The following is a 56841-nucleotide window of genomic DNA, read 5'->3' as shown; positions in this document are numbered from 1 at the left end:
GCGCGCACTTCGACTCGCTCACCCCGCACCGGATCGGTGCCGCCACCCCCGGCGGGGCCGAGCTGCTCTTCGTGCACACCCTCCTGCAGAGCCCCGCCGCCGAGCTGTGCCTCGGCGACGGGACCCCGCACCGGCGCCGACCTTCGTGACGCATTCCAAGGAAAGGACCGACATGTCCGAGAAGTCCGCACCCGTCACCGGCGAGGAGCGCGGGGAGGGCAAGTTCCCCAAGGGCCTGGTGCTCCGCCTCTTCGCCTACCTGATCGCCGGTCACCTCTTCGCCGGCTTCCTCTACCTGCTCTTCATGCTGGGCGGGCAGAACCAGTAGGCCGGGCGCCGGGCGGGTGGAGCCGCCGGGTCTACGCCTCCGTGAGCAGGCGCTCCCGCAGCCGCTCGCGCGTCTCCGGAGCCAGGCCCAGCCCCTCGGCGAGATAGGCGTCCACCGAGCCCCAGGTCGTGTCGATCGTCTCGAAGGCGGCCCGCAGGTACTCCGCGCGCGCGTCGAAGAGCGGGCTCAGCAACTCCATCACCTCGGGCCCCATGGCGTCCGGAGCGGTGGAGCCGCGGCGCACCTTGTAGCGGCGGTGCGGCTCGTTCGACTTCACGTAGTCGGCCTCGATCGCCTCGCGGTCGACCCCGACGGCGAGCAGGGTGATCGCGACGGCGAGCCCGGCGCGGTCCTTCCCCGCCGCGCAGTGCATCAGCGCCGGCACGCTCTCCTCCGCCATGGAGTGCAGGATGCGGCTGTGTTCCGTGGTTCGCTCGACCACCATCCTCCGGTACGAATCGGACATCCGGGCGGCCGCCCTGCCGTCGCCCAGGGCCTCCCGCAGCTGTGCGATCCCGCCGTCGCGCACCAGCTTCCAGAACTCCTTGCCGTCGGCCGGGTCGTTGAGCGGTATGTTCACGTTGCGCACGCCCGGCAGCTCGACGTCCGCGCCCTCGATCCGCCGGTCGGCCTCGTTGCGGAAGTCGAAGACGGTGTGCAGGCCGAGCGAGGCGAGGAAGGCGGCGTCGGCCTCGGTCGCGTGGGCCAGGTGGCCGCTGCGGAAGAGGCGGCCGGGGCGGACGGCACGCCCGTCCGCCGTCGGCAGGCCGCCCACGTCCCGGAAGTTGCGGACCCCCGCAAGCTCGGGCTCGACGGCTTCGGCGGGCGGGACCTGCGGCAACTGCTGCGTCACGGATGCTCCTGGGGGTCGGCGTTCGGGTGTCCGGCGCGGGACGGGTTCCTGGGGCAATCATCCGGGCGGGAGGCGCGTGGCGCACCCCCTCGGACGGTAATGGGGGAACTGTCCGAATTGAGGCCTTGGGTATAACAAGCCCTGGTTGAGGGGGAGATGGAAGGCGGCGCGTGAGCAGCGTCATAGAAGTGACGGATCGTGGCCGGGGGACCGGCGTGATTTCCGTACGCCAAAGGGAAATCGAAGGACCGTCATCCACGGAGGGTGACCGTGATCCCGCCGTAATGATCTAGCGGGGAATCCCGGGCCGGAGCAGTGGCTTGTTCGCGCCGACCCCGCTCGTCTAGCGTCACCGTCAATCCGGTCGGACCGCCGAATCCTGCCACCGTCCGGAATTCCACCCATCCCATGCGTGGCAGGAGCGGGGGACCCAGGAAGTACGCCGGTCCCGTGACACAGGACGGCTCGGGGTGAAGCCGCGTGAGAACGCGGCCGGACATCTCCAGTCCGAACCCGACAGCTCACCTCGCAGGCGCCGGAGAGGAACGATCCATGCCCGCGAAGGGTAAGCACCGCCGCCCGAAGAACAACCTCCTCACCCGCGGATTCGCCGCCGCCGGCACGGGAGGCGCCGTCGTCGCCCTCCCGCTCCTCGGAGCCACGGGCGCCCACGCCGCCGAGCAGGCCGCCCCGGCCGCCGCCCCCGCGCCGGCCGTCGTGGCCGCCTCCCAGGTGCAGGCCGTCCCGGTGAAGGCCACCCCCGCCGAGGCCGCCCCGGCCGCCGCGAGGAACACGCCGGTGACGTACTCCGTCGTCCGCGGCGACCACCTGTCGAAGATCGCCGCCGACCACCACGTCACGGGCGGCTGGCAGAAGCTGTACGAGGACAACCGCCGGACCATCGGCGCGGACCCCTCCCTCATCATGCCCGGCATGAAGCTCACCGTCGGCGCCCGGGGCTCCGCCCCCGCCGGCCCGAAGAGCGCCCCGGTCACGCGGAGTTCCGGGAAGGGCGACGACACCCCGCGCGCCTCCCGCGAGACCCGCCGCGCCGCCGCCCCGGCCGCCACCACCACGGACGCCCCCGGCGGCTCCACCGGCTCCCCGACCGGTTCCTCCACCGGCTGGGTCGCCCCCGTCACCGGCGGCTTCTCCACCCCGTACCGCGCCTCCGGCTCCATGTGGTCCTCCGGCTACCACACCGGTGTCGACTTCATCGCCTCCTCCGGCACCACCGTCCGCGCCGTCGGCGCCGGCACGGTCGTCTCCGCCGGCTGGAGCGGCTCCTACGGCAACGAGGTCGTCATCAAGCACGCCGACGGCAACTACTCGCAGTACGCCCACCTCTCCTCCCTCGCGGTCTCGGCCGGCCAGTCCGTCACCGGCGGCCAGCAGATCGGCCTCTCCGGCTCCACCGGCAACTCCACCGGCCCGCACCTGCACTTCGAGATCCGCACCTCGCCGAGCTACGGCTCGGACGTCGACCCGCTGGCATACCTGCGCGGACACGGCGTCTCCGTCTGACGAAAACGGCGAGAACCCCCTTTTCCGGCGGCCCGGCGCGAAAGCACCGGGCCGCCGTCGTATTCCGACGTGGCGGAATCTTTACCGGTGGCATATATCACCCGCCGTCAACCCCTCCTTACGGTCGCGTAGGTCACACGGAAGAAGGAATGATGTGCGTTCGTGGCAGACGATTCGAGATCAAGAGACATGAACGCATTCGGGTCGTACACGGCGATCGGTGACAGCTTCACCGAAGGCGTCGGAGACCCGGGCCCCGACGGGACGTACGTCGGCTGGGCGGACCGCTTCGCGGTCCTGCTCGCCGACCGGCTGCCGGAGCACGACTCCTTCCGCTACGCCAACCTGGCCGTACGGGGCCGGCTCCTCGACCAGATCGTGGCGGAACAGGTCCCCCGGGCGAAGGAACTCGCCCCCGACCTGGTGACCTTCTGCGCCGGCGGCAACGACATCATCCGTCCCGGCTCCGACCCGGACGACGTGGCCGAGCGCTTCGAGCGCGCCGTCGCCGACCTGACCTCCGCCGTCGGGACCGTCATGGTGACCACCGGCTTCGACACCCGCGACGTCCCCCTGCTCCGGCACCTGCGCGGCAAGATCGCCACCTACACCGCGCACGTCCGCGCCATCGCGGACCGCTACGACTGCCCGGTCCTCGACCTGTGGTCCCTGAAGTCCGTCCAGGACCGGCGGGCCTGGGACGGCGACCGCCTGCACCTCTCGCCCGAGGGACACACCCGGGTCGCCCTGCGCGCCGCCCAGGTCCTCGGCATCCCGGTGCCCGCCGACCCCGACCAGGCGTGGCCGCCGGTCCCGCCGCGCGGCACGCTCGAGGTGCGCCGCGACGACATCCAGTGGGCGAGGGAGCACCTCGTGCCCTGGATCGGGCGCCGGCTGCGCGGCGAGAGCTCCGGGGACCGCGTCGCGGCCAAGCGCCCCGACCTGATGCCCCTCGGGGACCTCATCGCCCTGTAGCGGGCGGCACGGCGGGAATCCGTTCCAGGACCCCGCCGGCGAACACGTCGTACAGCGGCAGCGTCTCCAGGTGGACGTAGCCGATGTGGCAGTCGCAGACGGCGAGGGGGCAGGGGCGGGGACGCAGGGCGGCGCGGTACGAGCCGTCGTACAGGTTGCCCAGCTCGGCCCTGACGAAGTGGCAGCGCCGCACCGTCCCCCCGCCGTCCACCGAGATCACCGACTCTCCGGTGCGGCACGGCAGCCCCGCCGAGCGGTGCGGATGCCGGCTGTACGGGAAGAGCGGGTCGAGCTCCGTCCACCGCGCGGCCTCCGCGTCGGAGTACGTGTGCCCCTCGGCCGCGTTCACCCACAGGTACACGTGCGGCGGCAGCGCGTCCCGCAGCCGCCGCGCGTCCTCCAGGTGCGCGGGAAGACCGACCACGCCGACGCTGAACCGCACGCCCCGCTCCGCCAGGTCGCGGCACTTGGCGAGGAAGCGCCTGGGCGCCGTCTGCCCGGGGTGGTACGTGCACCAGAGCGCCACGCTCTCCCGGTCCGCCTCCGCCAGCCAGTCGGTCCGGCAGCTCAGATTGGTCTGGATCGCCACCCGTTCGACGTGCGGCAGCCGGGACAGCTCGACGAGGGCCCGCCGGTACCAGGAGCGCACCAGGCCCTCGCCCCACGGCGTGAACAGGACGCGCAGCCGGTCCCCGGTCTGCGCGGCGGCCCACCCGGTGAACCGTTCGAGCGCCGCCCGGTCCGCGCGCAGCTGCTCCCGGCTGTCCCGGCGCTTGGCGAAGGGACAGTACGGGCAGTCGAAGTCGCAGGAGGACAGCGGCCCCCGGTAGAGCAGTGTCAGATCCACGGCCGGCCCCTACTTCGGCTCGTACGCGGCCATCGCGGCCCGCACCCCGGGCGAGAACAGTTCCGGACCCAGCCCGTCCGAGTACGCCAGGCCCTCCGGCGAGAGCCGCAGCAGCCCCTCCGGCGCCTCCCCGTCCAGCCAGCCGAACGCCTCGAACCGGGCCAGCTCCCCGGGGAAGTCCGCGAACGGCGAGGAACCGAACCGCTCCTCGTACCCGGCGACCGGCATCCCCTCCGCCTGGAGCAGCGACTGGAGCAGATGACGGCGGCGGGCCTCCCCGGCGTCGACCCACCGGCCCACCTCGGCGCGCGAGAAGTCCCCGGTCTCCGTGTAGGCGTCGACGATCGAGCGGACCTCCCGCATGTCCACGGCGTAGTCGAAGGAGTAGTGCAGGGCGGAGGTGTACGAACGGGCCCCGCAGCCCAGGCCGATCATCCCGTCCGTCTGGCACGCGTGGTCGGCGGGGCCGGGCGGCGCCGCGTCCGCCCGCCGGAACATCCGCATCGACACCTGCTCGTAGCCGCGGGCCAGGAGGTGGTCCCGGCCGCACCGGTACAGCCGCAGCCGCCGCTCGTCCCACTCCCGGTCGTCCTCGGCGGGCAGGCGGCCCAGCCCGGTCAGCGGCCGGACGTACAGCGGATAGAGGTACAGCTCCTCCGGGCGCCAGGCCAGGGCCGCGTCGAGCGACGCGCGCCAGGACTCCTCGGTCTGCCCGCCGATCCCGTAGATCAGGTCGATGTTGAGCACGGGGACGCCGGTGTCCCGGATCCGGCCGAGCGCCGCCTCCACGTCCGCCCGGCGCTGCGGCCGGACCGCCGCCCGCGCCTCGGCCTCCACGAAGCTCTGCACCCCGATGCTGAGCCGGGTGGCCCCCCGCTCCACGAGCAGCGCGAGCCGGTCGGCGGTCGCGGTCGCGGGCGAGGTCTCCACGGACAGCGGCACCGCCCGCAGGTCCGCCCCCATGCGCTTCTCCGCGATGTCGCAGAGCCGCTCCAGCTCGGCGGCGGTGAGGAAGGTGGGCGTGCCGCCGCCGAACGCCGCCGTGGCGAACCGCACCGGAGCCCCGTCGCCCAGGGCCTCGCGCACGGCGGCCGCCTGCCGGTCGAGGGCGTCGAGGTAGCGGGTGGTCAGCCCGTCGGGGGCGCCGATCCTGGTGAAGAGGTTGCAGAAGCCGCAGCGGACCTCGCAGAACGGCACGTGCGCGTAGAGGGAGAGCGCGTCCTTCGGCTCCCGGGCCCAGAGCGCGGCCAGTCCGGGCCGTTCGGGGAGCCTCCGGTACGCCGTCTTGTGCGGGTAGGCGTAGACGTAGCTCCGGTACGGACGGGGGAGGGGGACGCCGGAGGCCTTCACGCGGCGGCCTCCCCGCCGGGGCCCGGCAGGACGAACTGCGCGTACGGCACCGTCCACACGACCTCGTGGCCGAGCCGGTGACCGGTGAAGCCGTCCTCCCCGTACGCGGTGCCGTGGTCGGAGCAGACGATCGCGAAACAGGGGCGCCGGGCGCTCGCCGCGGCGAAGAGCCGCCCGATGTGCCGGTCGACGTACTCCAGGGCCGCCGCGTGCGTCTCCCGCGAGTCGCCCGCCTCGCGCGTCGCCCCCGGCAGGTGGAACCAGTTCGGCTGGTGCAGCGCCGACACGTTGACGAAGAGGAAGAGCCGCTCCTCCCGGGGGAGCCCCGCCACCACCTCCTCGGCGCGCTCGACCTGGGACTCGAACGACGTGGGGGAGGCGACGCCGAAGGAGGGCTCCCAGTGGCTCTCCCGGAACAGGCCGGGGAGCACGGAGCCGAGCGGCGGCCGCTTGTCGAAGAAGCCCACCCCGCCTATGCAGACCGTCCGGTAGCCCTCGTCCGCGAGGGCGGAGACGAAGTCGGGGGTGTCGTGGACCCAGGTGCCGCCGGCGGTCGACTCGCTCCCCGCGAAACGGGCCGCGAACAGCCGGGGATGGGGCCCCTGCGCGGCGGGGGTCGGCAGGAAACCGGCGAAGATCGCCTGGTGGGAGGCATAGGTGAAGCTCCCCGGCGCGTGCCGCCGCTCCCAGGCGCCGCCGGGCAGGTGACGGGCCAGGTTCGGGATGCGCCCCTCGGCGGCCAGCTCGGCGGCCACGTCGTACCGGAGCGTGTCGAGGGTGACCAGGAGAAGGTCGTGGCTGCCGACGACCGCGTTCATGTCGGGCTGGTTCACGTGGAGCTCGTTCCTGTGGTGCGGGTGGTGCCTGTCGTGCGCGGGGCGGGCGCGGCACGGGGGAACAGCGCGGCCACCTGCGCCGCGTAGGTGTCCAGGCCCTCGGCCCCGCCGCCGGGCAGGCCCGTGAGACCGGGCAGCAGGTCGCCGAAGGCGTTGACCTCGCCCACGGAGAAGCGCCGCCACCCCGACGAGGGCAGCAGGTCGACGCCCACGCACCGGGTGCCGGGGAACGCGGCGGCGGCCCGCTCGCACACCCCGAGGGCGTCCGCCCACCGCCCGCCGACGGCGCCGATCGCGGCCCGGGCGGCGTCCAGGTCGCCCCGGGCGCCGCCCAGGTGCAGATTGGTCAGGGGGGAGCGGCTGGTGCGGAGCACCGCGTGGGTGGCCCGCCCGTCGATCACCACCACCCGCAGGTCGGCGGCCCGCCCGCCCTGGGTGGCCTTCGGCAGCCACCGCTCGACGTGCAGGCCGTCGGGGGCGAGGGCGTCCACGATCGCGGCGACCTCGCGCTCGCTCGTGTAGCGCCGTATCCGCAGGGAGTTGAACAGCCGGCCGTCCGGCCCGCGCTCCACCGAGGTGGTGGCCTGGACCCGGCCCGCGCCGTTCGTCTCCACCGCGAGCACCCCCGAGGCGGAGGAACCGTGCGCGGGCTTCACGAACACCCGGCGCATCCCGGCCCCGGCCGTCAGCGTCCGCAGGTCCGCCCAGCCGCGCACGGCCGGCGCGGCGTCGCCGGAGGTCGGCGACTCGGGCACCGGCACGCCGGCCGCCCGCAGCCGGCCGTGGCACAGCCGCTTGTCGAACAGGACCGGCAGCTCGGCGGGGTCGTCGACGAGGACGGCCCCCGCCCCCTCGACGCTCCGGGCGAGGTCCGCCACGGCGGCGGTGAACCGCTCGTACCAGCGGCCGGTGCCCTCGACCCGGGCCGGGTCGTCGACCCCGCGCAGCAGCCGGTCGGCCTCCGGCTCCCCGCCGGGCGAGTCCAGGCGCACGGTCTCGCCCGCCTCGAACCGGGCCCGGCCCCGCAGTACGTCGGGCCAGGACACGACCCGCGCCCCGGGCAGCCCGGCACGCCGCAGCGCGTCCTGGAAGAACGCCACGCGGCGGTCCGCCGGGACGCCGACGACCACGGGGCGCGGGCCGGGGGTCATTCGGCGACCGCGACGTACCGGTGGACCTCGTCGTCGTACTCCTCCGGCGCCTGTGCCTCGTCGATGACCACGGTCACGCCGTGCGGGACCAGCGCGGCCAGCAGCCGCTCCCGCATCGGGTCCGAGAGGTAGTGGTGCGAGAGGTCGAGGTGCGAGAGGTGGGTCAGCCGCCCGCCGAGGAGGGCCGCCGCCCCCTCGTCCGTGAGCACGCCCATGGACAGGTCGAGCCGTTCGAGCCGGGCGGTGACGGGCGCGTCCGCCACGGCGGCGGCGACCGCGTCCTCGATCACGCTGTTCCGCAGGCCCAGGCGGCGCAGGGCGGGGAAGGACGTGCCGGCGAGCAGCGGGGCCAGGTCCCCGGGGGTGCTGTCGCCGCCGTACTCGTCGGTGCCGAGCCAGAGTTCCAGGGTCTCCAGGGCGGGCAGGTCGCTGCCGGCGATCCCGCGCACGACCTCGGCGCCGAGACCGCCGGTCTCCACCACCAGGGTCTCCAGGGCGGCGTGCCGGACCGACGGGAACGCCAGGCCCGTGCCGCCGCGCACCCCCAGCTCGCGCAGCGCCGGGTAGGCGGCGAGCAGCGGCGTCACGTCGGACTGGATGATCCACGAGATCTCGCAGTCCTCGAACGTCATGTCGCCGAGGAAGACCGCCTCCAGGCCGGTGAGCCGGTTGTTGGCGCCCATCAGGGCGGTGACGATGCCGGCGGACGAGGTCTCGTAGGGCTCGTCCCAGCCGCCGACGACGATCGCGCGGACCCGCGAGGCGTCGACCGCCTTCAGGAACCGCTCGAAGCGCGGGCCCCACCGCTCGTCACCGGGGTCGGAGTACGTCGGCGCCGAGATCCGCCAGGCGACCCCGGACGCGTCGGGCAGCCCGACCGGGGCGGCCGCGTCCGGGAAGTCGAACACGGGGAGACCGTGGAACTCCTGCAGGTGGTGGCCGATGGTCATGAGGGTGCTCCAGGGGAGGGCGGACGGCGTGGGTCGCTGGTGCAAGAGTTCTACCAAGCGGCACCGACAACGTCATCCGCGGGGCGCCCCGGGCGGGGCGCGCCGGACCCGGCCGGGGCGGACCGCCGGACCGCGACGCGGCGGACGCGGGCGCGGGCTCCGTCCCGGGGCGTACGGGACGGCCCCGCGGACCCGGCCGCGCGTGCCGGGCGCCGCGCCCCGCTGGTATGGAGAGGTGAAGGGGGACACCGGTCAGGAGTGGCGCACGGGGCGCGGCGGCGCCGGGTGCTGGGATGTGCCTGCCGGAGCCCCGGCACTCACCTCCGAAGGGACCGCCCGTGACGACCCGCCGGCCCAACGCCGCCCGCACCGCCCGTCTGTTCGCCGCCACCGCCGTGCTCGGCGGTCTCCTGGCCGGAACCGCCGCCCCGGCCCTGGCCGCCGCACCCGCCCCGGCCGCCGCGTTCGCGCGGACGGCACCGTCCGCCGCGGAGCAGGAGACCGCGACGGTCACCGTCAGCGGCACCGGACGCGCGGCCTCCGCGCCCGATCTGGCCATCCTGTCCATCGGCGTCGAGGCCACCCGTGCCACGGCGAAGGAGGCGATGGCGGCGCAGAGCGCGGCGGCCAAGGCCCTCATGGAGGTGCTGCGCGGGCAGCGGATCGCCGAACGGGACATCCGCACCGACAGCCTCTCCCTGGCCCCGGTCTACACCCAGAACGCCCAGGGGGAGAGCAAGGTGTCCGGGTACCAGGCGGGCCAGGGCTTCTCCGTGAAGGTCCGCGACATCGACAGGACCGGGCAGGTCGTCGGCGCCGTCAACGAGACCACCCGGGACGCGGCCCGCATCAACGGCGTCGTGTTCGACGTGGCCGACCCGTCGGCGCTGCGGGCCAGGGCACGGGAGGCCGCCTTCCGGGACGCGTACGACAAGGCGACCCAGCACGCCCGGCTCAGCGGCCACCGACTCGGCCGGCTGGTCTCGCTGAGCGAGGGGGAGTCCGTGCGCCCCGGCTCCGGGGCCGCCGCCGTCGCCGCCGAGGAGACGGGCGTCCCCCTCGCCCCCGGGGAGATCGAGGAGCAGGTCACCGTCTCGGCGGTCTTCGAACTGCTCTGACGGACCGGGCTCCCGGGCCGGCCGCGCCGCTCCCCGCCCCGCTCCTGTCCGCCGCCGGCCCGGTGGGCCGCCGCGGTGCGGGAGGGGGCGGCGGCCGGCCGGTCCCCGCGCACGGAGCGCGGCGGGCGCGCTCCCGCTCCGTGAATGTCAGGCGCATGACAGGAAAATGCGCGCCGGCGTCCCGGTGCGCGACCGGCTCCCCGCCGGCCGGCTCCCCGCCGGCCGGAGCCGCGCCGCGCGGACCGCCCCGGCTCCCCGGACACGGACCGCCCCAGACCTCCGGACGCCGACCGCCCCGGCTCCCCGGACACGGGCTGCCCCAGACCTCCGGACGCGGATCGTCCCGGCCCTCCGGACACGGGTCGCCCCAGCCTCTGGACGCGGACCTCCACAACCCTCTGGACGCGGGCCGCCCCAGACCTCTGGACACGGGCCGCCCCGGCCCTCCGGACGCGGGCCGCCATAATGGAACGCCCCCCAGAGACCAGGAGCTCCCGTGACCGGTACCGGCCCAGACCGCTCGCCGCGGGCCCGACCGCGCCCGCCGCGCCCCGAGTCCTTCGGCGCGGACCCCGAGGGCGAGCGCCTCGCCCGCGTCCGCCGCTCGCCGAACTTCAGGAACGGGTCCTTCCAGAACCCCGAGCCGGCCCGCCGGGGCCCCTCCGGGTCGACCGTCGCACTCGCCAGGACCTACTTCGAGAAGGAGGGGCGCGCCCGCCGGGCCCCCGTCGGCGCGATCCCCGTCCACCCCACCACCGTGGCCGACCTGGCCCGTCCCCCGGCCACCGGTCTGCGCCTCACCTGGATGGGACACTCCGGCGTCCTCGCCGAGATCGACGGCCACCGGGTCCTCTTCGACCCGGTCTGGGGAGACCGCTGCTCCCCGTTCCCGTTCGCCGGTCCCAGGCGGCTCCACCCGGTGCCCGTGCCGCTCTCCGCGCTCGGCCCCGTCGACGTGGTCGTGATCTCGCACGACCACTACGACCACCTCGACCTGCCGACGATCAAGGCACTGGCCACCACGGACACGCTCTTCGCGGTGCCGCTCGGCGTCGGCGCGCACCTGGAGCGCTGGGGCGTGCCCGCCTCCCGGCTGCGGGAACTGGACTGGAACGAGTCCACCGAGGTGGGCGGGCTGCGGCTGACGGCCACCCCGGCCCGGCACTTCTGCGGCCGGGGCCTGCGCAACAGGCAGCACGCGCTCTGGGCCTCCTGGGTCGTGCGGGGCGCCGGGCACCGGATCTTCCACAGCGGCGACACCGGCTACTTCTCCGGCTTCCGGGAGATCGGCGCGGCCCACGGCCCCTTCGACGCCACCATGATCCAGCTCGGTGCCTACTCCGAGTTCTGGACCGACATCCACATGACCCCGGCGGAGGGCCTGCGGGCCCACCTGGACCTCCAGGGCGGCGGGCCGGCCGGTGTGCTGCTGCCGATCCACTGGGGCACCTTCAACCTGGCCCCGCACGCCTGGGCGGAGCCGGGGGAGTGGACGAAGGACGCGGCGGAGGAGGCCGGGCAGGCGGTGGCGTTCCCCCGCCCCGGCGAGCCGTTCGAGCCGGCGGACAGGCTGCCCGGGGACCCGTGGTGGCGGGCCGTCTCCCGTCCGATCGCCCGCCCGTGGCGCCGGCCCCGGTCGGCGCAGACTCCTGCCGGGGCACCCGGGCGTGACCTCGACCCGGCGGGCGATCGCTGACGTCGGGCGAGGACGAGCCGTCGCCCCGGGAGGCGCGGGCGTGACCGCCGTCGCGGCCCCGGCACGCGACGCCGGAGCCGGGCCCGGTGACGGGACGCGGCCGCCGGGGACACGTCCGGGGCGCGGGGCGGTGACCCCGGCCCGGCGGGCGGCCGGTGGCACCGGCCGTGGTGACGCCGCCGGCACCCCGGGCGCCGGCGGTCCGGTCCCGTCCCGTGCCCCGGAACGATCCGGAAAATTTTCCCGCTCACCGAACGTCACGGAACCCTCGGTTTCCAGCCGTTCGCACGCGCGTCCGGACGGAGACCCGCCCGCCGCCCCGGAGGCCGGACGGGCGTCCGGAGGCTCCGGACCGGGCGCCCGGCGGGCGGCCCGGAGGGCGCGGGCGCCCGGCGGCGTCCGGGCGGGCCGGGCGGTCGGCCCTCTCCGCCGGCGGATTCCGGTGGGGGCCGATTTCCGCAGAGGGCGGGGGTGCGAAGACGCCTCCGCCCCCTTCCGCTCCCGTCCTCCCCGCGATCACTCCGCGCCATGACGTCGTCTTTCGGCCAATACTTCTCGGCCTGTCGTGCGAAGTGCAATACCAGAGAGGCTCGTTCTACGGGTAAGTTTGCCAACTGCGCACCACGGGTGAATGGTTGGCGACTACAGTGTGTGGCTGATGATCATCGGTAGGCTGACCGCACCCCCGTAGTCCACCCCCCCCCAGGACCCCTCTCAGGACCCCCTCAGCACACCCCCGCAGTACGCCGATCCCGGGCACGTACCAAGGACACCCATGTCTCAACTTCGCGCACCCGTTCCGCGTTCCGACCGACGTGAGGGCGGGCGGCACGGCCGGCCGGGCGCCCGCTCCTCCGGCAACGGCAACCACCCCACCGCGCAGTCCCCCGCGCGGCTCCCGGCGGAAACCCGCATACGGCCCCAGATCCTGCGCACCTCCGTCCTCCCCGCCGTCGCGGTGGCCCTGGGCGGCGCGGCGGCCGTCCTCTTCACCGTCCGCTCCACGGGAGCGGCCCTCACGCCCGGCCTCTGGGCCGCGCTCGCCGGAGCCGCGGCCCTCACCGCCGCCTCCGTGGCGGCCGCCGCGCTCGGCGCGGACCGCGCGGCCAGGGCCGTACTCGACCGCTGCGACGCACTGCGCCGCGCGACCGCCCACCAGCAGGGCGAACTGCGCACCATCGTCGAGCAACTGCGCGGGGGAGAAGGCCTCCCGCCCCGCCCCGCGCCGCCCGCGCCCTCCGCCGCGGGGGACGCGTTCGACCTGCTCTCGCAGGAGCTGACCCGCTCCCACGAGGCGGCCGTGGCGGCCGTCGTCCAGGCGTCCCGGCTCTCCAGCAGCGTCGGGAACGAGCAGAAGGTCGAGGTCTTCGTCAACCTCGCCCGGCGCCTCCAGTCCCTGGTCCACCGCGAGATCCAGCTCCTCGACGAGCTGGAGAACGAGGTCGAGGACCCGGAGCTGCTCAAGGGCCTCTTCCACGTCGACCACCTGGCCACCCGCATCCGCCGCCACGCCGAGAACCTCGCCGTGCTCGGCGGCGCCATCTCCCGCCGCCAGTGGTCGAACCCGGTCACCATGACCGAGGTGCTCCGCTCCTCCATCGCCGAGGTCGAGCAGTACCCGCGCGTGAAGCTCGTACCCCCGATCGACGGTACGCTCCGGGGCCATGCCGTGGCCGACGTCATCCACCTCCTCGCCGAACTGGTCGAGAACGCGACGCTGTTCTCCGCGCCGAACACCACGGTGCTGCTGCGCGCCCAGTACGTCACGGCGGGCCTCGCGATCGAGGTCGAGGACCGGGGACTCGGCATGCCCGTCACCGAGCAGAACAAGATGAACGCCCTGCTCGCCGACCCCGACCAGGTCAACGTCGCGCACCTGCTCCAGGACGGCCGCATCGGGCTCTTCGTCGTCTCGGCCCTCGCCCGGCGGCACGGCATCGCCGTACGCCTCCAGTCCAACATCTACGGCGGCGTGCAGGCCGTGCTCGTCCTCCCGCAGGGCCTCCTCGGCGCCGACCCGGAGGGACTGGCCCAGCACGAGCGCCAGGCAGCCGCGGCCGCCGGCTCCCCGGCCGTCCCGACCGGCCAGGCGCAGACGCAGCCCCAGCCGCCGTCGCAGCCCGCCGTCACGGCCCCGCCCCAGCCCGTCGTCACGGCCCCGTCCCGGCCCGCCGTCGCGGCCCCGGCGCCGATCCCGCACCAGACGCCGGCCCCCGTACCGGACCGGACCCGCGCCCACCCGCAGGCGTCCCCGCTCACGAGCGGAACGGCCCCCGCGCCGGCCCCCGTTCCCGCGCCCGCCCCCGCACCGGTGTCCGTGTCCTCCCCGGTGTCCGTGTCCTCCCCGGAGCGGCCCGCCGCCCGTCACGAGGAGACCGCCGGCACCGGCGCGCACGCGTACCCGTCGTACTCCCGCACGGCCGAGCGGCCGAGCGGATACGGCGACGACGGCCGGGGCCCCGCCGCGGCGGACCGGACGGCGGGCGCCGGACACCAGGGCCCGCCCGCCTCCCTGACCGCGCCGCTCCCCCCGGCACCCCCCGCCGAGGCCGACGGCAGGCCCCTGCTGCCCAAGCGGCGCGCCCAGGAGCACCTCGTCCCGCAGTTGCGCGACGAGCCCGTGAACCGCAACACCGAGGAGCACACCCTGCACGACCCGGGCCTGATGGCCGCCTTCCAGCGCGGCATCGGCCTCGCCGAGTCCCAGCCCGTCCCCCACGAACCGCCGCGTCCCGGCGATGCGCACAAGGAGTAGATGCACCATGGCGAGCAATGTGCCGACCGGCCATTCCTCGGATCTCGACTGGCTGCTGAGCGGGCTGGTCCAGCGGGTCCCCTACACCCGCAACGCCGTCCTGCTCTCCTCCGACGGCCTCGTGAAATCCGTCCACGGCCTCGACCCCGACGCGGCCGACCACATGGCGGCCCTCGCCTCCGGGCTCTACTCGCTCGGCCGGAGCGCGGGCGTCCGGTTCGGTGACGGCGGTGAGGTCCGCCAGGTGGTCGTGGAGCTCGACTCCACCCTCCTGTTCGTCTCCACCGCGGGCTCCGGCACCTGCCTGGCCGTCCTCGCCGGGCGCGAGGCGGACGCCGCCGTCCTCGGCTACGAGATGGCGATGCTCGTCAAGAGCGTCCGGCCCTACCTGGTCACCCCCGCCCGGCAGGCCGCCGGCGTGGTCGGCGGCCTCGGGCGGTGACCGTGACGTCCCCCCAGGACGGCCCCTGGCTCGACGACGCGGCCGGGCGCCTCATCCGCCCGTACACCGTCAGCGGAGGACGGACCAGGCCCACCACCGCCCTCGACCTGCTGTCGATGGTGATGGCGACCGGTTCGTCCCCCCAGGCGCACATGGGCCCCGAGCACACCCTCGCCCTCGGGCTGTGCGACGGGCCCACCTCGGTGGCCGAGGTCGCGGCGCACTTACGGCTCCCGGCCGTCGTCACCAAGGTCCTGCTCTCCGACCTCGTGGACTGCGGGGCGCTCACCGCCCGGGCACCCCGGTTCCACGCCAACCCAACCGACCGTTCCTTGCTGGAGGCAGTGCTCGATGGCCTACGACAACGGCTCTGAGCGCCACGAGAGCTTCTCGTCCGACCCCTTCCCCACCGCGCTCAAGATCCTGGTCGCGGGCGGATTCGGCGTCGGCAAGACGACCTTCGTGGGCGCCGTCAGCGAGATCGAACCGCTGAGCACCGAAGAGCTGCTGACCTCGGTCAGCGCGGCCACCGACAGCCTGGTGGGCGTGGAGTCCAAGACCACGACCACCGTCGCCATGGACTTCGGCCGCATCACGCTCGACGACCGCCACGTGCTGTACCTCTTCGGGACCCCGGGCCAGGAACGCTTCTGGTTCATGTGGGACGAACTCTCCGAGGGCGCGCTCGGGGCCGTCGTCCTCGCCGACACCCGCAGGCTCCAGGACTGCTTCGCCGCCGTCGACTTCTTCGAGCGGCGGGGCATCCGCTTCGTCGTCGCGATCAACGAGTTCGACGGTGCCCACCGCTACGAGCCGGACGAGGTGCGGGCCGCGCTCGACCTCAGGCCGGAGGTGCCGGTCGTCCTCTGCGACGCCCGCATCTCCAGCGCCGGCATCCGTACCCTGCTGACCCTCGTCCAGCATCTGCTCACCACCATCCCGGACACCGTGCCGAGCTACGGAGCCACACCATGACCTACGACCCGACCGGTCACCTCCTGCTGACCCCGCACGACAAGGACGTGCAGACCCGCGTGCGGCGGCTGCGCGAGCTGGGTCTCGGGGAACGACCGGACCCGGCGTTCGACGACTTCGCCCAGCGGCTCGCCGAGGTCACCGGCGCCCCGTTCTCGATGGTCAACTTCATCGACGAGAACCGGCAGTTCTTCGCGGGGCTCCACACCCCCGAGGGCACCCACTCCGGCAGCGACCTGGGCGCCGCCGCCGCGGGCGGGGGAGGCGTGGGCCGCTTCATGGCCCGCGACCACGGCTACTGCCCGCACGTGGTGGTGCGGCGCAAGGCGCTCGTCCTGGAGGACGTCTGCGACTACCCGCGCTTCGCGGGGAACCCGGTGGTGGACGAGATCGGCATCCGCTCCTACATGGGGGCGCCGCTGATCGACCGCACCGGCGTGGCGCTCGGCACCATCTGCGTGGTCGACACCGACGTGCACCCGTGGGGGCGCGCCGGCCTGGAGACGATCAAGACGATGGCGGCGGAGCTGGTGGAGCAGATCCACCGCCGCGAGGACGGCATGCTCTGACCGCCGCCGTCCGGCACGCGTCGGGGCCCCGGTACGGAGACGTCCGTACCGGGGCCCCGCCGTGTACCGCGTGGGTCCGGCCGCGCGGCTCCGTGCCGGGGCGGATCAGAGGTGCGCCGGCTCCGGGGTGCGGACCACCTCGGACAGCCGCTCCGACCAGCTCCCCTTGTCCAGGCCGAGGGCCATCTCGCCCAGCCGCAGGAGCTGGATGTCGGAGGTGCCGGCCGGGGCGAAGATGTGGAACGCGTCCCGCAGGTACCGTTCGAGGTTCCGGTCCGTGAAGAGACCGGCGGCCGCGTGGATCTCCATGGCGTTGCGGCCCGAGTCGATCGCCGACTCGACGTTGACCAGCTTGGCGTTCATCAGCTCGGCGTCGCAGGAGAACCCCTGGTCGAGCAGGTGCACGGCGTGGTACGCGGCCAACCGGGCGGTCATCAGCCGGGACTGCATCTGGCCCAGCTTCAGCTTGACCGTGGGCAGGTCGTGGAGCGGCTTGCCGTAGCGGATGCGCTCGGAGGCGAACCGGGTGGTCTCCTCCAGGATCGCCTGGTGGATGCCGAGGGAGACGGCGGTGAGGTTGGCCCGCCCGTACAGCACGCTGGAGGAGTACGCGACGGAGAGGCCGTCGCCCTCGTCGCCGAGCCGGTTGGCGGCCGGCACGCGGCAGTTCTCGAAGATCAGCTCGCCGAAGCTGAAGCCGTGGAGTCCCATGGCGGGCTGCTGCGGACCGGTCCTGAACCCCGGACGGTCGGCTTCGACCAGGAAGGCCGTGAGTCCCTTCGAACCGGGACCGGTCCTGACCACGACGCCGTGCAGGTCACCGACGTGGCTGTTGCCGACGTAGACCTTGCTGCCGTTGAGGATGTAGTCGTCGCCGTCCCGGACCGCTTCGGCGCTCATGCCGAGGACGTGACCGCCGGCCTCGGGCTCGGTGACCGCGATGGTCGGCAGGCAGTCGCCGGCGGCGATGGCGGGGAGCCAGGTCTTGCGCTGCTCGTCGCTGCCGAAGTGGATGATCTTGGCGGTGCCCAGCTGGGAGGCCTGGACCATGGCGCCCATGGCGCCGCTGACCCGGGAGAGCTCCTCGATGATGATCGTCTTGGCCAGGTGGCCGGCGCCCATGCCGCCGTACTCCTGGTGGATCGTCGCGCCCAGCCAGCCCTGCGCGGCGATCCGCCGGGACAGCTCGTGGTGAACGGTCCGGGACTCCTCCATCTCGGCTATGTACGGCCGGACCTCACGCTCCGCGAAGTCGCGGACCCGATCCCTGAGCTCATGATGCAGTCGGCCGTTGAAGTAGCTGTCCATCCGAGTCCCTCCCCTGCGAAACGCCTGCCCGGCTGGTTGTCCGAGCGGATGGTGCATCGGCAGTGGTCCCGTCCCGAACAGGCCGACCTCTTCATGGTGTTGATCTTTCCGGGATGGAGCAATATCGCCAGGAAGTTTGTCTGAAACAGGAGCGGTTGACGATTGAAACCGACTGTGTTCTGTGTGGTCCTGGCCTGCTCGACCCGGACCACCGCCTCTTTCCGGTAGGCGTCTTTCTGCCACGCACCGTTGGCGAAAAGCGCCGGTGCATATGGTCACGAGCCCCCGTGCTTCAGCATATGAGCCTATTACTCGACAAAGGAGCGGCATTTCGGCACCCCTTCGACCGCCCTCCCCACGCCCTCCGGCCCGCCGGCCGAGGCCCCGCCCCCTCGCTCCTCCGCCCCTCCCGGGACCCGCGAGGACGACGGCCGGCGCGAAGGCGCGTCACGGAGCGTGACCGGTGCGCCTCCGGCCCGCGCCCCTCCCGGGGCACGGGAAAGGCGTTGGTGAGCACCGGGGAAAGTGCGGTATTGTTCTCATGCGCGTTCGGCCGGGGGAAACCCCAGGTCAGACGGGCAACGGGACGTGGCGCAGCTTGGTAGCGCACTTGACTGGGGGTCAAGGGGTCGCAGGTTCAAATCCTGTCGTCCCGACTGGAGACAGTCGCAGGTGAGGGCCGGTTTCGGAGACATCCGAAACCGGCCCTTCGCCATGTCGGCGGCCAGGGGGCCGGGCCGCGGCCGGCGCTCTCCCGCCACCCGCCCCCGTCCACCCGCCGGGCCCCGCCGGGGACGAGTGCGTCCCGATCACTCCTCCTGGTGCCACGCGCTCCGGGCCACCGCGAGCAGACGGAGCACCGCCGGATCGGCGTCGGGGCGGTGGACGGCGTGCACGGCCGTGTCGAGGTGTCCGGAGCGTCCGCGGAGCGGTACGAGGCGCACCCCCGCGAAGGCGAGGTGGCGCAGGCCCTCCGGAACGAGGCCGACGCAGAGCCCGGAGCCGACGTAGCCGAACAGGCCGCTGAGATCGTCGGCGACGGCCACCCCGCGCGGGGCGAAGCCGGCTTCGCGGCAGGCGACGTGGAGCTGGTCGGCCAGTGCGGGGAGCGCGCCCGGGTCGGGCAGGACGAAGCCCTCGTCCGCGAGCTGCGCGAGGTCGATCCCGTCCGCGTCCGCCAGGCGGTGGCCCCGGGGCAGGGCGGCGCCGATCCGCTCGGTGGCGATGACGGTGCTCACGAGGTCGCCGGTGAGCCGGGCGGGGTCCCGGACGAATCCGAGGTCCAGGGTCCCCGCGCGGACCTGGTCGATCACGCCGGCCGAGGAGTCGTGCTGGAGGTGGACGCTCAGCTCGGGCAGCCGGTCGGCCGCGGCCCGCAGCATGGCGGGGAGGTAGAGGTAGCTCAGGAGGCTCACGTATCCGACCCGGACCTCCCCCGCGAGGCCCGCCGCCCTGCGGCGGGCCCTGGTCACGGCTGCGGTCTGCAGGTCGAGCAGGCGCCGCGCGTCGGCGGCGAACCCCTTCCCGGCGGCGGTCAGCCCCACCCCGCCGGGGCCCCGGTCCAGGAGGCGCGCCCCCACGGCGCGTTCCAGGCGCTGGATGGACTGGCTGAGCGGCGGCTGGCTCATGCCGAGGCGTTCGGCCGCCCTGCCGAAGTGCTTCTCCTGGGCGACCGCGAGAAACTGTTCGAGAAGCCGGCGCGACAAATTGATATCACTCTGCATATCGCTCACTAGGTGACCATATATTGGACAGACCTGGGGCGCCGGGTGTCCACTGGATGTCGGAACCGCCCGGTACGGCGCGCCGAGCCCGATCGTTTCCGATCGGTTCCGCCCGGGCACCGCGCCCCGGCGCCGCCTCCCCGTCCTGTGGAGTGAGGAACGGCCCTCCCCGGGACGGTTCCCGCCCGTACTGCTCGCCCCCTCCCGTTTTCCCCGAGGTGATTCTCATGGCGGTCGTGACGATCGTCGGTGCCGGTGTCATCGGCATCTCCTGGGCCCGCCTGTTCGACGACGCCGGCTGGGAGGTCCGCGTCACTGACCCGCGGCCCGACCTCGGCGACCTGGTGGCGCGCGAACTGCCGGGCAGGCCCGTGACCGCGACCGCCGACCTGGCCGCCGCGGCGCGCGGCGCGCACTTCGTGCAGGAGGCCGGACCCGAACGCGTCGAGGTCAAGGAGGAGATGTTCGCCGCGCTGGCCGCGCACACGGGCGACGACGTCGTCCTGGCCTCGTCCTCCTCGTCCCTGCTGCCCTCGGCCATCGCCCGCGGCAACCCGGCCGCCCACCGCATTGTGATCGGGCACCCGTTCAACCCGCCCGAGCTGATGCCGCTGGTGGAGGTCGTGCCCGGACCGCGGACGTCCGCGGAGACGGTCGACCGGGCCCTCGGGGTGTACCGGGGACTCGGCAAGCTGCCGATCCGCCTGAAGAAGGAGATCCCCGGCTTCGTCGGGAACCGCCTGCAGAAGGTCTTCAACGACCAGGCGATGTACCTCGTACAGCAGGGAGTGGTCGACGTCCGCGACCTCGACGACCTCGTCCGCGCCTCGCTCGGACTGCGCTGGGCGGTGACGGGACCGTTCGAGAGCGGCGCCCTGGGCGGAGGACCCGACGGCATGCGTCATCTGCTCGAACACGTCGGCTCGCAGATGACGTTCGAGACCGGCGGCCCGGACCCGGCCCGCACGGGCGAGGTCCTCGACGCGGTCGAGGAGACCTACGGCACCGGCGAGGACGCCTACCGGCGCCGCAAGGACCGGCGGGACGAACGCACCCGCTCCGTCCTCGGAGCCCTGGGGTGGCAGGACCCCGCCCCCACGCCCGGGGACGACGGGCGGTGAACGCACCGGCGCCCCCTTCCGGGGCGCCGCGGGAACGCCGACGACGGAACGAGGAGAGAACCATCGTGTCGAAAGAACTGCTCGCGCTGCAGATCCTGCCCGGGAAGGTGCTGCGGGTGAGCCTTCCGGACGGCCGGGTACGGACCCTGCTGGAGGACGCCGGCCCCGCGCCGGACGGCATCACCGCGGACGCGACCGACGTGTACTGGACGACGATGGGCGTCCCCGAGACCGATCCCGGCGTCCCCGGCGAGGCGGGCCAGGACTTCTCCCGCCGCGACGGCGGCGTCCACGCCGTGCCCCTGACCGGCGGACCGTCCCGGGCCGTGGCACCGGCCGGAACGATCACCACGGGGAAGCAGCTGACCACCGACGGCGCCGGCACGCTCTACTGGGGCGACCGCGAGGGGCACCGCGTCAGCCGGGTCCGGGCGGACGGCACCGGCCTGACCGACCTCGTGGTCAATCCCGCCGAGGACGGGATCATGGGGGAGTGCGTCGGCGTGGCGGTGGACCCCGTCCGGGGCCATCTGTACTGGACGCAGAAGGGGCCGGCCAAGGGCGGCAGGGGCCGGATCTTCCGGGCGGGCCTGGAGATCCCGGCCGGGCGGACCGCCGGGAACCGCACGGACGTCGAACTGCTCTGGAGCGACCTGCCCGAACCCATCGACCTGCACCTCGACGGGGAATGGCTGTACTGGACCGACCGCGGCGCCGCACCCGCCGGCAACACCCTCAACCGCGCCCCGGTGCCGGAGGCCGGCGCGCCGGGACGGCCGCCCGAGATCCTCGCCGACGGGTTCGGGGAGGCGATCGGCCTCGCCGTCGACACCGAAGCGGGCATCGCCTACGTCTCGGACCTCGGCGGCCGCATACGCGCCGTCCCCCTGCCGGACGGCCCCGCCGCGCACCAGGAGCCGCGCGACGTCGTCCGGCTCCCGCACCCCCTGACCGGGCTGTGCCTCGTGGGCTGACGCCCGGCGGCCGGCCGGAACACCGGGAAGGAGGTCCCGGCCGTTTCCGGGTCGGCCGACGGGCCAGCCGACCGACCCACCGGCCAACGGGTCGGCCGACGGGCCAGCCGACCGGCCCACCGGCCAACGGGTAACGGGTCGGCCGACCTACCGGCCGGCCGATCGCCCGTCCCGCCGGCGGTTCACCGCGCGAGCAGGGGGAGAACCCGGTCCGGGGTCAGCGGCAGCTCGCGCAGGCGCGCGCCCGTCGCGTGGTGGAAGGCGTTGGCGATCGCCGCGGCCGTGCCGACGATCCCGATCTCCCCGATGCCCTTGCTGCCCATGGGGTTGAGGTGGGGGTCGTGCTCGTCCACCCAGTACGCCTCGATCGCGGGCACGTCGGCGCAGGCGGGGACGTGGTAGGAGGCCAGGTCGCGTTCCGCGTAGTCGCCGAAGACGGCGTCCATGGTGCTGTGTTCGGTCAGCGCCATGCCGAGCCCCATCGTCATGCCGCCGATGAACTGCGAACGGGCGGTACGGGGGCTGAGGATCCGGCCCGCCGCGAACACGCCGAGCATCCGGCTCACCCGGACCTCGCCGGTGACCGCGTCGACGCGGACCTCCGCGAAGTGGGCACCGAACGCGTGGCGTGCGTACGGGGACTTCCGCCCCGTCTCCTCCTCGGTGTCCGCCCCGGCGCTCACGCCCCCGGGCGGCAGCGGGCCGGAGCGGTCGGCCAGCGTCCCGCGCAGGGCGGCGCAGGCCTTGTGCACGGCCCAGCCCCAGGAGCCCGTACCGGAGGAACCGCCCGCGACGGGGGCGTCCGGCAGGTCGCTGCTGCCGAGTTCCACGCGCACGGCGTCGAGCGGGACGCCGAGGGCCTCGGCGGCGATCCCGGCCAGGACCGTGCGCGCCCCCGTACCGATGTCGGTGGCGTCGACCCGCACCGTGTACCGGCCGTCCGGACCGGCGTGCGCCGAGGCCTTCGACGGGCTCAGCAGCACGGGATAGGTCGCCGAGGCGACCCCCGTGCCCCACAGCAGGTCCCCCTCGCGCCGCGCACCGGGCCGGGGGTCGCGGCCGGCCCAGCCGAAGCGCCGGGCGCCCTCCCGCAGGCACTCGGCGAGACCCCTGCTGCTGAAGGGCTTGCCGCTGTCGGGCTCCTCGTCGGGGTCGTTGCGCAGCCGCAGCTCCACCGGGTCGACGCCCGCGGCCTCCGCCAGTTCGTCCATGGCGGCTTCCAGGGCGTACATGCCGGACGCCTCGCCCGGCGCGCGCATCCACGACGGGGACGGCACGTCCAGGGCCACCACCCGGTGGCCGGTGAAGCTGTGGGGGGAGGTGTACATGGTGCGGGCCGGGACGGCGGCCTGTTCGACGAACTCCTTCACCGTGGACGTCTGGGTGACGACCTCGTGGGAGAGGGCGGTGATCACCCCGTCCCCGGACGCGCCGATCCGGAGGCGCTGGACGGTGGGCGCGCGGTGGCCCACGACGGCCGGCAGCTCACGGCGCGGCAGGACGAGCCGGACCGGCCGGCCGGTGTGCCGGGCGGCCATCGCCGCGAGGACCGCCGGGGGCCGGGGCGTGCCCTTCGAGCCGAAGCCGCCGCCGACGAAGGCGGAGACGACCGTGATCCGATCCGGCGGCAGCTCGAACAGTCCCGCCAGGACGTCCCGCACCGTCGTCGCGCCCTGGCTGGAGTCGTACACGGTCAGCGCGCCGTCGTCCCACCGGGCCGTGGAGGCGTGGGGTTCCATCGGGTGGTTGTGCAGGGCCGACAGGGAGTACGTCGCGTCGACCCGTACGGCGGAGGCCGCGAAGGCCCCGTCGAAGTCACCGCGCTCCCGCACGGCCGGATAGCCGCCGTTGGCCTTCTCGGGCGTGTAGAGGCGCGGGTGGTCGGCGCGCAGCAGGACGTCGTGGTCCTCGGTGGCGTACTCGACCTCCAGCGCCTCGGCGGCTTCGCGCGCGTTCTCCGGGGTGTCGGCGACCACGACGGCCACGTACCAGCCCCGGTGCGGGACCCTGTCGTCCTGGAGCAGGAGGAGCGTCGGGTCGTCGCACTCGCCCAGGCGGGGCGCGTTCTCGTGGGTGAGCACGGCGTGCACGCCCGGACGCCCCAGGACCTCGTCGGCGCGCACGGCGGTGACCCGGCCGCGCGGGACGGCGGCGGGCACGGGGCAGGCGTGGAGGCAGCCGGGCGGGGTCCGGTCGACGGCGTAGCGGGCCTCGCCCGTCACCTTCTCCCGGGCGTCGCGCCGGACGGCTCCCGTCGTCGGCCCTGCGGATCGGCTGGTCATGGCGCGGTGCCTCCTCCGGTGGTCATCGGTCGGTGCCGTCGTGCGCGGCGCGGGACGCGAGGCCGCGCAGGACGCTCACGGCCAGGTTGCGGGCGAGGGGGACCTTGAAGCCGTTGTCGCGCAGCGGTTCGGCCGCGGCGAGTTCGGCGTCGGCCGCCCGCTCGAACGTCTCGTCGGTCGCCGGCGCGCCGCGCAGGACCTCCTCCGCCGCGCGGGCCCGCCAGGGCTTGTGGGCGAGGCCCCCGAAGGCGAGGGCCGCGTGCCCGATCCGGCCGTCCTCGACGGTCAGGACGGCAGCGACGGAGGCGAGCGCGAAGGCGTACGAGGCGCGGTCGCGGGCCTTGCGGTAGGCGCCGCGCGCTCCGGGCGGGGGCGGGGGCAGCGTCACGCCGGTGATGAGTTCGCCGTCCTCGGAGACCGTGTCCCGGTCCGGCCGGTCCCCGGGCAGCCGGTGGAACTCCGTGACGGGCACCGTCCGTTCGCCGCCCGGCCCCCGGAGCCGGACCTCCGCGTCGAGGGCGGCGAGGGCGACCGCCATGTCCGACGGATGGGTGGCGACGCAGTGCGCGGAGTGGCCGAGCACCGCGAGGTCGCGGTGGACGCCCTCCCGGGCGGGACAGCCCGTGCCGGGCTCGCGCTTGTTGCAGGGCTTCGACGTGTCCTGGAAGTACGGGCAGCGGGTGCGCTGGAGCAGGTTGCCCCCGGTGGTGGCCGCGTTGCGCAGCTGGGCGGAGGCGCCGGCCAGCAGGGCCTGCGAGAGGACGGGGTAGCGGGTGCGCACGGCCGGATGGGCCGCCAGGTCGCTGTTGCGGACGGTCGCGCCGACGCTCAGCCCGCCCCCGGGGGTCTCCTCCACCGCGTCGAGCGGCAGGCCGCGGATGTCGATGAGCAGCGACGGGCCGGTGACGCCCAGCTTCATCAGGTCCACGAGGTTGGTCCCGCCCGCGAGGAACCGGGCACCGGGGTGGGCGGCGAACCGCTCGATCGCCTCCTCGGCCCGCTCGGGCCGGACGTACGCGAAGGGCTTCACCGCGCGGCCTCCTCGATCGCGTCCACGATGTTCGGGTAGGCGCCGCAGCGGCAGAGGTTCCCGCTCATGCGCTCGCGGATCTCGTCCGGGGTGAGCGGGACGGGCTCGCCCGGCGGCCGGTCCGGCGGCGTCACGTGCGAGGGCTGTCCGGCGGCGGCTTCGTCCAGGAGGGCGACGGCCGAGCAGATCTGGCCCGGGGTGCAGTAGCCGCACTGCAGGGCGTCGCGGGAGACGAACGCCTCCTGGACCGGGTGGAGCCGGCCGTCGTCGGCCAGGCCCTCCACCGTGGTGACGGACGCGCCCGCGCAGGCGACGGCGAGCGTCAGACAGCTGTTCACGCGCCGCCCGTCGAGGAGGACGGTGCAGGCCCCGCACTGCCCGTGGTCGCAGCCCTTCTTCGAGCCCGTGAGGTCGAGGTGGTCGCGCAGCGCGTCCAGCAGGGTCGTGCGGTGGTCGAGGACGAGGGCGTGCTCCGTGCCGTTGACCCGCAGGGCGACCGTGGAGGAGACGGCCGAGGCCTCCGGCCCGTGCTCCGCCCCGGCCCTATCCACGGCGGGCTCCCCGGACGGTCCCGGACGGCCTCCCGGCCGTCCCGGGGTCCTCGCGTGTCGCTGCGGTCCGGTCCACGGGTCCTCCTCCTCGGCTTCGGCTTCGCCTCGGTCGACGCTATGCGAGGGGCGCCTTCCCCGCCCGTCGTGACCCATGCGGCTGGTCCCTCCGGGGCGCGGCGGGGCGTGCGGGTCCCGGAGGGGGCGCCGTCAGCAGGGCCTGCGCCACGCGTCCAGTGCCGGGTTCTTCAGCATCGACGAGAGCCGGAGGGCGCGGGCCCGCGGGCAGAACGCGGCGGGGGCCCCGTCGTACTCCACGTGGAAGACCGCCTTGCCCGCCGCGACGAAGGGCGCGAGCCGTTCGCACTCGTCGAACCGGGCGCACTCCTCGTTGACCGCGAAGTCGAAGTGGTCCAGGAGCACGGGGATCTGGGCGAGGTCGTTCTTGAGGCCCACGGCCAGGCCGCGCGCGTGGGCGATCTCCGCGATCACGCGGTTGTAGCGGAGCTGGTCGTCCGCCGTCAGCGGGAAGCCGGTGTCGTTGCCGTAGCCCTCCACCAGATCGGGTTCCACCGCGTCGAACCCCTTGTCGCGGCACATGTCGAACCGGCGCTCCATCAGGGGGCGGAGGACGTCGACGCGGCGGATGTCCAGCCAGCGTTCGCCGTGCCAGCCGTTGGGCGCGCCGAGGACGGAGGCGGGGAAGGCGTCCCGGTCGGGGCGGTAGTCCTCCCACGCGCCGACGTTGACGTAGCAGATCACCCTGCGGCCGTCCCGGTGCAGGCGGGCCACGTCGGCGGCGCTGTTCTCGAAGCCGTCGATGTCGTACACCGGCACGTCGACGGAGGGGTCGGCCCTGCCGTCGAGCTGCCACTGCCACGCCAGGCCGGGACGGGGCCGCCAGCGCGGGCCGGGCGCGGAGGAGGGCGGGGGAGGGGACGCGGGGGGAGAGGAGGAGGGCCGGGCCGGGGGAACGGGGCGGGCCGTGGGGTCCGGCGAGGGACGGCCGGTGGCGGGGCCCGTTGTGGGAAGGCCGGTCGTGGGGCGGCCGGTCCCCTCCTCCGGCGTCCCCGCGGCCCCCGGACCGCCCGGGCCCCCGGAGCAGCCGGCCAGCACCGCCAGGAGGAGCGCCACCGCCGCGACGGTCCGGCGCGGCCGCCTCACCGGTCCGCCTCGGCGAGCGCCGGGGTCAGGCCGGCCCAGGGGTTCGGCGGCTCCCCGGTCACCGGGCCGCACACCCCCGCGCCCCGCTCGCTCGCGGTGCGCACCGCGAGCGGGACGAGCGGGGCGGGCACCCCGTACACCAGGTGGCAGAGCCGTTCCGGTGGCAGCCGCGCCGCCCACGACGGGCGGCTGAACGCCGAGACGTACGTCGACCAGTGGCCCTCGAAGGTGACCGTCAGGTCCGCCAGGCGGGCGTAGCCCGGGTCGGGGTGGACGCCCGGGTTGAGGACCACGGGGGAGACGCCCGCCCTGCGCAGGGACCGCACCAGGCGGCGGCAGTCCGTCAGGCCGTCGCGCCCCGCGGTCGTCCGGTCCAGGAAGCAGCCGTCCACCCCGTACCACTCCCGGTGCCGGAGCGCCTCCTCGACGATCCGGTCCGCGTCGCGCACGCCGTAGTCGGTGTCCACGTAGCCGAGCAGCCGGGCCTCCGCCGCCCGCAGCGCGCGGGCGGCGGAGGCGAACGCCGGGTCGGCCGTGTCGCCCGGACCGCTCGCCGGGTTGATCACCACGCCGTACGTGTGCGCGGCGCCGGCGATCAGCCGGTGCCAGGCGGCCGGGTCCTCGGCGGGATGCACGTACAGCGGGACCAGCAGGCTCACGGCGCCGCCACCCCGTCGTGCGCGCGGGAGCGGGGCCGTGCCGCCCACAGCGCGGCGAGGGAGGCGTCGAGGGAGTGGACCGGGCGCCAGCCGAGGGCGGAGCGGGCCGCGGTGATGTCCGAGCACTGCCACGACACGTGTGCGGACCGGGCCGACCCGTCGCCGCCCGCCTCGGTGATCCGGCCGCGGAACCCGGCCGTGTCCGCCAGCCTCCGCACCATCTCCCGGACCGGCAGGGCCTCGCCGCCGCCGACGTTGAGGACGGGCGGCAGCGGCCCGGCGGCGGTGACCGCCAGCTCCACCGCCCGCGCCACGTCCCGCACGTCCACGAAGTCGCGGTACGCGGAGAGGTCGCCGAGCCGCAGCTCCTCCTCCGGCCCATCCGGGGAGCCGGACCCGCCCGGGGAGCCGGACCCGGCTCCCGCTCCGGCGAGCAGCGCCGCCACCCGTCCCGGCAGGCCCGTGGGCGGCGCTCCCGCCCCCACGGGATTGCCCACCCTCAGCACCACCGCGTCGAGCCCCGACGCGGTCACCGCCACCGTGCCCGCCAGCTTGGTCGCGCCGTAGGGACCCGCCGGAGCGCACGGCTCCGACTCGGCCACCGGCCGGCCGGGCACGCCCGGACCGTACTCGGCGGCCGACCCCAGATGGACGAGCCGGGCCCCGGGCGCGGTCTCGCGCAGCGCCGCGCACAGCACGGCGGGCCCGCGCGCGTTCACCTCCGCGAGCGTGACGGCGTCGCCGCCGGTCGCGCCCGCGCAGTTGACCACGGCGTCGGGCGCGACCGCGGCCAGCGCGCCCGCCAGGACGTACGGACGGTCGGAGGCGAGGTCGACGACGACGTCGGCCCCCGGGGAACGGCCGCCGACGAGCACGCGCGTGCCCGGCAGCGACCGCAGCCGCTCGGTGACGTGGCCGCCCAGATAGCCGCCGGCGCCGAGGACGAGGATGCGCATCGCTGTTCAGGCTCCCTTGAGCAGGAGGGACTTGCGGCTGGTGAACTCCGCGTTGGCCCGGTCGTAGTCGTCCGGCCGGCCGATGTCCAGCCAGTAGCCGTCGAAGTCGTAGGCGTGCGGCGGCGTCCCGGCGGCGAGCAGGTCGAGGACCAGTTCGTCGAAGCCGAGCGGCAGCCCCGGCGTGTAGGCGTCGAGCGTCCCGCGCGAGACGCCGTAGACCCCCATGGACACCCGGTAGTCGATGCTGGGCTTCTCGGTGAAGGCGACCACGCGGTTGTCGTCGGTGGTCAGCACCCCGAAGTCGATGCGCACCTCGCGGGCGTACGTGGCGATGGTCAGCGGGGCGTCCGACCGCTCGTGCCGGCGCAGCACGTCGGCGTAGTCGAGGTCGGTGAGCACGTCCCCGTTCATCACGAGGAAGTGCTCCGGCAGCCGCTCGCGCAGGTTGAGCAGCGGCCCCATGGTGCCGAGCGGGTTCTCCTCGGTGGCGTAGTCGATGCTCATGCCCCACTGCGACCCGTCGCCCACGTAGGCGCGGATGATCTCGCCGAGGTGGCCGATGGCGAGGGTGCAGTGGGTGAAGCCGGACCGGGACAGCTGGCGCAGCACGATCTCCAGAATGGCGTGCTGGTCCCCGATGGGGACGAGCGGCTTGGGGAGCGCGGTGGTGTACGGCCTCAGCCGGACGCCCTTTCCACCGGCCAGGATCACAGCGTGCATGGCATACCTCCTGAAGGGACGTGCCGGACGGGTCAGATGTTGTAGATGCCGGTCTTGTAGCGGGCCAGGTTGGCGGGGTCGGCGAACCACTCGGCGGTGCGCGCCAGCCCCTCCTCCAGGGTGTGGACCGGCTCCCAGCCGGTCGCCGCGGTCAGCCGGGACGCGTCCGCGACGAGCCGCATCACCTCGGAGTCGGCCGGCCGCAGCCGCGCGGAGTCCTCGCGGACGTCGAGCGGGGTGTCCATGACCTTGCCGATCAGCGCGACCAGGTCGCCGACGGAGATCTCCCCGCCCGTCCCCGCGTTGAAGGTCCGGCCCACGACGCCCTCCGCCGGGGCCGTGCCCACCGCGAGGAACGCCCGCGCGGTGTCCTTCACGTAGGTGAAGTCCCGGGTGGGACGCAGGCCCCCCAGGGTGAGGGTGCGCTCCCCGGCGGCCACCTGGCCGATGACGGTGGGGATCACGGCCCGCATCGACTGCCGGGGGCCGAAGGTGTTGAACGGGCGCAGCGTCACCACGGGCGTGCCGAAGCTGGCGTGGTAGCTGTCCGCCAGCCGGTCACCGCCCGCCTTCGAAGCGGCGTACGGGGACTGGGTGTTGATGGGGTGGTCCTCGGTGATCGGCACCGTCCGCGCGGTGCCGTACGTCTCGCTGGTCGAGGTGTGCACGAGGCGGGGCGTCCCCAGGGCGCGGACCGCTTCGAGGACGTTGAGGGTGCCGGTGACGTTGGTGTCCACGTAACTGTGCGGCGCCTGGTACGAGTACGGGATCGCGATGAGCGCGGCCAGGTGGTAGGCGCAGTCGGCGCCGTCGAGCAGCCCGCGCACCGAGCCCGGGTCGCGGACGTCGCCGAGCACGATCTCCACCTGGTCGAGGACGTCGGGGGAGAGGGTCTCCAGCCAGCCGTAGGAGGAGAACGAGTTGTACTGGGCCATGGCCCTGACCCGGTGGCCGGAGGCGACGAGCGCCTCCGTGAGGTGCGAGCCGATGAACCCTTCGGCTCCGGTGACGGCGGCGAGCGGTGCGGAGGTCAACTCTTCGGTCCTTTCGACGGGAACGGCACGGTGGTGGGCGGGTGGGGGCGCGGCCGGGCGGCCGGCCCGTCAGACGTGCGGCGAGGGCCGGCCCAGGAGGGCGACGACACAGGCCGCCAGGCAGACCGCGGCCGCGGCGCAGACCGCCGGCAGCACGCCGGGGCCCGGGGACGGGCCCGCCCCGGTGACGGCCGCGGCGGCGACGGCGGTGGCCCCGCAGAGGGCGGCCGGCGGCCAGGCCACGCCGAACGCCTGGAGGAGCAGGGCGGTCCACAGCACCGCCGCGAGGGAGAGCAGCGCGACCGGGCCGGAGCCCATGACCAGCGCCGGGACCAGCAGGAGCAGCAGGTAGCAGGAGAGGCAGAGCGCGAGGACGCCGGACGAACGGAGCAGGAACGCCCGGGGCGTCGCGCTGGCCCGCAGCGCGGCGACCGACCAGCCCCGGTAGCGGTAGAGCAGCCACTCCGCCGGCCCCATGCTGAGCGTGAGGACGATGACCGCGTACGGGTCCCGCCGGCCCTCCAGCGTCACGAGCACCGCGGCCGCGAGCCCGAACAGGCCGTACGGCACGGAGGCGCGCAGCCGGGGCCGAGGGCCGCCGGCGACGGCCGGTACGGCGAAGCCGGAGCCCAGCACCCGCAGCGCGAGGACGAGCGTGGCGAGGAGCGCGAGCAGGGGGAAGGTGAGCCGCAGCAGGGCGCCCGGCTCCCACCAGGGCAGGAGCACGACGCCGGCCGTCAGCGGACTGAGCGCGGCGAGCAGCAGCCGCTCCCGGCCGAGCACGAGCAGGACGCCCGCCGCTGCCAGGTACAGCGACTGGGCCGCCGCCGCCGCGGTGGCGGGGCCCCCGCCGGCGGGGATCGCGGCGAGGCCCGTGGCCACGGCCGCCCCGAGCACGGAGCCCTTGAGCAGCGTGCGCGACGCCTCCCGGCGTCCCGTCGCGAGCCGCAGGTGCGCCCGGTGGCCGAGGGCCTGGCCCCACGCCCAGGAGACGACGCCCGCCGTGATCAGGACGGGGGCGTGCTCGTCGACGCGCCACAGCGGGGCGGTGAGCAGGTACGCCAGGGCGGGCAGCGCGAACAGCAGGCCGCGCAGCAGGCACCGGGCCGTGTCGGGCCGCCAGGGGTCGGCGGGCACGGGCGGTTCCGGGAACGCCCGGGGCACCCGCTCGTACAGCGCCGCCGCGAGCGAGAACAGGGTGGGGTGGCCGTACCGCTCCTTGATCAGGGAGGCGGTCAGGCCGTCCGCCTCCAGGAGCGCGGCCACCTCGTAGGGGTGGACGGCCGGCCCGACGCGGTCCGCGAGTTCGGCGGCGAGCGCGCTGACCGCCTCCTCGTCGGGCCCTTTCGCGGGGAGCCGGATCGCCAGCGTGGCGTCGTCGAGGAACCGCCGGGAGCGCGGCACGGCGAGCCGGATCGCGAGCGTGTCCTGTTCGGAACCGCCGGGTTCGAGGAATATCGGCCCGCTCATCCGGCGAGGCTCCCCGTACCGCTGGCCACCGGGGTGGGCAGGACGGTCCGGACGGGCGGCCGCCGTTCCCCGGAGGCCAGTTCGCGGTAGATGGCGCGGAAGGTGTCGATGGTCTGCCGGAGGGTGAAGCGCTCGATCACCCGCAGCCGGGCCGCCTCCCCCATCGCCCGGCGCCGGGCGGGGTCCCCGAGGAGCGTGAGCGCGGCGGTCGCCATCGCGGCCGGGTCGCGCGGCGGCACCACGAGCCCGGCGTCGCCCACGGCCTCCCGCACGCCCCCGACGTCGGTGGAGACGGTCGCCCGCCCGCAGGACATGGCCTCGATCAGGGTGAACGGGAAGCCCTCGCTGATGCTGGACAGCATCACCACGTTGCCGGCCGCGTAGGCGTCCTTGATGTCGTCGACGCGTCCCTCGAAGGTGACGGCACCGGCCTGGCCGAGAGCGGCCGCCAGGGCCTCGCACCGCTCCCGGTACGCCTCCCCGCCCCGGGGCGTGCCGCCGAAGAGCCGCAGCCGGACGCCGGGCAGCCGGTCCCGGACGATCGCGAAGGAACGGATCAGCGTCTCCAGGTCCTTGATCGGGTCCACCCGCCCGGCCCAGCTGAGGGTGAGGTCCTCCGGCTCGGGCCCGGCGTGCGGGAAGGCGGCGGGGTCGACGCCGTTGTAGACCGTGCGGATCGACGCCGGGTCGGCGCCGCCCTCCTCCTCCCACAGCCGGTTGTAGCGGTTGCCCGGGGTGATCAGGGACGCCTTGCGGTAGCTCTCCTCGGCGAGCAGCCGGAAGAAGCCGAGCACCACCGCCTTGACCGGCCAGCGGTAGGGCGCGGTGCGGTACCCGAGGTAGCGCTCGCGCAGGTACACGCCGTGCTCGGTGAGGAGCAGGGGCACCCCGTGCCGGTCGAGGGCGGCCAGGCCCGGCAGGACGGCCACCCCGCCACTGACGGCGTGCGCGACCCCGGTCGCCGGGGGCGGCGCGGACAGCGGGCGCAGGGCGTGTTCGAGCAGGGCCGTGGCGGTGAGCGCGTCGTGCAGGGTCGGTCCGGCCTCCCGTACGGCCAGCCCCGGGCGCCGCCACACGGAGGTGAGCACCGCGAGCGCCGTGTCGCCCCGCAGGAACGGGCTGAGCAGGCCGTCCCCGGCGGCGTGCGCGAGCGCGTACAGGGCGGGAGGGAAACCGTCCTCGGCGCGCGGGTCGAGCAGGGCGGTCAGGAACTTCTCGTAGGCGTCGGCGAGCCGCCTGCCGGTCCTGCCCCTGGCCGGCCGGCCCTCCGGCGCGGGGCCCCACATGGGGACGGAGAGGACGCCGGAGACATGGGGCGGCAGGTCCCACGCGAGCGCCTCGCGGCCCGAGGCGGTGACGGCGAGGACGTCGAAGTCGATGTCCGGCATGCCGGTGACGAGCTGGTCGCACCAGACGCTGACGCCGCCGTGGCTGTGCGGGTAGGTGCCTTCGGTCAGGAGGGTGACGCGCGGGGCGCCCGGGCGCCGGGCGCCGCGTTGAACGTGCATGTGTGTGTGCTCCACGGCCGTGGTGGGGTTGGTCGTGCCGGTCCCGGCCGCCCGTGGGCGGCCGGGACCCCGCTGCCGGGACGGGGCTGCGGCGCCGGTGGGGCGGTCAGCCGTCCGTGCCGGGCGCGACCGGACGGGACACGCCCGCGGGGACCCGGGGGGCCGGTCCCGGTGCCGGGACCCGGACCGGTGCGGACGCGGCTCTGGAGACGGCCGTGAACCCGGGGGAGGAGGGCAGTCCGAGGGTGAGGGGCGTGCCCGTGAGCGTCGTCCAGCCGGACCGTCCGCCCGCGTAGGGCTGCCCGAAGCCGGTGCCGTTCCTCAGGGTTCCCTCGGGGGCGGTCGCGGGGACCACCGTGCCGCCCGGCCCCTGGACGGTCACGGTCAGCCCGATGCGGTACGCGGTGACCTGGCCGCTCTGCACGGCCGCGCGCCAGGCGGAGCGCTGCCGGAGCTCCTGCCCGATGTCCTTCATCCGCAGGTTCACCACGGGCGTGTTCGCGGCGAACAGCGTGTCGTACGCGTCGAGGACCCCGTCCACGACCGGGTAGGCGATCCGCTCCTCGGCCAGGTTCGACTGGTGGATGAAGTGGGGCCTGGGGTCGTTGGAGAGGACGTGGCCCAGGGCGATCCGCCGCTCCAGCGGAACGATGTGGTCCGTGTAGCCGGTCGCGGGGTCGAGCGGGGCGGCCAGGCAGGTGGTGGTGGCCGGGTTGTCCTCGCAGATGCCGCTGCCGCCCTGTGCGCGGGCGGTGTAGATCCAGTTGTACTCGTCGACCTGTTCGGCCGCCCGCCCGGCGTTGTAGAAGACGTTCATCGGGTGGCGGGGGACGGTGGTGGCGGAGCCGACCTGGCGCTGGCCGGGCTCGCGGGAGTTGTCCGAACCCAGCCAGGTGACGCCGTTGTCGGCGAGGGCCGGGGCCAGGTTGGGGTTGTCGGCGTTCTGCTGGGGCAGGACGCGCAGTCCGGAGTGCTCGCCGGTGACCAGTTCGTCGTTGGCCAGGGGCAGTCCGGCGGCCTGGCCCCACACGCGGTTGAGGGCGATCTCGTCGGAGACGTCCTGCCGGGAGACCCACCTGACGGAACCGTCGGGGTGGGTGGCGCACCGCCACGGCACCACGCTGACGTCCTGCTCGCAGCCGAGGAAGGCGTGGGTGTAGGTGTGGTTGATCCAGCGGAAGTCGTTCCGCTTCGCGACGAACCGGTCGGCCAGCGGGTCCGCGCCGTTGTTGTCCGCGCGGAAGTCGACGGTGCCGGCGGCGTTGTAGGCCATGTCGAGGGTGAAGCCCCGCGCGCTCTGCCAGGCGGCGGCGTGGTCCACGTCCGCGGCCGTCATCCGGATGGGGTCCGGCACCGCGCCGGGATCGGTGCAGTCCACGTCGCCGGGCGTGCAGTTGAGCGCGGAGTTCCAGCGGTCGTCCGCCGCGAACACGTCGTCGACGTGGACGGCGAAGTAGTTCCGCGAGGCGCCCAGGTGGACCCCGCCGGTCATCCACTCCACGATGCCCCGGGCCAGCAGGCGGAACTGCTGCTGGTACCGGTTGTAGACGAAGGTGACGACCAGTTCGCGCCGCCCGTCGTGCCGGTACTCGCCGACGAGGGACCCGCGTCCGGTCGTCCCGGGTATCGCCGCCTCGACGTACGGGGTGAAGTCCGCGCCCGCCGCCGGGTTCGACAGGTAGGCGTAGCTCTCGCCCACGGTGGGCGAGTTGTCCTCGAACGGCACGCCCCCTTCGAGGTAGCCGAACGGGCCGGACAGGCCGGCGGCGGTCGCCTGCGCCCGGGCCCCGTCGAGGCTTCCGGCGTAGCCGCCGTGGAGGGCGTACTGGAGGCCCACCTCGGGCCGGGCGTAGGTGTACGCGTCGACCTGCGGGATGTCGAAGGACTGCTCGTAGCCCACGAGCGCCGCCATCTCGGGAGAGTCGGCCGGGAACGGGTTGTCGTTCGGCAGGACGACGGCCTGGAACTTGGCCCTGGGCCGGCCGTCCACGGTGTCCGCGAGGTAGCCGGCGTCGATGACGGGCCGGTCGGCGCGGTTGAGGTCGACCGTCGTGTACGGCGTTCCGGCCGCGTCCAGTTCGGCGGCGATGGCGTCGGTGGCCGGGCCGCCGTCGGTCACGACGAGGACCCGCAGGTCGACGCGGGGTGCCTTGCCGGCGGCGTGGGCCGTCGTGCCCGGCAGGACGAGGGCGGCGACGAGCGCGCCCGTGGTGAGCAGGGTGGTGCCTGAGATCCGCTTCATGCGGTGGTGTCCCCTCCCGGAGCAGGGGTGAGCACGGCTCCGCAGAGCGGACGCACCCCCGTCGTGCGACGCCGGCATCCCCCTCGAAGGCCGGTCGTTCACGCATCCGTCGCGTCAAATGGTGATGTACCTGTGGAGTTTTTGTGGTCTCGCGGCGAAAGGTGGCCGAAAAAATCAGATATACGGAACGGTGCCTCGGACGTGACGAAGGGGAGGGAAACCCCTTTCGTCTCTCGCGCCCCTCCACCTCCGCGCCGCTTGCGCGCAGGTGGAGGGGGCGGTGACGACCGGTCGCCCCGGGGCCGCTCCAGCAGAACCGTCATTGGTCTAAACCGCTTGTCCGGAGGGCGGGTTGGCGATTTTCGGCCAGCGCTTCGTGTGACGGTTCACCGGACGCGTCCGTCAGGCGCAGAGGACGCGCGTCTCGGGCGTGTGGACCGGGCCGCCGCTGACGCTGGAGGTGTCGCTGAACTCGGCGTAGAAGTACGAGTAGAAGCCGATGTTGCCGTTGCAGCCGGAGTCGGGCGCGATCTGGAGCGTCAGGGTCACGGTCCTGCTCTGGCCGGGCGGAACCGTGGCTCCGTAGTTGGCGCCGAGGTCGGCCGGCCCGGTGCCGGAGCAGGGGGTGCTGCCGGCGGGGCCGGTGAGGGCGCAGCCGGTGAACGCGTACTTCAGGTCCGGGCGCTGGGTGGTGAGCCAGGTGGGGTTGATCGTCTGGTGGACGAACCAGACGTCGTAGGACGTGTGGTTCGTCAGCGTCATGGAGAGGTGGACCGTGCCGCCCGGAGTGGTCGTCGCGGCGTCGGTGGCGAACGTCAGCTCGGCGGCGGCGGTGGCGGTCCGGCCGGCCGCGTTCGCGGAGGGGGCCAGGCCGAACGCGACGAGGAGGAGGGCGAGGACGGTGAGAGGGCCGAGGCGCCTCGTGAGGTGGGATCGCATGGCCAGGGAGGCTAGGCAGCGGCGCGGTCCGGCGTCTGCCTCGCCGGGAGGCGCCCGCGTCGCCGGCGGCCGAAAGTGTCCTTTCCGTGAAGGCCGTGCGGCGAAAGAGTGACGGACTTCCGGAGAAGCGTCCCCGCACGCCGCGAGGGGTGTGCCGCCCCGCCGCCGGCCGGGCCCGGCCCCGGCACGGCTCCGGAGGGAGGCCGGCGCCATTGGCGCGTACACGACGGATCGCGGCGCGCCGGGAGCCGGCCGCGCCGGTCCGCGACCGCCCTCTCCCGGCCACGGGACGCGTTTCCGGCCGCGCCCGGCCGACCCACGGGCACGGGCCGAGGGGGGCGCCGCTCCGGTGTCACGAGGCGTCTTCCCGGCCCTCCGCGGCGCCCCCTCCGGTGCCGCGTACCGAGTTGTCGACGACGTATGTCCCAACGGTTACACGAAACCCGCCGGGCGCTTGTAACGTCCTCTCACCTGGGAGAAGAACGAAGAACAACGGGGAGTGGGGATTCCATGGGGCAGCGGGGCACGTACAGGACGCACATAGCCATGGTCGCCTCCGCCGTCGGGCTCAGCCTGGCGGTGTGGGGGGCCACGGTGGCGACGCACGACGCGGAGGCGGAGACCTCGGCGGCGGGAGCGGCGGCGGGGGCGCCGGGAGGGAAGACCGGGCCGTCCGTCCAGGCGCCGCCGAAGAAGATGCCCGAGAGCATCGCCCACGCGGCGGAGGCGGGCGGCCGGGCGGTGAACATCACCATCGACGACGGGCCCGACCCGCGATGGACCCCCCGGATGCTGGACATCCTCCGGGAGAACGGCGTCAAGGCCGTGTTCTGCATGGTCGGGCCGGAGGCGAAGCGCTACCCGGAACTGGTCCGGAAGGTGGTCGCGGACGGGCACCGCCTCTGCGACCACACCATCTCCCACGACACCGCGATGGACAAGAAGCCCGTCGCGTACCAGAAGCGGCAGGTCCTGGAAGCCAAGAAGATGATCGAGGACGCGGCCGGGGGAGCGAAGGTCGAGTACTACCGGGCGCCGGGCGGCGCGTTCACGCCGGACAGCCGCCGGATCGCCGCCGAGGCGGGCATGCGTCCGCTCGGCTGGAACGTGGACACCAAGGACTTCGAGCAGCCCGGCACCGCCGCGATCGTCAACACGGTCAAGAACGAGCTGTCCAACGGGCCCACCATCCTCTTCCACGACGGCGGCGGCGACCGCGCCCAGACCGTCGCCGCCCTGCGGCAGGTGCTGCCGTGGCTCAAGCAGCAGGGGCACACCTTCAGCTTCCCCGTGCGGACCGCTCCCTGAGCCCGCGCCCGCGACACCCCGTGCGCGACGCCGTCGCCGGTGACCGGCCGGTGGCGCGGAAGGACCGCCCGGCCGGTGCCGGGCGGTCCTTCCGCTGTTCAGGCCGTCCTCCAGAGCGCGGTACGGCGGCCTGACGAAAACGGGCGCGGGCCTCAGGCGTCGTCGCGCTTGAGGGAGTCGCGGACGCCCTCGGCCTTGCCCCGGGCCTTCTCGCCCGCCTCGCGGGCCTGGCCCTTCATCTGGTCCGTCTTGCCCTCGGTCTTCATGCGCTCGTTGCCGGTCGCCTTGCCGGCGGCCTCCTTGAGCTTGCCCTTGGCCTTGTCCATGTGGCTCTCGCCCATGACTGATACGCCCCTTTTCTGATCGACTGGGGTACTTCGGTCACGTTAGGCGCATTCCCTGGATTCCGCCCGTCAAGCCTCCTGGCCGACGCCGCACCGGTCCGCACCGGCTCCGTGCCCCCACCGGCGGGTTCCGGCCTTCCGGTGGCCGGTGAAAATCCGTGGACCGCGAACGCGTCCGCGCGACACACTCCCTGTTCCTCACCTTCGGTACGACACCACGGGACCGGGCATGGGATCACCAGAGACGCGCGAAGGACCACCCCCCGGGGGCGCCGTGCTCCTCGCGCTCCGCCACTACGGACGGGAACTGGTCCGGCTGCGGCGGTTCGCCGTGCCGGCGATGCTGCTCCCGGCCCTCGGGAACATCGGCATCCTCTACGTCGCCCCGCTGATCGTCGCCAAGCTCGTCGGCCGGGTCACCGGAGACGGCCCCGCCGCCGGAGGCCTCGTCCCGCTCCTTCCCCACGTCCTCGGCTTCGCCGCCGTACTGCTGCTCGGCGAGGCTTTCTGGCGCGCCGGAGTGCACTGCCTGAACCGCCTCGACGCCCGGGGCATCGAGCACCTGTACGTCATCGGCATGGACGAACTGTTCGCCAAGGACGCCTCGTTCTTCCACGACAACTTCGCCGGATCGCTGACCAAGCGGGTCCTCGGGTTCGCCTCCCGCTTCGAGGAGTTCGTCGACACGCTGACCTTCTCGGTCATGGGCAGCTTCGTGCCGCTGCTGTTCGCGTCGGTGGTGCTCTGGCAGTACGACCCGCTGCTCGTGGCAGGCCTCCTGACGCTGATCGCGGTCACGGGACTGTGCGCGGTCCCGCTGATCCGCCGCCGCCAAGTGCTCGTCGCCCGGCGGGAGCAGGCCATCGCCCGCGTGTCGGGGCACGTGGCCGACAGCCTCATGAACATGGACACCGTCCGGTCGTTCGCCGCCGAGGAACGGGAGGCCGCCGAGCACCGCTCCCGCGTCGCGGAGTCGCGGCGGCTCACCCTGCGGTCCTGGGACTACGGCAACCTGCGCATCGACACGCTGGTCGCGCCGATGTCCGTCCTCACCAACGTGCTGGGGCTCGTCCTCGCCGTCGCCCTCGGCGGGGGCGAACACGGCGTCGAGGCGATCGTCGTCGCCTTCACGTACTACGCCAACGCCACCCGGATCATGTTCGAGTTCAACCAGATCTACCGCCGTCTGGAGAGCGCGATGACGGAGGCCGGGCAGTTCACCGAACTGCTCCTCGAACCTCCGACGGTGCTCGACCCCCAGGACCCGGAACCGCTCATGCCGAAGGACGCCGGCGTCCGCTTCGAGAAGGTGACCTTCGCCCACGCGGGCGCGAAGCCGCTCTTCGAGGGGCTCGACCTGGAAGTGCCCGGCGGGGCGAAGGTCGGGTTCGTCGGCCGGTCCGGCGGCGGCAAGACGTCCCTCACCCGGCTGCTGCTGCGGATGACGGACGTCGACGCCGGCCGCATCCTGATCGGCGGACAGGACATCGCCCGGCTGCGCCAGGCCGATCTGCGCGGCATGATCGCCTACGTGCCGCAGGACCCCGCCATGTTCCACCGGAGCCTGCGGGACAACATCGCCTTCGCCCGGCCCGACGCCACCGAGGCCGAGATCCGCCGGGCGGCCGGGGCGGCGCACGTCACGGAGTTCGCCGACGCCCTCCCCGACGGCTTCGACACCATGGTCGGCGAACGGGGCGTGAAACTGTCCGGGGGCCAGCGCCAGCGGGTCGCCCTCGCCCGCGCGGTCCTGCGCGACGCGCCGATCCTCCTCCTCGACGAGGCCACCAGCGCCCTGGACTCCGAGAGCGAGATCCTCGTCCAGGAAGCGCTGTGGCGCCTCATGGAGGGACGGACGGCGCTGGTCGTGGCCCACCGCCTGAGCACGGTGGCCTCCATGGACCGGCTCGTGGTCCTCGACCGGGGACGGATCGCCGAGCAGGGCACGCACCGGGAACTGCTCGCGGCGGAGGGTGCCTACGCCAAGCTGTGGCGGCACCAGTCGGGCGGCTTCCTCGACGGGGCCCCCGAGGCGGCCGGCCCGCGCTGACCGCGGCCCCGGGGGAGCCGGCGGGCCCCGTCCCGGAAAGGCCCCCGGGGCATCGCGGGCGGGGCCGGGAAGGTTGTCCACGGATCGCGCCGGGCGGGACCGGAGTGTCCGAGCGGGCGGATACGCTTCACGAATGGTCCTCTCCGACGCTTCCACCGAGATCTCCGAGCCCGCCCGGGTGCTCCACCGTGTCTTCGGCTACACCTCCTTCCGCGGGCAGCAGCAGGAGATCATCGAGCAGGTCGTCGGCGGCGGCGACGCCCTCGTGCTGATGCCGACCGGCGGCGGCAAGTCGCTCTGCTACCAGATCCCGGCCCTGGTCAGGGACGGCACGGGCATCGTGATCTCGCCGCTCATCGCCCTCATGCAGGACCAGGTGGACGCGCTGCGGGCCCTCGGCGTGCGGGCCGGATTCCTGAACTCCACGCAGGACCCGTACGAGCGGCAGGCCGTCGAGCAGGCGTTCCTCGCGGACGAGCTGGACCTCCTCTACCTGGCCCCCGAGCGGCTGCGGACCGAGGGCACGCAGCGGCTCCTCGACCGGGGCCGGGTGTCGCTCTTCGCGATCGACGAGGCGCACTGCGTCTCCCAGTGGGGCCACGACTTCCGGCCGGACTACCTGGCCCTGTCCATGCTCCACGAGCGGTGGCCGAAGGTGCCCCGGATCGCGCTGACGGCGACGGCCACCGAGGCCACCCACGCCGAGATCGCCGCGCGCCTCGGCCTGGAGGACGCCCGGCACTTCGTCGCCGGATTCGACCGGCCGAACATCCAGTACCGCATCGTCCCGAAGAACAACCCGTTCAAGCAGCTCCTGGAGCTGATCAAGACCGAGCACGACGGGGACGCCGGGGTCGTCTACTGCCTCTCGCGGTCCTCCGTGGAGAAGACCGCCGCGCTCCTCGTGGAGCAGGGCGTCGACGCCGTGCCGTACCACGCGGGCATGGACGCCCGCACCCGCGCCGCGAACCAGTCCCGCTTCCTGCGCGAGGACGGGGTCGTGGTGGTGGCGACGATCGCGTTCGGCATGGGCATCGACAAGCCGGACGTGCGCTTCGTGGCCCACCTGGACCTGCCGAAGTCGGTCGAGGGCTATTACCAGGAGACCGGCCGCGCGGGCCGCGACGGCGAGCCGGCCACGGCGTGGCTGGCCTACGGCCTCCAGGACGTGGTCCAGCAGCGCAAGCTCATCGACGGCTCCGAGGGCGACGAGCAGCACCGGCGGGGCCTCGCCATGCACCTGGACGCCATGCTGGCGCTCTGCGAGACCGTCGACTGCCGCCGGGTGCGGCTCCTCGCGTACTTCGGCCAGAAGGGCGAGCCGTGCGGCAACTGCGACACCTGTCTGACCCCGGCCGAGTCCTGGGACGGCACGGTCGCCGCGCAGAAGCTGCTCTCCACGGTGTGGCGGCTGGCCAGGGAACGGCGCCAGAAGTTCGGCGCCGGCCAGATCATCGACATCCTCCAGGGCAAGAGGACGGCCAAGGTCATCCAGTTCGACCACGACGCGCTCTCGGTGTTCGGCATCGGGGCCGACCTGGGCACCGCCGAATGGCGCGGGGTCGTCCGCCAGCTCCTCGCCCAGGGCCTCCTCGCGGTCGAGGGCGACTACGGGACGCTCGTCCTCACGGAGCGGAGCGGCGAGGTGCTGGGCGGCCGCCTCACCGTCCAGATGCGCAAGGAGAAGGCGGTCGCCCCCGCCCGGAAGGAGTCCGGGGGCCGCTCCGGGAAGGGCGCCCGGGTGCCGGCCGACCTGCCCGCCGAGGCCGTGCCGGTCTTCGAGGCGCTCCGCGCCTGGCGGGCCGCGACCGCCCGCGAGCAGGGCGTACCGGCGTACGTCGTCTTCCACGACGCGACACTGCGGGAGATCGCGACCCGGCTCCCCGCCACGGTCGCGGAGCTGGGCACCGTCGGCGGGGTCGGCGAGGCCAAGCTGGCCAAGTACGGCGAGGGCGTCCTGGAGGCCCTGGCGGGAACCGGCGCCGGCGCCCCGGCCGGGGCAGCGGCCCGGGACGGGAGCGCGCCGGTGCCGGCCGCGCGGCCCGCGCCGGCGTCCGGGACCCCCGCCCCGCGCGACGAACCGCCGCACGACGGGATGCCGTCGTACGACGACGAGCCGCCCTTCGATGACGAGCCGCCCTTCGACTTCGACGAGCCGGAGCCGTCCTGGGACGAGGAGGGGTAGGGGGTCGGGAGGGACGGAGGCCGCCGGGCCCGTGCGGCCCCGGGAATCACCCGGAAGCCGCAGCCGTGCCGCCCGGAGGACGGCGCCCGGGTCGCCGTGGTGGCGGCCGCGCCCGAGACTGCGGGAGCGCGGCCCGGCCGGACGAGCGTCGGGCCTCCGACCTCCGGAGAGCAGGACGAGCATGCCGTTCACCCTTCCCACCGACATCCAGAACCGCCCGGTCGCCGTGATCGGCGCGGGGACACTGGGACGCCGGATCGCGCTGATGTTCGCCACCAGGGGCGGCGAGGTGCGCATCTACGACCGTTCGGCCGACGCCGAGGAGGCGGCGGTCGCGTACGTGAAGGAGAACGTGGCCGAGGTGGCCGCCTCCGTCGAGGGCGGTTCACCCGGCCGGGTCGTCTTCACCGACGACCTGACGGAGGCGCTCGCGGGCGCCTGGCTCGTGGTCGAGGCGATTCCCGAGCGCCTCGACCTGAAGAAGGAGATCTTCGGGCAGCTCGACCGCGCCGCCGACGCGGACGCCATCCTGGCGAGCAACTCCTCCTCGTACCCGACGAGTCAGTTCATCGACCGGGTCGAGCACCCCGAGCGGGTGCTGAACATGCACTTCTACATGCCGCCGAAGCAGAACGCGATCGACATCATGTCGGACGGCCACACCGACCGGGGGATCATCGACCTCCTGAAGCGGGAACTGCCCCACTACGGGGTCTTCCCGTTCGAGGCGCGCAAGGAGTCGACGGGCTTCATCTTCAACCGCGTCTGGGCCGCCATCAAGCGCGAGGCCCTCGCCGTGGTCGCGGAGGGCGTCTCCACCCCGCAGGACGTCGACCGGATGTGGCAGATCAACATGGGCACCCCGGCCGGCCCCTTCCGCATGATGGACCAGGTCGGGCTCGACGTCGTCCTGGACATCGAGGAGCACTACGCCGCCGAGCGTCCCGGACTGCCCACCGGCCCGCGCGAACTGCTGCGGAAGTACGTCGACGCCGGTCACCTCGGCGTCAAGACGGGACGGGGCTTCTACGACGACTACACCGGGGGGAAGAAGTAGGGCGTGGCGCGGTCGTCGTCCCCGGACCGCGCCGCCCGGGACCGGGGACGGTGACGCCCCCGGTCCCGCACCCCGCTCACTCCTCGGGCTGCGGTGTGAGCCGGCGGAGCCCCCTGCGGTCGTAGTAGTGGGTCATGGCGAAGCCGAAGACCAGGGCGAGGACCGTTCCGACCGCGATCATGATCCAGGCGCGTCCGAGGCCGGCGTCGGCGCGGGCGTCGAAGTACAGGATGGACCTGACCCCCACGCTGAGCTGGCGCATGGGCTCGAAGACGCCCAGGAACCGGTAGAAGCCGGGGGTGGCCTCCAGGGGAACGGTCGCCCCGGAGGAGGGGAGGGCGAGGGCGATGAAGACGAACATGGAGACGAGCTGGCCGATGCCGCCGAAGGCGGCGTTGATGGCCTGGACCCCCAGGCCGACGGCGACCGTCGCGCAGTACGAGAACAGCCACAGCGTCGGCAGGTGGGCGGCGTCCATGCCGAGGACCGAGACCGTGGCCACCATGATGAGCGTGGTGGTGAGGACCGAGATGCCGGCCGTCATCAGCATCTTCAGGAGCAGCGTCTGGGTGCGGCTGATGGGAACCGTCGTGTGGCGGGTGTGCCAGGGGCCGATCTCGCTGTCCGCGTAGCCGAGGGCGGTGTCGACGCCGCTGGTGAGCATGTTGCCGCCGATGAAGCCGGCCAGGACGAGCAGCAGCGTGTAGTAGAAGGCGGTGAGCCCGAGCCCGCTGTGCCGGCCGATGGGATGGCCGACGCTGGTGGTGACCTCCACGGGGTCGGCCAGCAGCAGTCGCGCGGTGGGAGCGGTCGCGGAGGCCGAGAGCCGCTCGCCGATGTCGCGGGACGCCTGGTGGGCGGCGCTCTGGGAGATCTGGGACGCCATGGACGAACCCAGGCTTCCGACGCCGGGGTTGGTGAGCACGTGCAGCGCCGGACGGGCCGTCGCACGGGCGGTGGTCAGTGCCGTCACGGACGCGGTGAAGTCCTTCGGGACGACCAGCGCGCCGTACACCGTGCCGGAGGCCATCGCCTCCCGGGCCGCCGCCAGGTCCATCCGGCGCCAGTCGACGTCGTCCTTCGAGGAGCCGGCCGCGACGACCGCGTCGGTGATCTGCCCGCCCAGGCTCTTCCGCTGTCCGGGGGGCGGAGGCCCCTGGTCCTCGTCGACCAGGGCGATGGGAAGCCGGTGCAGGTTGTCGGACGGGTTGAGGATGCCCCCCATGTAGAGGAGCGACAGCAGCAGGGCGACGAGGGAGCTCAGAACGGTCGGTACGAGCCACAGTCTGGGGCGCCGGACCAGCGTGCCGGCACGCACCTGCGGGCCGTGGGGGTGCGGGGGGATCGCGGAACTCATGGGACCATCGTCGGCGGACGCGCCCCCGTGACGCGGGAACACGGACGATACGGGCGGGGCGGGCGTGTCGGGACGCCGGGTGCGCGGGCCCCGCCGGCGCCCGGTCCACCGCCTCCGGGCCTCCGCCTCCGGGGCCTCCGTCGTCCCGGGTCCGGCGGGCCCCGTCCGGGCCCCGCCGCCCGCGTCCGTTCCGTTTGCGGAGCTCTGGACATGGCGTTTCAGTGGGAGGGACCCCCCGCGCTTCTCTGGAGCTGACATGTCGATGGCGTTCGGTTCACCCTTCGGTTCCTCCGATCCGTTCAGTGAGATGCTGAACCGTTTCTTCGGTATGTCCCCCGCCTCTTCGCCGCCGGCCGTGCAACGCGTGCCCATCGGACGGCTCCTGACGGAGTCCTCGCACGAACTCCTCGGCCTGGCCACCCGCAGGGCGGTCGAGGACGGCACCTCCGACCTCGACACCGAATACCTCCTGTGGGCCGCCACCCGCGTCGACCCCTCCCGCAGGCTGCTCGCCCAGGGCGGGGTGGACCCCGACGCCCTCGCGGACCGGATCGCCGCCGTCCTGCCGGGGGAGTCCGCCGAGCCCTCCTCGGAACCCGGGCTCACCCCCGCGGCCAAGCGCACCCTCGCCCTGGCCCACGCCCGCTCGCAGGCCGCCGGGGTGTCGTACATCGGTCCCGAGCACATCCTCGGCGCCCTCCTCGGCGACCCCGACTCCGGCGCCTCCCGCTTCCTGCGCGCCGAGGACCTGGACGTGTCGAAGCTGCGCGGCCCGGCGGACCGGGCGGCCTTCGGCGGGGAGAGCGCCCCCGCCGCCCCGAAGCAGCCGGCCACGGCCCTCGACGAGTTCGGCCGGGACCTGACCGAGGAGGCGAGGGCCGGCAGGCTCGACCCGGTGGTCGGCCGCGCGGAGGAGATCGAGCAGACCGTCGAGATCCTCTCCCGGCGCTCCAAGAACAACCCCGTCCTCATCGGTGAACCCGGCGTCGGCAAGACCGCCATCGTCGAGGGCCTCGCCCAGCGCATCGTGGCGGGCGAGGTGCCCGACACCCTCAAGGACAAGCGGGTCGTCTCCCTCGACCTCTCCGGCATGGTGGCGGGGGCGCAGTACCGGGGACAGTTCGAGGAACGCCTGAAGAAGGTCATCGAGGACGTCCAGGAGGCCGAGGGCGACATCGTCCTCTTCATCGACGAACTGCACACCGTCGTCGGCGCCGGCGCCACCGGCGAGGGCTCGATGGACGCGGGCAACATGCTCAAGCCGGCCCTCGCCCGCGGCGAGCTGCACGTGGTCGGCGCGACCACCATCGACGAGTACCGCAAGCACATCGAGAAGGACGCCGCCCTCGAACGCCGCTTCCAGCCCGTCCTGATCCCGGAGCCGACGGTCGAGGAGACCGTGCAGATCCTCGAAGGGCTGCGCGACGCCTACGAGGCGCACCACCGGGTCCGCTTCGCCGACGGCGCCCTCGCGGCGGCGGCGGAACTCTCCGACCGCTACATCAGCGACCGGTTCCTCCCGGACAAGGCCATCGACCTGATGGACCAGGCCGGCGCCCGGGTGCGGCTGCGCAGCGGCGGCCGCTCCACCGAGGTGGTCAGCCGGGAGGACCGGCTGGCGAAACTGCGCCGGGAGAAGGACCAGGCCGTCGCGGGCGAGGAGTTCGAGAAGGCCTCCGACCTCAAGCGGCAGATCGCCGAGATCGAGGGCGAACTCGCGGGCATCGAGGAGCGGCGCGAGGGCGTCGTCTCCGTCACGGCCGGCGACATCGCGGACATCGTGTCCCGCCGCACCGGCATCCCCGTCTCCCAGCTCACCGCCAGCGAGAAGGAGAAGCTGCTCCGGCTGGAGCACGAGATGCACGCCAGGATCGTCGGCCAGGACGAGGCCGTCACGGCGGTCTCCGAGGCCGTGCGCCGCAACCGGGCGGGCATGGGCGACCCGAACCGCCCGGTGGGCTCCTTCCTCTTCCTCGGGCCCACCGGCGTCGGGAAGACCGAACTCGCCAAGACGCTCGCCGAGCTGCTGTTCGGCGACGAGGACCGGATGATCCGGTTCGACATGAGCGAGTTCCAGGAGAAGCACACGGTGGCCCGGCTCGTCGGGGCGCCCCCCGGGTACGTCGGCTACGAGGAGGCCGGGCAGCTCACCGAGAAGGTCCGCCGCCAGCCCTACAGCGTGGTCCTGTTCGACGAGATCGAGAAGGGGCATCCCGACGTCTTCAACACGCTGCTCCAGATCCTGGACGACGGGCGCCTGACGGACGGCCAGGGACGCACGGTCGACTTCCGCCACTGCGTCGTCATCATGACGTCCAACATCGGCGCCCACCGCATCCTGGACCACCAGGGCGACGCGGCCGAGCTGAAGGACCGGCTGATGGAGGACCTGCGGGGACGCTTCCTGCCGGAGTTCCTCAACCGCATCGACGACATCATCGTCTTCCACAGCCTCACCGAGGAGGACCTGTCGGAGATCGTCGGCCACCTCCTGGACCGCAGCAAGCAGCGCGTCCACGCGCAGGGCATGACCCTGGAGGTCACCGACGCGGCGAAGAAGCTCCTCGTCGCGCACGGCTACCAGCCGGCGTTCGGCGCCCGGCCGCTGCGCCGCACCATCCAGACGGAGCTGGACAACCGGGTCGCCTCCCTGCTGCTCGGCGGTGACGCCGAGCCCGGCGACACGATCGTCGCCGACGTGGCGGACGACTCGATCCACTGCACGGTGCGCGGCGGCGGCTCCGGTGCGGGCGCGCACCGGGCCGACGAGGACGCCGCCGTGGCGTAGGAGCGGCGCCGGGAGGCCCGCCGCGCGCCGGCGGGCCCCTCACCCGGCGGGTGCGGTCTCCAGGCGCTCGTCGCCGCAGTACACGTTCATGGACGTGCCGCGCAGGAAGCCGACCAGGGTCAGCCCGCTCTCCGCGGCGAGGTCCACCGCGAGCGAGGAGGGCGCGGAGACGGCCGCGAGCAGCGGGGCGCCCGCCATCACCGCCTTCTGCACCAGCTCGAAGGAGGCCCGGCCGCTCACCATCAGGACCGTCCCGCGCAGCGGCAGCAGACCCGACCGCAGGGCGTGGCCGACGACCTTGTCCACGGCGTTGTGCCGTCCGACGTCCTCCCGCAGGCACAGCAGTTCGCCCTCCGCCGAGAAGAGCCCGGCCGCGTGCAGCCCGCCCGTGCTGTCGAACACCTTCTGGGCCGCCCGCAGCCGGTCGGGGAGGGCCGTCAGCACCTCCGTGCCGACGCGCAGCGGGTCCTCCGCGACGGACCAGGCGGCCGTGGTGCGCACGGCGTCCAGACTGGCCTTGCCGCACAGCCCGCACGAGGACGTCGTGTAGAAGTTGCGTTCCAGGGAGGCGTCCGGCGCGGCCACGCCGGGAGCGAGGACGACGTCCACCACGTTGTACGTGTTGCCGCCGTCGGACGTGGCGCCCGCGCAGTACCGGATTCCGGCCACCTCCCCGGCGGAGCGGACCACCCCCTCGCTCACGAGGAACCCGGCCGCGAGGTCGAAGTCGTCGCCCGGGGTGCGCATCGTCACCGTCAGCGGCCGTCCGCCGACCCGGATCTCCATCGGCTCCTCCGCGGCCAGTGTGTCCGGGCGGTAGGAGGCGCCTCCCTCCCGCACGCGCAGGACGCGCCGCCGCGCGGTCACTCGTCCCATGGTTCGCTCCCTCCTGTGGTTCCGGCCGGCGAATCCGCGGGTCCGCGGTGCCGCGCGGCCCGACCCCCGACGGTAGCCCCCGGCGGACCGGCGCGCGCGACGGCCCCGCCCGCCGGCCCCGGCCGCGCGGTCCGGCACCGGGACCGCCGTGTCGGACCGGGTACGGGGCCGTACCCGCCTACGCTGGCACCGCCCTCCGGGACGGCGTGCCGTCCCGTCCCCTTCCGCCGCCCTGGAGTCCTGAACCGTGCCTCACCGGCTGCCCGGTGCCGTCCCGCGGCTCGCCGGATCGATCCTCGCCGGCGCGGGGGTCTGCGGGCTCGTGGGCGCGCTGACGCACACGCCGCTCGGCGTCCTCGCCGGCATCACGGCGACGGAGGCCCTCTTCGCCGCCACCGGCTGGGCGGTCCTGTGGCCCATGGACGCCGCCGCCACCCACCGCAACGTCCGGCGCGAGGAGTTCCGCCCCGCCGTGGAGGAACTCGCCGTCGTCGGGTCCTCCCTGTGCGGTCTCGTCGCCATCGTCGTGCTCCTCCTGGTCGACCACACCGACCTGAGCCACGCGGCGGCCGCGCTCGCCCTCGGCGGCGTCTTCACGGCCTGGGCTGCGCTCCACCTGATGTACGCCACCCGCTACGCGTACCACTACTACGTCCTGGAGCCGGGCGGGGGGATCGACTTCAACACCCCGGAGCCGCCCCGGTACAGCGACTTCCTCTACTTCAGCTTCAACCTCGGGATGACCTACCAGGTCTCCGACACGAGCGTGTCCACCGCCGGGCTCCGCGCGGTCGTCCTGCGCCACTGCCTGCTGTCGTACGTCTTCGGCACCGGCGTCCTCGCCACCGCCATCAACCTGGTCACCGGCATCGTCACGGACTGAGCACCGGACCGAGCACTGAACTGGGTACCGGAGCGAGCGCCGGGCGGGAAACGGGCGGGGGGAGGGCCGGGGGCCGGGGAGGGCCGGGTCCGGGCTCCCGGTCAGGAGCGCCACCACGGTTCGCGCACGAAGCGGCTCTCGTCGCTCGTGCACCCGACGCCGTTGGAGACCTCTCCGGTGTCCAGGTTCCAGCCCACGACGCCGTTCCCCTTGCGGCCCAGCTCGATCAGACGGCCGTTCCCGGTCTCGGTGCCGCGGGTGATCCGGCACTCCACGATCGACGTCCACGACTGCCCGTTCAGGGCCGAGACGAAGAACAGGACGGGCAGCACGACCACGGTCAGGACCAGGGCCGCCCACTGCTCGAAGCCGGCGGCCCGGACGAGCCAGGCGGGCGGCCGGTAGCCGGTGTCGCGGCGGGGGCCCGGTTCCCGGTCGTGCCGGTGGTGCGGCCGGCGGCGGCCCGTGCGGTACTCCACGACCACGCCCTGCCGCAGCGCGAAGGCGGCGAGCCCGGTGCCGAGCCCCCACCACGGCCCGAAGAAGCAGGCGTCGATGACGCCCACCGCGACGGGGTTGACGGCCGTGAGCGCCGTCCGCCGGAGGGCCCCGGCCCGTCCGCCGCCCAGCGGCACCGCGCCGCGCGCGGCGAACAGGGCGAAGACCACGCGGGAGACGACGACGGCGAGCACCGAACCGAGCAGGGGATCGGTGATCAGCATGCCGACGAGGATGTCCGGCCAGTTCGCCGGTTCCATGCCCACGAGCACGTCGCGGACCGCGTCCCCGCCGCCGACCGTGTACGCGAGCTTGGTGACCGGCACGGCGAGGGCCAGCGCCACCAGGACGGTGTGGCCGGGGCCGCCCTTGCGGTCGGCCTCCCTGAACTGCTCCTGGGCGGCACGGCTCCCGGACCCGGACCCGGACCCGTCCGCCTCTTCGTCCGCCTCCCGCACGGCGCCGTCAGCCGACCGAGACGACGACCGCGGTCGCCGGCCCCCCGGGCGTCTCGTAGGTGACGGTGTCGCCGGGGCCGCGGCCGAGCAGCGCCCTGCCGAGGGGGCTGTCGGCGGTCACCAGCGACGGGTCGAGCGCGTCGGGGATCTCCGCGATCCGCACGACCCTCTCGGTGCCGTCGTCGAACCGTACGGTCGCGCCGCTGCCGACGCCGATCGTTCCCGCCGCCGGCGGCGGGGCGTCGGACCCCTCCTCCAGGCGTTCCTCGATCTCCCTGATGCGCCCGTCGATCCGGTCGACCTGGTCGGCGCGCATCAGTTCGTCGGCCTGGTCGGCCCTGTCCCCGACCTCGTCACCGTCGCCGTCCCGCAGGGTGACGGCGACCGATTCGCGTTCGGCGCGCAGCTCGGAGAGTTCCCGTTCCAGGGCCTCGCGGGCTTCGGCGTTGAGGGGCTCGGGTCCACCGGACATTGCTGCTCCCGTTCTGGGACGGCGCGGTCGAGGGCCGCACGAAGAATGCGGCATTCCTGACATTATCAGGCAAAGGTGACGGTGGGTGAGAAGCGAGGGCGCTCCGTCGCGGACCCACGGCCCGCCCGCCCCGTCGGCCCGTGCCCGGTTCCGGGCCCCGGCCGGTCTGTTACGTTGCCCGGGTCCCGGACCGGAAGGAAGGAACACGCGATGGCCGTGATCCACCGCACCACGATGCACCCCACCAAACTGGAGCTGCTCACCACCTGGCTTCCCGCCCGTCCCTGGTACGCCGGCGGGCCGGCCGGTCCCCGGCCGGCCAAGGCGGGCGGGTTCCGCCTGGACGACCCCGCCGGCGAGGTGGGCATCGAGTTCATGGTCGTGACCGACGGCGCCGGAGCGGACGCGGCGGCGTACCAGGTCCCCCTGACCTACCGTCCGGCCCCGCTGGCGGGCGCCGAGCACGCCCTCGTCGGCACCTCCGAACACGGCGTCCTGGGGAAGCGCTGGATCTACGACGGCGTCCACGACCCGGTCCTCGTCGCACGGCTGTACGCGCTGTTCGAGGGCCGCGCCGAACCGCAGGAACAGTCCGTGAGCGACACGCCCGACCCCACCGTCACCGTCTCGCCGCTCGCCCCGGCCGGCACGGGCGCCGACGCGGAACCCGTACGGGTCGCCGAAGGCCCCGACCACACCGACGTGGTGGTGCGGGTGCCCGGCGCCGGCGCTCCGCCCGTCCTGCGGGTGCGGCGCGTCCTGCGGCCCGACGGCGACGGCCCGGCGGCCGGCGGCCCGGGCCGGGTGACGGCCGAATGGCGGAGGCCCGACGGGACCGCCGTCCGGAGCGTCTTCGCCGTGGCCCTCACCGGCCGGTAGCCGGTCGCGCCCCGCCGGCTCACGGCCGGAGCGCGGTCGCCAGCTGCGCGCGGGAACGGACGTCGAGCTTCTGGTAGATGCGGGTGAGGCGCGCCTCCACCGTCTTCACGCTCAGGTACAGCTTCGCCGCCGCCTCCTGGTTGCTGGCGCCCCGGCCCACGAGCCGGGCCAGGCGCAGCTCCGCCTCCGTGAGGGAGGAGAGCGCGGACGCCGTCTCCTCGCCCGCGCCGCCCCCCGCCGGGCCCTCCCCCGCCGGAACGGCCGGGTTCTCGCCCGCCAGGGCGAGCCACGGCACCGCCCCGGCCCGCTCGAACACCGACGCCGCCTCGTGGAGGGCGCCCTGCGCCGCCGACCTGCGGCGCCTGCGGCGCTCCACCCGGGCCAGCGCGATCAGCGCCCGGCCCCGTTCGAGGGGCAGCCCGGCCCGCCCGAACCGCTCGGCCGTGCCGGTCAGCAGCTCCGCCGCCTCGCCCGTACGCCCCTCGGCCGCCAGGCACAGGGCGTACACCCGGTCGCAGCCGAGCAGGACGGTCGACCGTCCCAGGCGCTCCGCCACCGGCCGCACTTCCGCGAGGAGCGCCAGCGCCTCCTCGCCCGCGTCGCGCGCGAGCAGCGCCTCGGCCAGCTCCTCGTGCCAGCGGAGCATGGACGGGTCCACGGTCGACTGGGCGTGCTCGTCGGCCTGGACCCGGCGCAGGGTCTCCAGGGCGGCGGCGACGTCCCCGTTGAGCAGCTGGACCCGGCCGAGCGCGTACCGGCTGCGGGAGAGGAAGACGCGGTCGCCCTCCTCCTCCGACGCCTGCACGCTGCGGCGCGCGTAGCTCGCGGCCCGCGCGAAGCTGCCGCCCGCCGTCTCCGCGAGGGCGAGCGCGTACCAGGCGGGACCGGGGGAGAGGCCCGCCTCCAGGGTGAGGGCGAGGGACCGCCCGGCGTGGTCGAGGGCCGCCGCGCACGGGCCGAGCCGGGACTCGATCTCGGCCAGCGTGCGGAAGAGTTCGATGGCGTCCTCGACGGAACCGCGCCGCCGCACCAGCGGCAGGAGCGCGCCCACCTGGTCACGGGCCTCCACGAGCCGGTCGTCGAAGAGCGCGTGGCGGATCGTCAGGATCTGCGCGGCGTTGCGGATGCCCAGCGGGCGTTCGGCCAGCTCCAGGTCGCGGGCCCGGGCCAGCACGGCCTCCGCGTCGGGCGAACCGAGCGCCCGCTCCATCCGCGCCCGCACGGTCAGCGCCTGCGCGGCCGTCCGCGGGTCGCCCGTGGAGAGGGCGAGCGCGGCCGATTCGACCGCCGCCGTCCGCGAACGCCGGGGATCGCCGTCCGCCAGCACGTACTTGACGGCCAGCCGGAGCTGGACGGCGGCCCGCAGCGCGGTGTCGCCCTCGGAGTCCTCCATGGCGTGGACGTACATCTCGTCCAGCCCGGTCAGCCCCTGGCCCGCCGTGTCGAGCACGGCGAGGCGCGCCCGCACCCGGTCGGCGGGTTCCGCGTCCCGGGCGAGCAGATCGGCGGCGGCCCGCAGCGCGAGATCGGCGCGGGCCGCGCGGGCGGCCTCCTCGGCGGCGTCGACGAGCCGGGCGATCCGCCGCGTACCGTGCCGCCCCGGCGTCGACTCGGCCGCCAGCAGCGCCAGTTCGGCGGCGAGCGCGCTGTTCCCGCGCCGCCGGGCCCGTTCGGCGGCGGCCGCGACCTCGGCGGCCAGCTCCTCGTCCGGGCTGTCGGTGGCGAGCGCCCGGTGGCGCACCGCCTCCACGGGGTCGTCCACGACCTCCGCGAGGGCCCGGTGCCCGGCGCTCCGCTCGGCCCAGCAGGCGTCGTGCACCAGGGTGGAGGGCAGCAGCCCGGCGGTGAAGGTCACCGAACCGTCCTCGGCCAGCGACACCAGATCGGCCCGCTCGGCCGCCGCGAGGTCCGCCTCCGCGTCGGGCCGCCCCGCCCGGCGCACCAGCGTCGCGGACGGGCGCAGCGCGAGGGCGGCGAGCAGCAGGGTCTCCCGTACGGCCGGGGGCGCCGCGCCCAGGAGCTGGCGGGCGAGGTCGCGGGCGCGCCCGGAGAGCGTCAGGGCCTCGGCGTGGTGCACCGGGGTCCGCGCGTCGGCGAGGGACCGTCCCACCGCGAGCGCGAGCCGCGGGTTGCCGCCGCTCTCGCGGTGGATGCGGCCGGCCATCCGGGAGGGCAGCCGGTGGTGGATGAGGAGTTCGGCGATCTCGTCGGCGTGCAGCGGCGGGACGCGGAGGACGTCCGCCTCCGACGGCACCCAGAGGCGGCCGGCGGCCGGGTCCTCGGGGCGGTGCGGCTCGCGGTACGGGTCGTGGCCCTCCCCGTACGGCTCGGGGGTCTCCACGGCGACCACCCGCAGTCCGGGCGGCGCCAGGTGGAGGGCGAACCGCAGCAGGTCCGCGCTGTCCGCGTCGACGTGCTGCACCCCGTCGACCACGAGCAGGACGGGTCCCCGGCAGGCCAGGGCGCGCAGGACGCGGGCGATGCCGAGGCGCAGCGCGATCGGGTCCCAGCCGCCCGGGTCGACCGGCGCCTCGCGGCAGAGCATGGCGACGGCGGTCCGCTGCGGACCGGGCAGTTCGTCGAAGACCCCGGAGGCGAAGATCCCGGAAGCGGGGACGCCGGAAGCGGGGACGCCGGGGGCGGGCGCGCCGTCGGAGGACGGTCCGCCGGTGCGTGCCGGGCCGGTGCGCGTCCCGGGGCCGGGAGCGGCCCCCGTACCGGCTCCGGAGCCGTGGGGCGGGGGCGCGCCGGCTCCGGGAGGGAGCGGCCCGGGGTCTCCGGGCGCCGGGGCGGGCGGCACGGCGTCGGGCGCGCCGGCGCCGGACGTCCCGGGCCGGACGGCGCCGCTTCCGGGCCAGGACGCCGTGGCCGCCACGGAGGCGACGAGCGCGGCGGCCGACGCCCCGGGTATCTCGCGGTCGGACGGCAGGCACGCGAGCCACAGCACGGTCTCGCCGCGCGTCTCGGCCCGTGCCGCCGCGGCGAGCGCCACCTCGGTCTTGCCGACGCCGGCGGGCCCGGTGAGCAGGGCGCGGCCCCGGGTGTGCAGGGCGCGTTCCAGCCGGACGAGGAGTTCCTCGCGGCCCACCGGCGCCGGGGACGCCCCCGCGCCCGCGGGGCGCAGGGAGGCGTGCGGAGCCGTCGTCACTGTCCACCCCCTCCGGCCGCACGGGGCCCGACCCGTGGGCCCCGTGCGCAGAGAATACGGAGCCCACCGGCGGAGTCCAGGCCCCTTGTCCGGCATACGGACAGCGCCTTTCGGCCGCGTCCGCCCCCGCAACGCCAGGACGCGCCCGTGGTGTAGACCACGAGCGCGTCGCTGACCAGCAAGGATGCTGATGTGGGGGGTGGTTCGGTGGTGGTGCGGCGGTGCGTCAGAAGGTGAGGCTCCACGAGTCGATGTAGCCGGTGTCACCACTGGCCACATCGCGGACCTGGAGCTTCCAGGTGCCGTTGGCGACCTCGTTCGACGCGTCGACCGTGTACGTGGTCAGGACGTTGTCGGCGCTGTCCGAGGAGGAGGACGCCTTCAGGTTGCGCACCGTGCCGTCGGGGGCGACCAGGTCGACGACCAGGTCCCCGCGCCACGTGTGCTTGATGTCCACGCCGACCTTGAGTGTGGCGGGGGCGTTGCCGGTGCGGCCGGTGACGGCGAGCGGGGACGACACGGTGGTGTTGTCCGGGATCGCCACGTCGGTGTCGGCGGTGAAGACGGTGCCGGTCGCCGGGGCGGTGACGGCGGCGACGGTCTTCGCGGCGTCGGCGATGCCGGTGCCGCAGCCGCCGGTGCAGGTGCCGGGCAGCGGACGGGCGTTGGCCTTGATCGTGGACTCGATCGCGGCCGGGGTGAGGGTGCCGTTGGCCGACTTCAGGAGCGCGGCGAGGCCCGCGATGTGCGGAGCGGCCATCGAGGTGCCCTGGTAGGGCTTGTAGGTCTCGGTCGACTGGGTGGTCGTGCCCGAGTTCAGCGTGGAGTAGATGGCGTTCTCGGGGGTGGTGACGGTCCCGGGGGTGTCGGTGGCGTTGCGGGTCTCGCCGCCGGGCGCGGCCACGTCCACGAGGGTGCCGAAGTTGGAGTAGTACGACCGGCTGCCGGCACGGTTGGTCGACGCCACGGTGATGACGTTCGCGCAGTTCGCGGGGGTGAAACCGGAGGCGTTGGCGTTGCTGTTGCCCGCCGCGACGACGACGGTGGTGCCGCGCGAGACGGCGCCGTTGATCGCGGTCTGGTACACGCTCGGGCAGGTGGAGCTCGCGCCGCCCAGGCTCAGGTTGATGACCTTCGCCGGGTTCGCGTTGGCCGGGACGCCCGGCACGCTGCCGCCGGAGGCCCAGGTGATGGCGTCGGCGATGTCGGAGGACGAGCCGCCGCACTTGCCGAGCACGCGCACGGGCTGGATCCGCGCGTTGTACGCGATGCCCGCGATGCCCTTGGCGTTGTTCGTGACGGCGCCGATGGTGCCGGCCACGTGGGTGCCGTGCCAGGAGGAGCTGGAGACGGTGGAGCCGGTGCCGCACTCGCCCGCCGTGGCGTTCCAGTCGCCCTCGTCCTTCGGGTCCGCGTCGCGGCCGTTGCCGTCGCGGGCGTCGGCGGAGGCCGAGATGAAGTCGTAGCCGGCGACGACGTTGGCCGCCAGGTCCGAGTGGGCGGCGTAGCCGGTGTCGATGACGGCCACGGTGACGCCGGAGCCGGTCGCCCTGTCCCAGGCCGCGGGAACGTTCATGCCGCCGGTGGGCTCGACGAGGTCCCACTGCCTGGCGTAGTCGGTGTCGTTCGGCGTGACCGCCATCGCGTACGCGCGGATGTCGGGCTCGACGGAGGCGACGGACGGGTCGGCGCGGAAGGCGTCCATGACCTTCGTCACGTCCTGCGGGGTGGCGCCGTCACCCAGGTCGACCAGGGCGCCGCCGGTGGCGAGGCGGCGCTCGAAGGAGAGCTTCTCGCCCGTCCTCGCGGCCTTCTCGGCCGTGTCGCTCTTCGCGGCGGCGTTGGAACCGGCCTCGGCGGACCGGTTCTTGTAGGTGACGATGACCTTCTCGACGGGGGCGCCGGGGAGCGCCCGCATCGTCTGCGACGCCGGAGCGGGCTTCGGGGTGGCAGCGCCCGGGGCGGCGGCGAACGCCCCGGAGGTGGTGGCAGCGGCACCGAGGATCGCGGCGCTCGCGACCACGGATATGACTCTCCGCCTGGAACGGTTCAAGGTGTGGCCCTTTCGAGTACGACGTGACTGCGGAGCAGTGGCGGCGGCGCGGGACACACGGCGCGAAGTGGGGTCACGGTCCGCGGGTCCCTGGGCTTGGGGGGCCCGTGCGCCGCCACCGGCGCGACGGCCCGGGTCAAGGCCGTCACCGGCGGGCACCACCCTTCGCATGCACCTGTCATGGTGCGGTTCGGAGGATGGTATCTGCCGGTGCGGAGGACAGTAGGGAACGGGGGGGTGAACCCGATACGGGGAAAACCCTTGTCGCCCCTCGGGGGCGGCGAAGGGTGGGGGCGGGGAAGGGGCAGGGAGGGGCGCGGGGGGGGGGGGGGGGGGGGGGGGCGCGCCCCCCCCCCCCCCCCCCCCCCCCCCCCCCCCCCCCCCCCCCCCCCCCCACGGGGGGGGGGGGGCCAACAACCCCCCCCCCCCCCCCCCCC

Annotated in this window: 47 protein-coding genes, 1 tRNA gene and 1 riboswitch (1 of these 49 running past the window's edge); of the genes, 21 read left to right on the top strand and 27 right to left on the bottom strand. The window is 74.4% G+C overall.

The window, feature by feature from the left end; translation table 11 throughout:
• Both ACZ3IL_RS14270 and ACZ3IL_RS14265 read left to right on the top strand, forming a co-directional pair.
• Positions 1–149, top strand: partial view of a helix-turn-helix domain-containing protein gene (locus tag ACZ3IL_RS14270; protein ID WP_467390048.1) — the end only. Its footprint begins 490 nt before the window's first position; 149 of the gene's 639 nt are visible here — the last part of the coding sequence; its start codon lies beyond the left edge, outside the window; it ends in the stop codon at positions 147–149.
• 23 nt (positions 150–172) lie between these two features.
• Complete coding sequence (locus tag ACZ3IL_RS14265; protein ID WP_167534180.1) at positions 173–328, top strand: DUF6126 family protein; 156 nt, start codon at positions 173–175, stop codon at positions 326–328.
• A gap of 31 nt (positions 329–359) precedes the next feature.
• Here the strand turns inward: ACZ3IL_RS14265 and ACZ3IL_RS14260 are convergent, their stop codons facing one another.
• Positions 360–1181, bottom strand: a complete 822-nt coding sequence (locus ACZ3IL_RS14260) for a tyrosine-protein phosphatase (protein ID WP_467390044.1) — start codon at positions 1179–1181, stop codon at positions 360–362.
• 388 nt (positions 1182–1569) lie between these two features.
• Positions 1570–1731, top strand: a riboswitch (cyclic di-AMP (ydaO/yuaA leader).
• A gap of 2 nt (positions 1732–1733) precedes the next feature.
• On the opposite strand from ACZ3IL_RS14260, the gene ACZ3IL_RS14255 reads away from it, so the two are divergent.
• Both ACZ3IL_RS14255 and ACZ3IL_RS14250 read left to right on the top strand, forming a co-directional pair.
• Positions 1734–2705, top strand: a complete 972-nt coding sequence (locus tag ACZ3IL_RS14255) for a peptidoglycan DD-metalloendopeptidase family protein (protein ID WP_467390042.1) — start codon at positions 1734–1736, stop codon at positions 2703–2705.
• Positions 2706–2867: 162 nt separating this feature from the next.
• Positions 2868–3680 (top strand): SGNH/GDSL hydrolase family protein, encoded by an 813-nt coding sequence (locus tag ACZ3IL_RS14250; RefSeq protein ID WP_467390040.1) that lies wholly within the window; start codon positions 2868–2870, stop codon positions 3678–3680.
• Here ACZ3IL_RS14250 and ACZ3IL_RS14245 read toward each other — a convergent pair.
• The 5 genes from ACZ3IL_RS14245 to ACZ3IL_RS14225 are packed head-to-tail and all read right to left on the bottom strand — an operon-like array spanning position 3667 to position 8814.
• Positions 3667–4527, bottom strand: a complete 861-nt coding sequence (locus ACZ3IL_RS14245; protein ID WP_467390038.1) for an STM4011 family radical SAM protein — start codon at positions 4525–4527, stop codon at positions 3667–3669. The two genes, ACZ3IL_RS14250 and ACZ3IL_RS14245, sit on opposite strands and share 14 nt — an antisense overlap.
• Positions 4528–4536: 9 nt before the next feature.
• The gene (locus tag ACZ3IL_RS14240; RefSeq protein WP_467390037.1) at positions 4537–5877 is read right to left on the bottom strand and encodes an STM4012 family radical SAM protein; all 1341 of its coding nucleotides are present in this window, start codon (positions 5875–5877) and stop codon (positions 4537–4539) included.
• The gene (locus ACZ3IL_RS14235; RefSeq protein WP_467390478.1) at positions 5874–6695 is read right to left on the bottom strand and encodes an STM4013/SEN3800 family hydrolase; all 822 of its coding nucleotides are present in this window, start codon (positions 6693–6695) and stop codon (positions 5874–5876) included. Before ACZ3IL_RS14235 ends, ACZ3IL_RS14240 begins: the two co-directional genes overlap by 4 nt.
• An 11-nt stretch (positions 6696–6706) precedes the next feature.
• Positions 6707–7864 carry an STM4014 family protein gene (locus ACZ3IL_RS14230; protein ID WP_467390036.1) on the bottom strand — a complete coding sequence of 386 codons (1158 nt, stop codon included), beginning with the start codon at positions 7862–7864 and terminating at the stop codon, positions 6707–6709.
• Complete coding sequence (locus tag ACZ3IL_RS14225) at positions 7861–8814, bottom strand: STM4015 family protein (protein ID WP_467390476.1); 954 nt, start codon at positions 8812–8814, stop codon at positions 7861–7863. Before ACZ3IL_RS14225 ends, ACZ3IL_RS14230 begins: the two co-directional genes overlap by 4 nt.
• A 338-nt stretch (positions 8815–9152) precedes the next feature.
• On the opposite strand from ACZ3IL_RS14225, the gene ACZ3IL_RS14220 reads away from it, so the two are divergent.
• The 7 genes from ACZ3IL_RS14220 to ACZ3IL_RS14190 all read left to right on the top strand — a co-directional run bounded on the left by ACZ3IL_RS14220 (position 9153) and on the right by ACZ3IL_RS14190 (position 16369).
• Positions 9153–9932 (top strand): SIMPL domain-containing protein, encoded by a 780-nt coding sequence (locus tag ACZ3IL_RS14220; RefSeq protein ID WP_467390034.1) that lies wholly within the window; start codon positions 9153–9155, stop codon positions 9930–9932.
• A 496-nt stretch (positions 9933–10428) separates the two neighbouring features.
• A complete protein-coding gene (locus ACZ3IL_RS14215; RefSeq protein ID WP_467390033.1) occupies positions 10429–11628 on the top strand; it encodes an MBL fold metallo-hydrolase in 1200 nt (399 codons plus the stop codon).
• 775 nt (positions 11629–12403) lie between these two features.
• Positions 12404–14383: a sensor histidine kinase gene (locus tag ACZ3IL_RS14210; RefSeq protein WP_467390032.1), complete on the top strand. Its 1980-nt coding sequence runs from the start codon at positions 12404–12406 to the stop codon at positions 14381–14383.
• A 7-nt stretch (positions 14384–14390) separates the two neighbouring features.
• Positions 14391–14825, top strand: coding sequence for a roadblock/LC7 domain-containing protein (locus ACZ3IL_RS14205; protein ID WP_467390031.1), 435 nt, complete (start codon positions 14391–14393; stop codon positions 14823–14825).
• 2 nt (positions 14826–14827) lie between these two features.
• A complete protein-coding gene (locus tag ACZ3IL_RS14200) occupies positions 14828–15199 on the top strand; it encodes a DUF742 domain-containing protein (RefSeq protein ID WP_467390029.1) in 372 nt (123 codons plus the stop codon).
• Entirely contained in the window at positions 15177–15800 is a 624-nt protein-coding gene (locus ACZ3IL_RS14195) for a GTP-binding protein (protein WP_467390028.1), read from the top strand. Before ACZ3IL_RS14200 ends, ACZ3IL_RS14195 begins: the two co-directional genes overlap by 23 nt.
• The gene (locus tag ACZ3IL_RS14190) at positions 15797–16369 is read left to right on the top strand and encodes a GAF domain-containing protein (protein ID WP_388697244.1); all 573 of its coding nucleotides are present in this window, start codon (positions 15797–15799) and stop codon (positions 16367–16369) included. The genes ACZ3IL_RS14195 and ACZ3IL_RS14190 overlap by 4 nt, the downstream gene beginning before the upstream one ends.
• 105 nt (positions 16370–16474) lie before the next feature.
• Here ACZ3IL_RS14190 and ACZ3IL_RS14185 read toward each other — a convergent pair whose 3' ends face one another.
• Positions 16475–17677 carry an acyl-CoA dehydrogenase family protein gene (locus ACZ3IL_RS14185; protein WP_467390027.1) on the bottom strand — a complete coding sequence of 401 codons (1203 nt, stop codon included), beginning with the start codon at positions 17675–17677 and terminating at the stop codon, positions 16475–16477.
• A gap of 582 nt (positions 17678–18259) precedes the next feature.
• Between ACZ3IL_RS14185 and ACZ3IL_RS14180 the strand changes: the two genes are divergently transcribed.
• Positions 18260–18333 (top strand) — tRNA-Pro (locus ACZ3IL_RS14180).
• A gap of 153 nt (positions 18334–18486) precedes the next feature.
• Here ACZ3IL_RS14180 and ACZ3IL_RS14175 read toward each other — a convergent pair.
• Positions 18487–19401, bottom strand: coding sequence for a LysR family transcriptional regulator (locus ACZ3IL_RS14175; RefSeq protein WP_467390474.1), 915 nt, complete (start codon positions 19399–19401; stop codon positions 18487–18489).
• Between the two features lie 227 nt (positions 19402–19628).
• Between ACZ3IL_RS14175 and ACZ3IL_RS14170 the strand changes: the two genes are divergently transcribed.
• Both ACZ3IL_RS14170 and ACZ3IL_RS14165 read left to right on the top strand, forming a co-directional pair.
• Positions 19629–20522, top strand: coding sequence for a 3-hydroxyacyl-CoA dehydrogenase NAD-binding domain-containing protein (locus ACZ3IL_RS14170; protein WP_467390026.1), 894 nt, complete (start codon positions 19629–19631; stop codon positions 20520–20522).
• 65 nt (positions 20523–20587) lie between these two features.
• On the top strand, positions 20588–21496 hold the full coding sequence (locus ACZ3IL_RS14165; RefSeq protein WP_467390025.1) for an SMP-30/gluconolactonase/LRE family protein: 909 nt from the start codon (positions 20588–20590) through the stop codon (positions 21494–21496).
• A gap of 182 nt (positions 21497–21678) precedes the next feature.
• On the opposite strand, the gene ACZ3IL_RS14160 is transcribed toward ACZ3IL_RS14165, so the two are convergent.
• From ACZ3IL_RS14160 to ACZ3IL_RS14105, 12 genes are all read right to left on the bottom strand, one after another.
• Positions 21679–23778 carry a xanthine dehydrogenase family protein molybdopterin-binding subunit gene (locus tag ACZ3IL_RS14160; RefSeq protein ID WP_467390024.1) on the bottom strand — a complete coding sequence of 700 codons (2100 nt, stop codon included), beginning with the start codon at positions 23776–23778 and terminating at the stop codon, positions 21679–21681.
• Between the two features lie 22 nt (positions 23779–23800).
• Positions 23801–24808, bottom strand: coding sequence for an FAD binding domain-containing protein (locus tag ACZ3IL_RS14155; protein ID WP_467390022.1), 1008 nt, complete (start codon positions 24806–24808; stop codon positions 23801–23803).
• A complete protein-coding gene (locus ACZ3IL_RS14150) occupies positions 24805–25359 on the bottom strand; it encodes a 2Fe-2S iron-sulfur cluster-binding protein (protein WP_467390020.1) in 555 nt (184 codons plus the stop codon). Before ACZ3IL_RS14150 ends, ACZ3IL_RS14155 begins: the two co-directional genes overlap by 4 nt.
• A 207-nt stretch (positions 25360–25566) precedes the next feature.
• The gene (locus ACZ3IL_RS14145) at positions 25567–26490 is read right to left on the bottom strand and encodes an endo alpha-1,4 polygalactosaminidase (RefSeq protein WP_467390019.1); all 924 of its coding nucleotides are present in this window, start codon (positions 26488–26490) and stop codon (positions 25567–25569) included.
• 26 nt (positions 26491–26516) lie between these two features.
• Entirely contained in the window at positions 26517–27179 is a 663-nt protein-coding gene (locus ACZ3IL_RS14140) for a spherulation-specific family 4 protein (RefSeq protein WP_467390017.1), read from the bottom strand.
• Positions 27176–28135 (bottom strand): NAD-dependent epimerase/dehydratase family protein, encoded by a 960-nt coding sequence (locus tag ACZ3IL_RS14135; RefSeq protein ID WP_467390016.1) that lies wholly within the window; start codon positions 28133–28135, stop codon positions 27176–27178. Before ACZ3IL_RS14135 ends, ACZ3IL_RS14140 begins: the two co-directional genes overlap by 4 nt.
• A gap of 6 nt (positions 28136–28141) precedes the next feature.
• The gene (locus ACZ3IL_RS14130) at positions 28142–28855 is read right to left on the bottom strand and encodes a nucleotidyltransferase family protein (protein WP_467390013.1); all 714 of its coding nucleotides are present in this window, start codon (positions 28853–28855) and stop codon (positions 28142–28144) included.
• Positions 28856–28887: 32 nt separating this feature from the next.
• Positions 28888–29889 (bottom strand): GDP-mannose 4,6-dehydratase, encoded by a 1002-nt coding sequence (locus ACZ3IL_RS14125; protein ID WP_467390012.1) that lies wholly within the window; start codon positions 29887–29889, stop codon positions 28888–28890.
• A 69-nt stretch (positions 29890–29958) separates the two neighbouring features.
• Positions 29959–31359 carry a hypothetical protein gene (locus ACZ3IL_RS14120; RefSeq protein ID WP_467390010.1) on the bottom strand — a complete coding sequence of 467 codons (1401 nt, stop codon included), beginning with the start codon at positions 31357–31359 and terminating at the stop codon, positions 29959–29961.
• A complete protein-coding gene (gene pelF / locus ACZ3IL_RS14115) occupies positions 31356–32867 on the bottom strand; it encodes a GT4 family glycosyltransferase PelF (protein ID WP_467390008.1) in 1512 nt (503 codons plus the stop codon). The genes ACZ3IL_RS14120 and pelF overlap by 4 nt, the downstream gene beginning before the upstream one ends.
• Positions 32868–32973: 106 nt before the next feature.
• The gene (locus ACZ3IL_RS14110; protein WP_467390006.1) at positions 32974–35109 is read right to left on the bottom strand and encodes a hypothetical protein; all 2136 of its coding nucleotides are present in this window, start codon (positions 35107–35109) and stop codon (positions 32974–32976) included.
• Between the two features lie 402 nt (positions 35110–35511).
• Entirely contained in the window at positions 35512–36048 is a 537-nt protein-coding gene (locus ACZ3IL_RS14105; RefSeq protein WP_467390004.1) for a hypothetical protein, read from the bottom strand.
• 510 nt (positions 36049–36558) lie between these two features.
• On the opposite strand from ACZ3IL_RS14105, the gene ACZ3IL_RS14100 reads away from it, so the two are divergent.
• The gene (locus ACZ3IL_RS14100; RefSeq protein ID WP_467390002.1) at positions 36559–37356 is read left to right on the top strand and encodes a polysaccharide deacetylase family protein; all 798 of its coding nucleotides are present in this window, start codon (positions 36559–36561) and stop codon (positions 37354–37356) included.
• A 152-nt stretch (positions 37357–37508) separates the two neighbouring features.
• Here the strand turns inward: ACZ3IL_RS14100 and ACZ3IL_RS14095 are convergent, their stop codons facing one another.
• Positions 37509–37697: a CsbD family protein gene (locus ACZ3IL_RS14095; RefSeq protein ID WP_388697491.1), complete on the bottom strand. Its 189-nt coding sequence runs from the start codon at positions 37695–37697 to the stop codon at positions 37509–37511.
• 232 nt (positions 37698–37929) lie between these two features.
• Here ACZ3IL_RS14095 and ACZ3IL_RS14090 point away from each other — a divergent pair, with 232 nt between their 5' ends.
• From ACZ3IL_RS14090 to ACZ3IL_RS14080, 3 genes are all read left to right on the top strand, one after another.
• The gene (locus tag ACZ3IL_RS14090; RefSeq protein WP_467390000.1) at positions 37930–39750 is read left to right on the top strand and encodes an ABC transporter ATP-binding protein; all 1821 of its coding nucleotides are present in this window, start codon (positions 37930–37932) and stop codon (positions 39748–39750) included.
• Positions 39751–39883: 133 nt separating this feature from the next.
• Complete coding sequence (gene recQ, locus ACZ3IL_RS14085) at positions 39884–41935, top strand: DNA helicase RecQ (RefSeq protein ID WP_467389998.1); 2052 nt, start codon at positions 39884–39886, stop codon at positions 41933–41935.
• Between the two features lie 181 nt (positions 41936–42116).
• Entirely contained in the window at positions 42117–42992 is an 876-nt protein-coding gene (locus ACZ3IL_RS14080) for a 3-hydroxyacyl-CoA dehydrogenase family protein (protein WP_467389996.1), read from the top strand.
• Between the two features lie 76 nt (positions 42993–43068).
• Here the strand turns inward: ACZ3IL_RS14080 and ACZ3IL_RS14075 are convergent, their stop codons facing one another.
• Entirely contained in the window at positions 43069–44349 is a 1281-nt protein-coding gene (locus ACZ3IL_RS14075) for a YhgE/Pip domain-containing protein (protein ID WP_467389994.1), read from the bottom strand.
• Positions 44350–44605: 256 nt separating this feature from the next.
• On the opposite strand from ACZ3IL_RS14075, the gene ACZ3IL_RS14070 reads away from it, so the two are divergent.
• On the top strand, positions 44606–47137 hold the full coding sequence (locus ACZ3IL_RS14070; RefSeq protein WP_467389992.1) for an ATP-dependent Clp protease ATP-binding subunit: 2532 nt from the start codon (positions 44606–44608) through the stop codon (positions 47135–47137).
• A gap of 39 nt (positions 47138–47176) precedes the next feature.
• Here ACZ3IL_RS14070 and fdhD read toward each other — a convergent pair whose 3' ends face one another.
• A complete protein-coding gene (gene fdhD, locus ACZ3IL_RS14065; RefSeq protein WP_467389990.1) occupies positions 47177–48013 on the bottom strand; it encodes a formate dehydrogenase accessory sulfurtransferase FdhD in 837 nt (278 codons plus the stop codon).
• 247 nt (positions 48014–48260) lie between these two features.
• Between fdhD and ACZ3IL_RS14060 the strand changes: the two genes are divergently transcribed.
• Positions 48261–48896 carry a DUF1345 domain-containing protein gene (locus tag ACZ3IL_RS14060; RefSeq protein WP_467389988.1) on the top strand — a complete coding sequence of 212 codons (636 nt, stop codon included), beginning with the start codon at positions 48261–48263 and terminating at the stop codon, positions 48894–48896.
• 101 nt (positions 48897–48997) lie between these two features.
• Here the strand turns inward: ACZ3IL_RS14060 and ACZ3IL_RS14055 are convergent, their stop codons facing one another.
• Together ACZ3IL_RS14055 and ACZ3IL_RS14050 are read right to left on the bottom strand one after the other, a co-directional pair.
• Positions 48998–49852, bottom strand: coding sequence for a hypothetical protein (locus ACZ3IL_RS14055; protein ID WP_467389986.1), 855 nt, complete (start codon positions 49850–49852; stop codon positions 48998–49000).
• 7 nt (positions 49853–49859) lie between these two features.
• Positions 49860–50324: a GreA/GreB family elongation factor gene (locus ACZ3IL_RS14050; protein ID WP_467389984.1), complete on the bottom strand. Its 465-nt coding sequence runs from the start codon at positions 50322–50324 to the stop codon at positions 49860–49862.
• 210 nt (positions 50325–50534) lie between these two features.
• Between ACZ3IL_RS14050 and ACZ3IL_RS14045 the strand changes: the two genes are divergently transcribed.
• Complete coding sequence (locus ACZ3IL_RS14045) at positions 50535–51203, top strand: maltokinase N-terminal cap-like domain-containing protein (protein WP_467389982.1); 669 nt, start codon at positions 50535–50537, stop codon at positions 51201–51203.
• A 19-nt stretch (positions 51204–51222) separates the two neighbouring features.
• Here the strand turns inward: ACZ3IL_RS14045 and ACZ3IL_RS14040 are convergent, their stop codons facing one another.
• Together ACZ3IL_RS14040 and ACZ3IL_RS14035 are read right to left on the bottom strand one after the other, a co-directional pair.
• Positions 51223–54351, bottom strand: coding sequence for a helix-turn-helix transcriptional regulator (locus tag ACZ3IL_RS14040; RefSeq protein ID WP_467389980.1), 3129 nt, complete (start codon positions 54349–54351; stop codon positions 51223–51225).
• A 226-nt stretch (positions 54352–54577) separates the two neighbouring features.
• A complete protein-coding gene (locus ACZ3IL_RS14035; protein ID WP_467389978.1) occupies positions 54578–56374 on the bottom strand; it encodes a S8 family serine peptidase in 1797 nt (598 codons plus the stop codon).
• Positions 56375–56841: the final 467 nt, after the last annotated feature.

The organism is Streptomyces sp. NPDC014907 (genome assembly GCF_055562975.1).
This window is presented reverse-complemented; position numbering and strand designations above follow the sequence as displayed.

Excerpts from the sequence above, each read along its gene's own strand:
- ACZ3IL_RS14265 (WP_167534180.1), top strand. The coding sequence starts at position 173 with ATGTCCGAGAAGTCCGCACCCGTCACCGGCGAGGAGCGCGGGGAGGGC.
- ACZ3IL_RS14255 (WP_467390042.1), top strand. The coding sequence starts at position 1,734 with ATGCCCGCGAAGGGTAAGCACCGCCGCCCGAAGAACAACCTCCTCACC.
- ACZ3IL_RS14235 (WP_467390478.1), bottom strand. The coding sequence starts at position 6,695 with ATGAACGCGGTCGTCGGCAGCCACGACCTTCTCCTGGTCACCCTCGAC.
- ACZ3IL_RS14230 (WP_467390036.1), bottom strand. The coding sequence starts at position 7,864 with ATGACCCCCGGCCCGCGCCCCGTGGTCGTCGGCGTCCCGGCGGACCGC.
- ACZ3IL_RS14225 (WP_467390476.1), bottom strand. The coding sequence starts at position 8,814 with ATGACCATCGGCCACCACCTGCAGGAGTTCCACGGTCTCCCCGTGTTC.
- ACZ3IL_RS14210 (WP_467390032.1), top strand. The coding sequence starts at position 12,404 with ATGTCTCAACTTCGCGCACCCGTTCCGCGTTCCGACCGACGTGAGGGC.
- ACZ3IL_RS14205 (WP_467390031.1), top strand. The coding sequence starts at position 14,391 with ATGGCGAGCAATGTGCCGACCGGCCATTCCTCGGATCTCGACTGGCTG.
- ACZ3IL_RS14195 (WP_467390028.1), top strand. The coding sequence starts at position 15,177 with ATGGCCTACGACAACGGCTCTGAGCGCCACGAGAGCTTCTCGTCCGAC.
- ACZ3IL_RS14190 (WP_388697244.1), top strand. The coding sequence starts at position 15,797 with ATGACCTACGACCCGACCGGTCACCTCCTGCTGACCCCGCACGACAAG.
- ACZ3IL_RS14185 (WP_467390027.1), bottom strand. The coding sequence starts at position 17,677 with ATGGACAGCTACTTCAACGGCCGACTGCATCATGAGCTCAGGGATCGG.
- ACZ3IL_RS14175 (WP_467390474.1), bottom strand. The coding sequence starts at position 19,401 with ATGCAGAGTGATATCAATTTGTCGCGCCGGCTTCTCGAACAGTTTCTC.
- ACZ3IL_RS14170 (WP_467390026.1), top strand. The coding sequence starts at position 19,629 with ATGGCGGTCGTGACGATCGTCGGTGCCGGTGTCATCGGCATCTCCTGG.
- ACZ3IL_RS14160 (WP_467390024.1), bottom strand. The coding sequence starts at position 23,778 with ATGACCAGCCGATCCGCAGGGCCGACGACGGGAGCCGTCCGGCGCGAC.
- ACZ3IL_RS14135 (WP_467390016.1), bottom strand. The coding sequence starts at position 28,135 with ATGCGCATCCTCGTCCTCGGCGCCGGCGGCTATCTGGGCGGCCACGTC.
- ACZ3IL_RS14130 (WP_467390013.1), bottom strand. The coding sequence starts at position 28,855 with ATGCACGCTGTGATCCTGGCCGGTGGAAAGGGCGTCCGGCTGAGGCCG.
- ACZ3IL_RS14120 (WP_467390010.1), bottom strand. The coding sequence starts at position 31,359 with ATGAGCGGGCCGATATTCCTCGAACCCGGCGGTTCCGAACAGGACACG.
- pelF (WP_467390008.1), bottom strand. The coding sequence starts at position 32,867 with ATGCACGTTCAACGCGGCGCCCGGCGCCCGGGCGCCCCGCGCGTCACC.
- ACZ3IL_RS14110 (WP_467390006.1), bottom strand. The coding sequence starts at position 35,109 with ATGAAGCGGATCTCAGGCACCACCCTGCTCACCACGGGCGCGCTCGTC.
- ACZ3IL_RS14105 (WP_467390004.1), bottom strand. The coding sequence starts at position 36,048 with ATGCGATCCCACCTCACGAGGCGCCTCGGCCCTCTCACCGTCCTCGCC.
- ACZ3IL_RS14100 (WP_467390002.1), top strand. The coding sequence starts at position 36,559 with ATGGGGCAGCGGGGCACGTACAGGACGCACATAGCCATGGTCGCCTCC.
- ACZ3IL_RS14095 (WP_388697491.1), bottom strand. The coding sequence starts at position 37,697 with ATGGGCGAGAGCCACATGGACAAGGCCAAGGGCAAGCTCAAGGAGGCC.
- ACZ3IL_RS14090 (WP_467390000.1), top strand. The coding sequence starts at position 37,930 with ATGGGATCACCAGAGACGCGCGAAGGACCACCCCCCGGGGGCGCCGTG.
- recQ (WP_467389998.1), top strand. The coding sequence starts at position 39,884 with ATGGTCCTCTCCGACGCTTCCACCGAGATCTCCGAGCCCGCCCGGGTG.
- ACZ3IL_RS14080 (WP_467389996.1), top strand. The coding sequence starts at position 42,117 with ATGCCGTTCACCCTTCCCACCGACATCCAGAACCGCCCGGTCGCCGTG.
- ACZ3IL_RS14075 (WP_467389994.1), bottom strand. The coding sequence starts at position 44,349 with ATGAGTTCCGCGATCCCCCCGCACCCCCACGGCCCGCAGGTGCGTGCC.
- ACZ3IL_RS14070 (WP_467389992.1), top strand. The coding sequence starts at position 44,606 with ATGTCGATGGCGTTCGGTTCACCCTTCGGTTCCTCCGATCCGTTCAGT.
- fdhD (WP_467389990.1), bottom strand. The coding sequence starts at position 48,013 with ATGGGACGAGTGACCGCGCGGCGGCGCGTCCTGCGCGTGCGGGAGGGA.
- ACZ3IL_RS14050 (WP_467389984.1), bottom strand. The coding sequence starts at position 50,324 with ATGTCCGGTGGACCCGAGCCCCTCAACGCCGAAGCCCGCGAGGCCCTG.
- ACZ3IL_RS14045 (WP_467389982.1), top strand. The coding sequence starts at position 50,535 with ATGGCCGTGATCCACCGCACCACGATGCACCCCACCAAACTGGAGCTG.